Genomic DNA, 53,302 nt, shown 5'->3' with positions numbered 1-53,302 from the left:
AAAAACATCTTGACCAGAATCAGCTTGAATGAAACCAAAACCTTTAGTTTCGTTAAACCACTTAACAGTACCAGTAACTGTATCAGACATACTTTTAAACCTTTTAAAATTTGTTCATTTATAAATTAAATCAAAATTTTCATTCTGACTTAACTTAATCTATCTTTATTTGACAGATACTGCAAGCATAGCAAATTTTAAGTCATACGAGATAGTGGATCAATGAAAGTATTGAAAGTTTTATCTCTTGAGTAAAAGAGGTTGAACTTTAATAAACCAAATCATGTAAAAATAATATTCTTTGCTAAATCAAAAAATTAGCTTTGATAGTGTAGTTACACAACTTATAAAACTTAAGATTTACTGACAAGAGATCATAAAAAATATTTTATCTTTCCCATTTAAGATTTTCTTATATACAAATTTACTGATTGCTTTCTTATACAAAACTCGGCTTTGAAGATCAACCTCTATAAAGCTTAGCATCTCATGCAAAGTACGATTAGAAATCAAAAGATAGTTTTTAGATATAAAAAAAGCCCACATAAAGTGAGCTTTTTTTTCAAGCAATCTTATTAGATAACTTTAATTGTAGTTGCTTGTGGTCCTTTTTTACCTTGACCAAGTACAAACGAAACGCGTTGGCCTTCGTTTAATACTTTGAAACCATTGCTTTGGATTTCACTGAAGTGAGCAAAAACATCTTGACCAGAATCAGCTTGAATGAAACCAAAACCTTTAGTTTCGTTAAACCACTTAACAGTACCAGTAACTGTATCAGACATACTTTTAAACCTTTAAACTTTGTTCATTTATGAATTAAATCAAATTATGAATATTGATTTAACCCAATCTATCTTTAACCAATAGATACTTCAAGTGCGTAAATTATCTATATTAATCGATAAAGCTGATTAACATCGGTATAGAAGCTTTTCCCATCTAGATTAAAATCGACTTCTCGACCCGACTCTAGCTGGATTTTCTTTCCAACCTCTACCCATTTGAAACCATCCAACGTATTTTGTTGACGTTTCATCGGGATAATTTGCACACAAATTTCATTGCCATTGCTGGCTTTGGCTACACGCCATTCATTAATAATTTTCAACACAAAATCACTCATTTCTGAGCTCAAGTGATCGATTTGGATTTACTATAACGCTAGATATATGGAGAGAGGTAAACTACAATTCTAGAATCTAATAATTTTTAGCTTTCTTTAGGGTTATTTCAGCTAACTTAATTGCTGTCTAATCTTTCAGATAACAACAATTCAATAATCACAGAGCTAATATTCAATTAACTTTAAAGTGGTAGCGGGAGCTGGATTTGAACCAACGACCTTCGGGTTATGAGCCCGACGAGCTACCAGACTGCTCCATCCCGCATCAACATCTTGATCAACATGTTTGATCAATGAGATGCTTTATACGCCCATCTCCCCCACAATGCAATTTTTTTTTAGAAAAATCACATAATTTACTGCCTAACGCTCAAATTAAACACAAATTGACTAAAAACCAACCAAAATAAGTCTTACTAGTTGATCTGTTCGAAAGAGACCGAATTTTGGAATATGCACTCAATAAAACTAACTCTGTTTAATAAATACACTATTTTCTTATAATTCAAAATCCTACAAAAATATTATGCATCGAAAAGCCTGCTATGTAACAATATCAACAATCTTTCATTTTTATAGTTCGACATGTCATTAATTATTGGTATTGATCCTGGTTCACGCTTAACAGGTTATGGAATTATCGAAAAAGATGGCAATAAACTACGTTTTATCGATGCGGGAACTATTCGTACTGAAACTCAAGCAATGCCTGAACGATTAAAACGTATTTTTGCAGGTGTTGAACGTATTGTTAAATTTCACGGGCCTACTGAGGCTGCCGTTGAACAAGTTTTCATGGCGCAGAACCCTGATTCTGCGTTAAAACTTGGACAAGCCCGTGGTGCGGCAATTGCAGCGTTGGTCAATTTAGACCTACAAGTCGCGGAATATACTGCTCGTCAAATCAAACAGTCAGTGGTGGGTTACGGCGCTGCTGAAAAAGAGCAAGTACAAATGATGGTAATGCGTTTATTGAACCTAAGCATTCAACCACAGGCTGATGCAGCCGATGCATTAGCTGCTGCAATCTGTCATGCCCATGCTTCAGGCAGTATGAGCAAAATGGCGGTGTTAAATGCGCTCGGCGGTATGGCTCGTGGACGGAGTCGTTCAAGTAGTAGAAGGCGTTAGTTTTCTTGATTTACCACTGTGTAAATCATTTTGCCCATTTCGTGTGCTTGTAAACCTCTCATACCATTTTCAGCCAATAAATCTCCTGCTTGCGCATGTAAGCTTATGATTTCATGCAATGCCACTTGCTCATGAAACTGAGCTTTTAAACTGGCAATCATACCTGCAAGCACATCCCCCATTCCTCCTGTACCCATTCCTGCATTGCCTTGGGTACAGATAAATAATTCAGCTTCTAAGACCAAGCTACCTGCACCTTTAAGCACCCATTGCCCTGCATATTTTTGTTGTAAATTATGAATCGCAACAATACGATCTTGCTCAATATCACCTGCTGAACAACCCAATAAAGTTGCTGCTTCACCAGAATGTGGGGTTGCATAGAGATGAGTATTTAATTGTTGAGGATGCTTTGCTAAAAACCAAAGCCCATCTGCATCCAATACCACTTCTAAATGTGAATTTTGATTGAGTAAATTGAACCACTCTAGATAAATCTGCTCTGCCCACTCATCTCGCCCTAAGCCCATTCCGAAACAGACGGCATCAATTTGAGTTAATAGGTGTTGGATCGATTTTTGATCTAAGGCATTAATATCTCGCACCATAATATTCGGTGAACGCGCCAGAATAGCTTGATGATGTTTGGCATGACAGACCACACTGACTTTCCCTGCTCCAGCATGAAATGCTGCTTCAGCAGACATAATCACCGCTCCGCCCATATCCGCATGACCACCAACGACAAGCACATGCCCATAACTTCCTTTATGTCCAAAAGCTTGGCGTTTCGGTAATACAATTTTTTCAGGTGATAGATATGCAAGTGGTTTTAATTCTGTATCAATTGGGATCAAGCTAACTAAATGTAGTTTTCCCACATATTCCTTGCCTTGCCCAGTAAACAGCCCTGCCTTATAACCTAAAATTGTAAAGGTTTGATCTACCTGAATTGCACAGGGTAAGGCCTGACCTGTATTCGCATGTAGTCCACTCGGAATATCGATAGCAATCTTTAAACCAATCTGTGAGTTAAATAACTGGATGATCGACTGCCATTTCTGATCCAGCATTCGATTGAGACCAATGCCAAACAGAGCATCAATATGACAATCAAAAGTTGGAATTTCTTGGTGATTCGCATTTTCTGACAATAAATAATCAATACTTTGAATATCAACTCGATTTAACAGTGCATATTGTACAGCTTGTTTTAAATCTAAAGATTGACTGAGTTCAGTTGCATAAACCGTGATGTGAAATCCATGTTGCTTTAGAAAAGCAGCGATATAGTAACCGTCACCTGCGTTATTACCTTGTCCACACCAAATTGAGATCTTTTGAATTTTATTTTTATTAAATGGTTCAATTAACTGTTGTGAGATTGTCCAAGCTGCTTGTTGCATCAGTCCTAAAGATGAATTTTGCTGCGCAAACCAACGCTGCTCCCATGCTTGAATGCTTTGGCTATGGTAAACTGAACGTTGCATGTTATCCCCCTAATTATTGGTTTATGGCTTCAACCACATCCTCTGGAAAATCACTTGATAAAATTGAGCTTCAGCAGCTTGATCCTCAAGAACTTAAAACATGGATAAAAACTCAAGCTTTAGACTTGGGCTTTTCTGATTGTGTCATTGCCAAACCTGATGCTCAAGATCAAATGCCACGTTTTAAAGAATATTTAAAACGGGGTTACCATGCTGATATGCACTATTTGGAAGAGAATTTAGAAAAACGTGCTGATCCAACATTGCTTGTGCCTGGGACTAAAAGCATTATTTGTGTGCGAATGAATTATCTTGTGGCATCACCTAAGCCCCGTTATGTACCATTTGAACCAAATTCAGCCATTATTGCACGCTACGCGCGTGGACGTGACTATCATAAAGTCATGCGTGGTCGACTTAAAACCTTAGCCAGTCGTATTAAAGAAAAAGTGGGCGATTTCGAATCACGCCCATTTGCGGATTCAGCACCTATTTTTGAAAAATCACTTGCCGAAAGTGCAGGCATGGGATGGACAGGAAAACATACCTTACTCATTCATAAAAAATCAGGTTCTTTCTTCGTTTTAGGTGAGCTATTTACTTCTCTTGACCTCCCTTTTGATCAACCCACAACAGCCCATTGTGGCTCCTGTACTGCTTGCATCGACATTTGCCCAACACAAGCGATTGTTGAGCCTTATATGTTGGATGCAAGGAAATGTATTGCTTACTTAACTATTGAATATAAAGGAATCATTCCTGAAGAGTTACGTTCAGGTATAGGTAATCGTATTTTTGGTTGTGATGATTGTCAGCTGATTTGCCCGTGGAATGGCTTTGCTAAAACTGCGTCAATTCCAGACTTTGACCCAAGACATAGTTTAGATGACATTAGCTTGTTAGAGATCTGGCAATGGGATGAAGTGACTTTTCTTGCAAAAACAGAAGGTAGTCCAATTCGGCGCACAGGCTATCAATCCTTTAAACGGAATATTGCAATCGGCTTAGGAAATGCTCCATACTCGGCTGAAATCGTGAGCCAATTGCAAGAAGCAAAAGCTCTACACGATGAGATTGTCAATGTACATATTGAGTGGGCAATTCAACAACAATTGCAGCAAATAAACGTACCTGAATAGAAAAATGATGTTTTTTGCCCTTTGGCTTTGGCACGATTTCTGTATGATTAATCTCAATGTTTGTAATCAATCATCATGGATATAACAATGACTTTACGTAATGACTGGACTCGTGATGAAATCCAAGCTTTATATGATCAACCTTTTCTAGACTTAGTATTCAAAGCACAAAGTGCTCATCGTGAGCATTTTCAGCCAAATACCATTCAAGTCAGCACACTGCTTTCAATCAAAACGGGTAAATGCCCAGAAGATTGTAAGTATTGTTCTCAATCTGCACATTACGACTCAAAACTAGAAGCAGAAAAGCGTATTGCAGTAGATAAAGTCATTCGTGAAGCTCAAACAGCAAAAAATTCTGGTTCTTCACGTTTCTGTATGGGCGCTGCTTGGCGTAATCCACACGAACGAGATATGCCCTATGTATTAGAAATGGTTCGTGAAGTAAAAGCACTCGGTTTAGAAACTTGTATGACTTTAGGTATGCTCAATCAGTCACAAGCTGAACGCTTAAAAGATGCTGGTTTAGATTATTACAACCATAACCTTGATACCTCTCGTGAATACTATTCACATATTATTAGTACGCGTACTTTTGATGATCGTTTAGATACATTAGATCATGTACGTCAAGCGGGTATGAAAGTATGTAGTGGTGGTATCGTCGGATTAGGTGAAAGTCGTAATGACCGTATTGGTTTATTACAAGAACTTGCAACTATGCCTGTACATCCTGAATCAGTGCCAATTAATATGCTTGTACCGATCGAAGGTACACCGCTTGCTGAAGTTGAAAAGTTAGATGTGACCGAATGGATTCGTACTATTGCTGTTGCTCGCATTATTATGCCTCATAGTTATATTCGATTATCGGCAGGACGCGAATCACTCAGTGATTCAGATCAAGCGCTTGCATTCATGGCAGGTGCAAACTCGCTTTTCTCTGGTGATAAGTTATTGACTACGCCTAATGCTGGAGAAGGTAAAGACCAAATCCTATTTGCTAAATTAGGTTTAACAGCAGAAAAACCGAAACCAACTGTTGCTGAACTCTCAGTAGATGCTATGAGCGCATAAACAAAAAAAGCCTTGTTATTTGACAAGGCTTTTTTTCGATCATATTAAATTGATGTCACTAAAATGCCGTATTTAGCATTTAAAAACATTCCTACGCGAATGATATCCACACCTGCTGCATGTGTGACTGACAACTCTTGAGTATGTACATCAAAATGGAAAGAATCAAAAATATCCTGATGCTGCATCAACCATAGAATGGTATCAGTCGTACTTTCATCTACCTTATAAGTTTCTGACTTAAAATCTTTATCCATACTATTCAAATATCTTTGCTTGATCTATTTATCATAAACAATCAATGGTTTTTATGCAGCTTGTAAAAAAGACACTTAGCCAAAGGAGATTAATAGCTAAGTGTATAAAACAGGAAATGATAATAGATTAATTAAGCTGCTAAAGGACTCACAATAATTTGACCTGCCTTTAAGCTTTCAACTGCTTTAGGATTAAATTCGAGTGTTAATACATGATTATCCAAATGCAAATGATAGCTACGAATCAATGGCTGTGAACCTTCATCAGTTTCAAGTACATATTCATCAGCAATATTTAAAATACCTTCTAAATTCGTAGTGCTCGATGCACGATCATGACTAAACAAATCGTAAATTGTATGTAAGTTAAAACTCGTTTGCTGTTCAAAAGGATGCACTTTTAGATAACTTTCCAAGAAGAGAACAAACTTATGGGCAAAGAAATAGTAGTTTGGTTTATGTGTATAAAGCATATTCATGAGTAGCTCCTTTCGATGTATTTTTCATCTAATCATGACTAAAAAACTAAGGATTCAACCTTAAAAAATTCTTAAAGAAAGTTTGGCGTTTTTGTTAAGAATGTAATTCTAGTGCTCATTTTTCATTCGTTATTTTGAAGCTGTAATAAAAAATTAATATAAAAAAACGGCCATTTTGAATAAAAAATAAACAAATAGTGCATTATTACTTACAAAATAAGACATTAAATTTCACGTAATTTATCTAAAATTCACAAAACAAAAATCGTTTTAAAAAAGAACTATAAAATAAACAATGAGTTATTTTTTCTAAAGTTTTAGCATCAAGCAAAAACACAAAAGTGTGACACAGTTTGCATTTTTTAATTTAAATGATATATTTCGCACATTACTTATTCAGCGCAATAATTAACTGAAAAAGTAATCTAATTCAAACTTTAAGCTGATGTATTAGAGAAATTATTATGAAAAAACTTGCTTTGATCGCTACTCTTTCAGTTGTAGGTATTGCTAACGCTCAAGCCGCTGATGGTACTATCACTATTAATGGTTTAGTTACTGACCAAACTTGTAAAATTGTCACTCCTGCGGGCAAAGATTTTACTGTTACTCTTCCAACAGTTTCTAAACAAACATTAGCTGCTACAGGTGATGTTGCGGGCCGTACCCCTTTCCAAATCAAACTTGACCAATGTTCAAAAGGTAAAGTTGCAACTTATTTTGAACCAGGTGCAACTGTTGACTTCTCTACAGGTCGTTTAAATAACCAAGCTGTTGGTGGTGCAAATAACGTTAAAGTTCAATTGTTAGGTAGCAACAACCAATTTATTCCTGTACTTGCAACAGGTTCAAATGGTGCTCAAGCGAACTCTCAATGGGTTGACGTTATAGACAATGGTAGCGCTGACTTGAACTACTATGCTGAATACTATGCAACTGGCGCTTCTACTGCTGGTAAAGTAAGTACTTCAGTTCAGTACACAATCATTTATCAATAATTTATTGATAATCTCTGCGAATTTCTAAAATTTAGAAATTCGCAGTTTGTTATAAAAATATATTGCGGTAATAGAGTAAGTATAAATGACATTGAACAGTTACAATATTTTGCTTGGTTTAGCGATATCTTCCGTTTTTGCTGTAAGCACAGCTCAAGCAGAAATTATCTTACATGGTACTCGCGTTGTGTATCCGTCTGACGCTCGTGAAGTGACTTTGCAAGTAAGTAACAATGGTTCAAAACCATCGCTTGTTCAAGCATGGATTGATGATGGTGACCCTAAAAGTACACCAGACCAATCTAAAGTTCCATTTATGATTACCCCACCTATCTCTCGTGTCGATCCAACTAAGAGTCAATCTCTTCGTATCGCAGCTCTTCCAAGCGCAACACAATTAGATCAGAAAAAAGAAACGGTATATTGGTTAAATGTATTAGATATTCCACCAAGACCAACAGCAAATAGCAAAGAATCTGTTCCAGATAATTTTTTGCAACTTGCAATCCGTTCACGTATTAAATTTTTCTACCGACCTGCTGGTATTAAAGAAGACGCTAATTTAGCTGCTGAAAAACTGCAATGGATTAGAAATGGTCAGACCTTAACGGTCAAAAATCCAACCCCATTTCACGTTACGATGACTGCCGTATATCAACTTAATGGTACTCAGCCAGTTGATCTCTTACCTAAAGGCTTAATGCTATCGCCTTTTAGCGAAGACAAAGTGCAGTTAAAAACTGCAAATACTGAAAAACTTAGCTTTATTAGTATTAATGATTATGGCGGTCGTATTGAGCACCAAATTAAGCTTCAATAACAAAGATATTTACTTACCAAGCGATAAATTATTGAGTACCTATCGTTGAATAGGCGAAAGAATTATGTCAAATAAGAAAGCTTCTGCTAAGTTCCTTAAACGTCGTATTTGTTATTACCTTACTTCTGGGATAATCACAATTACGATGCCTATGGCTGTTTACTCAGCAGAACAAACAAAAGAACAAGCACCAATGGAAGCAGAATTTGACTCTGTTTTCTTAATGGGTGATGCTCAAAAAGTTGATATTTCACGTTTCAAATATGGTAATCCAGTCCTACCAGGTGAATATAGCGTTGATGTTTATATCAACGGAAACTGGTTTGGTAAAAAACGGATGGTTTTCCGCTCTACTGAACAAAATCAAAATGCTTACACATGTTTTACTGCAAATTCATTACTTGAATATGGTGTAAAACAAGAGGTTTTGGTCAATCGTACCGAAACGACAGCTCCAAATGCGTGTTATAAAATCGAAGAATGGGTAGAAAATGCTTATTACGATTTTGATACCTCACGCCTACGAATTGATGTTTCTATTCCACAAATTGCATTACAAAAAAATGCACAGGGTTATGTCGATCCGAGTGTCTGGGATCGAGGTATTAATGCTGGCTTTTTGTCGTATAACGGAAGTGCTTATAAAACATTTAACAAATCTTCTGGTCAACAAGAAACGACAAATGCTTTTATTGGTCTAACAACAGGCGCCAATATTGGTGGTTGGCAGTTTAGACATAACGGTCAATGGCAGTGGCAAGATAACAAAGAATCAGAAAAAAAAGGCTCAAATTACGAAGCTGTCAGTAGCTATGCCCAACGTGCTTTTCCAAATTATCGTGGCGTTCTCACTTTAGGTGATAGTTTTACTAACGGCGAAATTTTTGATTCTTTTGGGTATCGTGGTGTCGATTTTTCTAGTGATGATCGGATGCTGCCAAACAGTATGATTGGTTATGCACCTCAGATCCGTGGTAATGCAAAAACTAATGCAAAAGTTGAGATTCGCCAACAAGGTCAATTGATTTATCAAACCACTGTAGCTCCTGGCCGTTTTGAAATTAATGATTTATATCCGACTGGATTTGGCGGCGAACTCGAAGTTTCGGTTATTGAGTCAAACGGTGAAATTCAAAAATTCGCTGTGCCTTATGCCTCAGTTGTTCAAATGCTACGTCCTGGTTTAAGCCGTTACTCGCTCACAGCAGGTGAATTTCGTGACCGAGATATAGATTTAACGCCGTGGGTAACGCAAGGTAAATATCAGCGCGGTGTTAATAACTACCTAACAGCATATTCTGGTTTCCAATTAGCAGAAGATTATGGGTCTGCACTCGTCGGAGCCGCTTTTGCTACACCAATAGGTGCAATTTCTCTAGACGTAACTCACTCACAAGCAGATTTCAAAAAACAAGAGTCTCAATCTGGCCAGAGTTTTCGCTTAAGTTACAGTAAATTAATTGCTCCAACGGATACGAATTTAACACTTGCAGCATATCGCTACTCTACAGAAGACTATTACAACCTTCGTGATGCAATTCTAATCCGTGACCTTGAAGAAAAAGGCGAAAATACTTATGCCGTTGGTAAACAACGTAGTGAGTTCCAAATTACGCTGAACCAAGGACTACCTGAAGGTTGGGGTAATGTCTATGTTGTTGGTTCATGGATTGATTATTGGAATCGTAGCGAATCAACTAAGCAATACCAAATTGGTTATAGTAATAATTATCAAGGTATTACCTATGGTATTTCAGCTGTAAATCGCCAAATAGAATACGGTTCAAATCGTAGTGACCAAGATACTGAATATTTAGCGACAATCTCCTTCCCACTAAGCTTCAAGAAAAACTCTGCGAACGTGAATACCACTATTGCAGATAATAATCGTACTGTGGGTGTAAGTGGCGTGGTAGGTGATCGTTTCAGCTACGGTGCGAGTATGTCTCACCAAGATCGTAATGATCCTAGCTTTAACGTCAATAGTCGTTATAGAACTAATTTTGCAACAGTTGGCGGATCTTATAGTTATGCCGAAGACTATCAACAAGCAATGTTAAGTCTAAGCGGTAGTATTGTTGCACATTCTCAAGGCGTCCTATTTGGGCCAGATCAAGGGCAGACTATGGTTCTAGTCTATGCACCAGACGCTGCAGGTGCGAAAGTCGGTAATACCGTTGGTTTAAGTATTAATAAAGCAGGTTATGCTGTTATTCCTTATGTTACGCCATATCGTTTAAATGACATTACCCTTGACCCTCAAAACATGTCTACAAATGTTGAACTAGAGGAAACTAGCCAACGTATTGCTCCTTTTGCAGGTGCAATTGCAAAAGTAGATTTTTCAACAAAAACTGGTTATGCAATCTATATCCAAAGCAAACAGGCAAATGGAGAAAGTTTACCTTTTGCTGCTCAAGTCTATAACAAAGACAAAGAAGCTGTGGGCATGGTTGCACAAGGAAGCCTAATTTATGTTCGAACAAAATTACCTCAAGATACGCTTTACGTTAACTGGGGTGATGAAGCGTCTGAGCAATGTCAGGTTAGCTATGATGTTCGTTCTCAACTAGATAAAGATCAACAAAATATGATCATGACTGAGGCAATTTGTAAATGAAGAAAATTCTAATTACTGGTGCTTTATTTACGGCAGGTTTTGGTTTTAATACGGCGGCCAATGCATTTTGTACACTCAGCTCAGGCTTCAGTACAGTTGATATTTCTATGGCTGTAGGTCGCGTGGTTGTGCGCCCAAGTGATCCTGTTGGGACTATTTTGCGTAAAGCAACGTTTCCAATCAATCCAAATGGCTCAACACTAAGATGTACTTCAAGTGCTGATCGGATTTACGCAGATTTATCGCAAAATTATCCAATTAGTCCTTTAGGCGATAGTATTTATTCAACCAATATTGCAGGAATCGGTATTCGACTATATCGTGAAGCCGAAAATGCAACCAATTTCTCTGGATACTACCCCTACTCGCGCAGTCTATCACCTGGAACACTTTATAATTTAGCACAAGGCTACTTTGTTGTTGAGATTGTTAAAACAGCATCACAAACTGGATCTGGTGCCCTTGTTCCGGGTAGATATAGTACCTATTACGTGACTGGACAAAACAGTCGTCCATTTTTAACCAGTACTGTTTATGGTAACGCCATTACTATTGCTTCTTCTTCATGTGAGCTACAAGGCAACATCAATAAAACAGTTCAGCTTCCAACGGTAATGAAATCTGGTTTTAAAGGGGTTGGTTCGACTCAAGGTGAACAAGCATTTGATCTGAATATTTTATGTAATGGTGGCATCAACCCAACAGGTTACGAAGAAAAAACTCAGGTTAGTTTAAGCTTCGATTACACCCAAGATGGCAGTAATAACCAAGTTTTAACAAATACCGCACCGACTGCAACGAAAGCGAATGGTGTTGGAGTTCAACTGATCTCAAATTACCAAAATATCAATAAGGTGATTGCTCGTGGCGATAAACTTGCGCTGGGTACGGTTAAATCAAATGAAGTCATTCAATACAATGTTCCATTAGCTGCTCGTTACTATCAAACAGCAACAACTGTCACTGCTGGAACTGTACGGGCGATGGCAACGGTCACCATTCAGTACGATTAAAACTTTAATTCCCAACTTACCTAACCCCAAACCTAGTCATTGCCTTGGGGTTTTTATTTATTTGAAATAAATCACACTAAATAAAAAAATATTGATACTGTATATACAATTAAAAACACGCCAAAATTATCATTACCTAAGCAAAATTAAACATACATCACATTTTAAATAAATATTTTTATCATAATTAATTTCAATATTGCCTTAATAATAAATTTCATGTTAATTAATAATAAATACATTATATAAAGGAAATATTCATGTATAAAAATATTTATAAAATTCTATTGGGTTCATCATTAATTGCGTTTACTTCGATGGCTTATTCAGCAAATACCATTCAAATCAGTGGAAGTATTGTTGAAGATACATGCTCTTTAAATCAAACCAACCAAGACTGTGAATTGACTAACATTTCAAGCAAGAAAAATGAAGAAATAGTGAGTTTAATCCAAAATTTAAAGAACAAATCACAGAAAAACTATACAACTGAGATTAGTATTGAACAATTACCTGACCAAAAAAGTACAGTTATAACTGCTAACTATTACTAAAAATAAATATCGGAATAAAAAATAAAATGTGATCCAATTTGCATTTTATTTTTTATTTCATAAATATTGATTTTAAATCCATTATTATATTTTTATACAAAACAGCTCCAAACCAATAATTAATTAAAATTATCTAAATAATCAAAAACTATTTTAGCTTAAATATTTAGTCCCACGATTTAAAACCTATATTTTATTAGCGCTAACAACAATATCAATTATCATTATCAATTCTTTATTTAATAAAACTTATCAGATTTAAAAAAACGGTTAAAAAATAAATAATTTATTAAAAAACAATAATTTATAAAATACAGAACTGTTTTTATAGGACATGTATTGACCATATAAACCCTTTTCTGTAATTTCTTATCGGCAATACACTTTATAAATAATTTTAAAAATAATAAGGGATAAATATGGACCATCTAAAATCAATTACGTCTGAGAATGCACCTTGTGTAGACTGTTCTACTGACCCAATTGAATCTCTAAAAGCGGTGTTCGTAGATATGGTACAAGCTGGACGTATTGCCAAAGGTCAATGCCCTGCTATGCGTCCTGTATTTCTGAAACCGCATGGTGTGGCAGCAGCAGAATTCGTTGTTCGTAGTGATCTCCCTGAAAATTTGCGTGTTGGTCTATTCGCAAATTTAGGCAAAAGTTATCCAACATGGATTCGATTCTCATCAGATACCACACCAACTCGTACAGACTATAAATCCACACTGGGTATCGGAATTAAATTATTTGATGTTGCTGGAGAAAAATTACTCGGTAATCCTCATGCCGATACCTTCGACTTCATCTTACAAAACTTTGATGCATTCTTTGTTGATACAGCTAAAGATATGTGCGAATTCACCAAGGCTGGCGTTGTTGATGGGGATTATGATCCATATCTTAAGGCACATCCAAAGACGTCTGAATTGCTTGATGCAATGGCAAAACCAGTCGCAAGTGTATTGGCATCACCTTATTGGAGCGGTTTACCCTTCCGTTTTGGAGAGGATCAATATGTCAAATATAAAATTGAACCGACATTCTATTTAGATCCCCCTACTCACTCGCCTAATGATCCCTCATATCTCGCCACCGACCTGAACACTAGATTAAAAAATTCAGAAGCTCGTTTTCGATTCATGATTCAGCTAAGAACTGTTCCAGAACAAATGCCTTTAGATGAAGCAACAGTAGTCTGGCCGGAAGATCTGAGCCCACCTATCCATGTTGCGGATATTGTTATTCCTATTCAAGATATCAGCGCACGTGGTCAAGCAGAATACGGCGAAAATCTAGCAATGAATATCTGGCGTGTGACAGCAGAGCATGCTCCTGTTGGTTCTATTGCTGATGCGCGCCGTGTGGTTTATGCAGCCTCTGCAGAATTACGTCGTAATGTTAATGGTGTGCCACAAGGTGAACCAGACACACCTCGTCCATTAATATCACCTGCAAATGCTGTTGATACGGATATTGTTCGTGCAGCAATTCATCCTGCTATTGGAATTGCACGGGTTGGTGATAGCATAAACGAGTTTTTTATCGGACCTGAAGTTGTCGATGCACCAGCCGATTTAAATCAACAACCTAATTTTTATCGTGATGCTACAGGTGCAATTAAAAGACAAGCATCCCGTTTTCGCATTTATGGTTACAACGCAGCAGGCGAAGTGGTACGCGAATTAACTCCTGATAATGCAGATATTGTTTGGACTGTACACGTTGCGAATCGCAAAGCCGAATGGTATCAATTCCAATATGCGCTTGATATTCCAGAAGCTGTGAATGCCCCAGATAATGCTTTTACATTACGTAATCCAACAGTAAAAGATCGTAAAAAATTAGCAATTGATCCAGGACCACGCAGTATTTTTGGTCGTAATGTATCAGGTAGTGCTGAACATCGTTTTGATACAGGTACGTTTCAAGCTGCTGCTGATCAACCCGTTACCGTACCTCTTGGAGAAATTCAAACTGATGAAAATGGTCGTTTAATTTTCTTAGGAGGACACGGAAAAGCAGCTTCACCAACTGATGCACCTGTATATGATCCAGATAACCCTCCAAGCTTTAACAACGCCAATGACTGGTATGATGACACTTCAGATGGTCCAGTAACAGCAACGGTGTCAATTAATGGAATTAGTATTCTTGTTGAATCCGCTTGGGTTGTTGTAGCTCCACCCAATTACGCACCCGATGTTGTAAGTTGGAGAACAATGTATGACCTAATGTGTGATGTTTATGTTAATGCTGGCTGGATGAGTATGCCTGAAATGCCTTCATTTACTAAAGACATTTTACCTCTGTTACAACGTCTAGGTGGCTTACAGTGGGTAAACAAAGGCTTTGCAGCTTATTTCGGTAAAGGCTGTCCAATGGATTTCACTAATCCGTCTTTGTTAGCCAAGTTGTCATTTAAACCTGAACAAGCCACTGATCCAGACCCATATAGCGAATTACGTCGTGCAATTCTTCATAGCTTCAGACCATTAAAACCGTCAGTTGCTGAACCAGTGACGTGGCCACATATTTGGCCTTGGATTTATGGTGATGCTTTTGGTAGCTTCCCTGAAAATGGTACAGGTAACATGCTCACCATGACCGGCCTACAACAAGGAATCTTACAGCATTGGGTAAATGGTAAATTTATCAATGATTGGACAACTGAAACACCTACAGTACCGACATCAATTGATCAAGTACCATTAGCACAACAACCAAATATGCTCGATCAAGCCGCTTTACATTATTGTTTGGCAGATACATTCCACCCAGGTTGTGAAATGACTTGGCCAATGCGTCATGCCAGTATGTACAGTGCCCCTTTCCGTATTCGGTTACGCCCAAGTTCAGAACCCGAGCCTTATTATGGTTCGACCATGACTCCGATTAAAGTACAACAGGTTGATGGACCCTTATATGCCCAAACGGCTGGAAGCATAACAAGATGGATGGCAATTCCATGGCAAGGTGATACTGCATTCTGCCGTTCAGGCTATGATCCAGACTTTGATCCATATTTACCAACTTTCTGGGCTGCACGAGTTCCAAACCATGTATTGACTGAACAAGATTATCAAAAAGTAATGAACCTAGATTTGCCAAGAGAAGAACGAATTGCAGCATTTAATCAACGTCTAAATTGGCTTCGTGCAATTAAAGATGCAAATACAGCAGAAGTGATGCTGCGCATGATTGCCCATTTTAATGAGTTGGGTATTGTTGAGGTACGTCCTGGTATCAAAGATGATCCAGATCTTCCTGAATATATCTATGTAGAAACATTAATCGCGGGACAACTCAAAACTGCGGCAGAAAATGCAACCACATTATTGCGCAATATAGCTCGACCTCTGACCGAATTAGAAAAAGCTGGATGGGCAGATCAAGAACAGCTATTGGCATTCCGTTCAGTTCGTGTACAAAAACGTTAAGATGGAAATTTTTGATGTCGATGTGTGCATAGCAGGTAGTGGTCCTGCTGGCACCATTGTGGCCAGACAGCTTGCGCAAGCAGGTTTATCAGTTACTCTAATTGATAGACCTGCACACAAAACACATAAATTTGGAGAGACTCTGCCCAGTGCAGCAATTCGCCTACTTAATAAACTTGGGCTTATTTCTCTAACCGCAAAATTAAAAACAGAGAATCAATTTAGCAATACTACCTACTCTGAGCATGTTGGCGGTAATATGACTTTTTGGGGAAGTAATATCTTATCAACCACAGATTATATCCATGACCCTTATGGCTTTGGATTAAGAATTAATCGTAAAAATTTTGATGAACTACTCAGAAAAGAAGCGCTCTTAAGCGGAGCAAGATTCTATCCATCAGATGTTGTAGCCTTAGAAAAACATAATGATGTATGGAAAATCAGACTTGAAGATGGAAAAACAATCCATTCCAAATGGATTGTCGATGCAACAGGTCGCAGTGCAAAATTGATCAAACTTCTTGGGATTGAACGTTACCGTGGAGTTCCATTGGTTGCTTTATACCGTACCTGTACGCCCCAGAAAAATGTAAAACTGAACAGAACCATTATTTCTGCCAGCCAAAATGGATGGGTATACACAGGTAAAATCAATGATCATCAGTGGGTTATTGGATACCATACAACTCCCAAAACAGCTACTCAATTTCATCATGACAATAAACAATGGGAGCATCTGATTTCTAAGAATGTCGGTTTATACGATTTATTGGGCAATTTAGAATTTGGTAAAGATATTTTCTCTCATGATGTTCGTAGTAGTTGGTTGGAACAGCCAATAGGCAACGGTTGGGTTGCTTGTGGGGATGCATTACTTGCATTTGATCCTATTGCTGGACAGGGTCTGTTCAATGCCCTTTATACAGGTATGAAAGCCGCAGAAGCTATTTTAGCTACTCAGCATAATGAAAATAACCACAAAAACTATACCACTGAAATTAATAAAATTATCAATACTTATGAAAATCGTCGTTACCTCCTTTACAAGCAAGAGCAAAGATGGAACGACAACCCTTTTTGGCAAGCACACCAAACCGTAGCAAAAACAACTTGATTATGCAATTATGAACGAAGATTTTATGCGCATATTTTAAAAGTCAGACATAAACATAATCTATAAAAACCCACATTTCGATAAAAGTTAAATATAAAATCAATAACTAAGAACAGCTTGTATTCTTAGTCAAGTTTTGATGTACTAAAATACAGGATAGCAATAATTCCGATAACAACATCTTTTACCACAAAGTGTATCGATCCATCGCACTAAACAATAGCTGCGATGGGATAAGGAGCAAGTAAATGTCAAGTTATATGCCATCGATACGTTACGGTTTGTTGTTATTTGCCATGACTCCTATTTTGATAAACATAAGCGGTTGTTCTAACAACCTTCAGCAAAGAAAAACCATAACGAATATGCATCAACTTCCCTATCCAACCATTGATAGAGAGCTCGGTGAAAAATTACAGCCTGACGAAGAAATCATAGCGAATCAAATTACAGAGCAAATTGTTCAATCAATTCGAAGTCAATACTCCTCTGGCAATGCATTGAGAGATGCACATCCCAAAGCGCATGGCTGCGTACGTGCAGAGTTTCATGTATCAAAATCTATACCCAAAAACTTAGCCCAAGGAATTTTTGTTCCTGATAAAACCTATTCAGCATGGATTCGTTTTTCTAATGCTTCTGGTGATGCCACAAGAGCTGATGATAAAAAAGACGCGCGTGGTATGGCAATAAAATTGTTAGGCGTCCCAGGTAAAAAAATCTTGGAAAATGATGAGCAAGCGCTGACTCAAGATTTTATTATGATCAACCACCCTGTATTTTTCGTAGATGAACCTTTACGTTATTTATCTTTTATAGAAGATACAAATAGCAAAAGTACTTTAAAAAAATTGCATATCCCTTTCGCATTAGGTTTTAAAGGAACACTCAACGCATTAGGAGCAAGTAATTCAAAAATATCGAATCCAGTTCAAGCTCGCTATTGGTCCATGGTTCCCTATCAATTAGGATTAGGTGCTGATCGTCAAGCAGTAAAGTATTCGGCAAGACCTTGCTCCCTAAATGCGGATACTATGCTTAATCAATCAGATCCTAACTTTTTGAGGGCAGCTCTACAAGATACCTTAAATAAGAAAGATGTATGTATGGAATTTCTTATACAACCGAGAACATCAAATAAAATGCTTGTAGAAAATTCGATGAATGAATGGAAAGAAGACAAGGCTCCTTTTTATAAAGTTGCAACCATTCATATTCCTCAACAGGTTTTTAATACACCCGATCAAAATAAATTTTGTGAAAACCTTTCATTTACGCCTTGGCATTCTCTACCTGAACATAAACCATTAGGTGCGATAAATAGATTACGTAAAGTAATATACGAAAATATAAGTATCGTCAGACATGAAATGAATTCTGCTCAGAGACAAGAACCTAAATAGAAATGTTAAAGAAAATAGTTTTTGAGAACATATTAGAAAATCTTTTGATAATTTAGCTTCTATTATATTGAAGATAATTTCTGAAGATTTTAATCATAAATATTTAGCATTAATAAATGACAAAGATGATTGAATCAAACATTGATCTGATCGAACAGAATAAGTTACATAACATTTAGGTGAAGTCTTTTACTGACTTCACTTTTTACCTTCATAGGGCTGAATATGAATAAGAAATTGATCGGGGCCATAATCGCTGTCGTTATCGTACTAGTTGGGGGCTACTATTATGCTTCCCCCTACCTCGTCCTCAATAGCATTAAGAATGCAGCACAAGCAGGTGACAGTGAGAAAGTCTCTGCATACATGGACTATCCCAGTGTCCGTCAGAGCTTCAAAGATCAAATGAATGCTTACATGGTTAAGGAAATGGCATCAAAAGAAACTAATGGTTGGGAAGCATTGGGAACAATGATCGCAACAACCATGGTTGATAAAATGGTAGATGCTGTCGTTACGCCTGAAGGTATGACATTGATGCTCCAAGGGAAAGACTTCAAGGACAGCTTAAAGCCATATACAGAGCAATCATCAAATCAGACAATTTCACAAGAAAAGTTAGATTACAGCACACGTTATTTATCGATGAACATGTTTGAAGTCACACTCAAAAATCCAAACAATGAAAAACAGTTAAAAATCATTATGGAACGTGATGGCTTAAGTTGGAAAGTGAAAAAGTTTGTCATTCCAATGGATGAGGTCAAGCCACAACAAGCGGCACAACAACCCATCGAATCTGCTGTGGAAATACCAACAGAAACTGAGATCCCAACAATTCCCGAGTCTACAATAGCATTTGACTTCTCAGGTGTTCAGAAAGGTTCGCAGTTGGAGTCTTGTTATCATGACCCATGTTCAATTGCACGTGTAATGGAATTTAAGCAATTAAACCAAACGCCAACCGAGACAAATATAGAGCTAACTGTTGTAGGAGGAAGTCGAGAGTTTGAGTCTGAACATATTGATTGGAATCATGAAGCACATAAAATTCAATTCCAGTGCTCTTTGACCAAGCCAATTGTTCAGATTGGAGAGCAAGTAACAGTCATTCCGTTAAATGCCTCTGGTGTGTCAGGTGTATTATGGTCAGATGCAGAAACTTATTTACAAGCTTGCCATAATTACACTGGAGAGATGATGGCCGGTATTCAGCAGTATGGTTATAACGTCCAAGAAGATGTTTGAGAAAGCAACATACAACAAGAACCATAAGTCTGAGATGAATGTGATGACTAAGGTAACTGAGTCAGACATAAAATTAAGGCGATAGAGCAACTTGAAGGATTAGGCTACCGTTATCTATGCGTAACGTGAATACCGCTAACAATGGAACACTAGTAGATAAAGTTGCCTATGCTTCAATGGAACAGATCCAAAACTTAGGTATAATTCTTACAGGATCATTGGGCAGTCCAAATATTATTTATTTCAGAAATTAAAATGAATGAAGCCATGCATATGCATGGCTTATTTTATGAATTTGTGCAAAATAATATATAAAATTTCAGTGCAAAATTGCACGAAAACTTACAATTTTTGAACTGATGGACCTTCAAATAGACCGTTGGTCTAAACTGTTTTTCTTATTTTTTCCATTGAAAAACCCTCTAAACTCATGGTTTAGTTATTCGCTGATTTCCCTGAGAATAGAGGCTTGAATGCCGTTGCATGAAATGGCTTTTCAGTGGCTTTGAGGTCTGCCAAATTTAATAATGCAGTTTCCCTTCGGCACGTTCAGAAAGCTTATTACAGATCAAAGTCTCGACAAGGCAATAACCTACTTTGTCATGGATACGAGGTTGGGGTTGCATGATGATGCTCCATAAATACAAAACCCCCAATGCACGTTACTGCATTGGGGGCTATTAATAAGGTCAATATTTAAATAAATTGTAAGGCTGCAATCAGTACAGCAGCAGCTTTTTCCTGATGACTGGCATCAATGCTATTACAGATACGGATACTATTCGCCAAGTTTTGACATTTAGGGTGAGGAATGTTGTCTATAACCTCACATACTTTTTCAAGTTCTGGATAATGTTTTTTCATGGTGTTTGCTCCTTGATTGAATCACCATAAAAATAATATCTATGCCAAATGAGGACGATTACAATTTATGTATGCAGCATTTGGTTTATTTACACTTTACTGTTTTTGCAGACTCAAATTCCATAATGGATATTACACCCTCTGATTTTTCTAAAGTCTGATCTTTGGCTTTGATTTGAACACACTTACCTTTTTTCAGCGTATTCAGATCATTCGCCTGTTTCTTGGTTAACTCTAGGGCATAAATGGAAATGAGTCCTTTATCAGTTGCTAATTGAGCTGACTCTTCTCCCCACTGAGTATTTTTCTTCATTTTTACATTTAATGTTGCAGCGTATGCAGAAGACATAGAGAGTATAGAAATTACAGCGAGTAGATTTAGAAATTTCGTAATTGAATCCTTTGATTTTAATTGAAATGATTTACCATTTTGCTTTACAAGATAAGATATTTTTCGCAACACTTTTGATGCTGCTAGCAACTGGAGTAAAAGTAGTCACCTTTTTATTATTGACGAATACCTCTATTTTCTTGGCTTTGGCAATACCATGAGAAAATTCATACCAAGCATTTGCACCATTGCGCCAATTGGTTGTTCCTGATGGCGCAACTTCAGTTTTGCCATCTAATAGAAAAGTGAGTGGGTAGTTAGAGTCAGTATTTTCATAACTCTTGCTCTTTGTCTCGAACCGTGCAGAATGATCATATTCATCTCCTGCACCCTCATTACAGACGACCCATAATGTCTGACCTTTGGCATCTTGAATTGAATATTCAGCGAGACCTTGTCCATATCCTATTTTCCATATATTTGGAGCAGCATAGACTGCATTAGCACATAGAAATAGCATTGAAATTAAAAGAAACTTTTTCATATAGCATCCTTTTACAATTTAAAAGCCTAGTAATCTTAATTATTTAGTACCACTAATGGATACAATCATCAAACAGTTTGTCCAATTTTTTTACAATCAGTTTAAGTAGATAATTCCAATATTAATATTTCATTCATTCTAAATATCTCCCATTTTAAATCTATAAATGACATCTCCATTAAACATTGAATGAATTTCTTTTTTAAGTTCTCTTAATTCATTTATCTTTTCTGGAGACTCAAACTCAAGATAAGGTTCTCTGATTTTTAACTCTATTTCTGCTCCTAAAATATCTATTTTTGAATTTTCTTTATATGAAGAAGGTTCATCCAATTTTGCATAAACTCTACCCGTATATGCAATAAGCTTCTTCTCATCTAGATTTTTGATAAATAATGCTAATCTTTCATCATGATGATTCGGAATTTTCATATCTTCTGATATAGGTATAAAGCATTCTCTTTCTGAATCAATTTCAAATCCATGTACTTGTTCCTCATTAAAGCATTTTCTATGTGATTTACCTCCATATAATAAAAATCCTTGTTTTTCAAAATTATAATCTAAGAAAATGCTCCAATCTGGAGAAACAAAAGCAGTAAAGCTAGGTTGTTTTTCTCGAACACTTGGATAAATCACTCTATCAATAATAGGAATAGAGATATATTCAATACCTTTATATTTTTCCATTTCATCTTCTATTTCTGATTTAATACTTTCAAAAGCATCTTTCTTTTCGAATTCATTTTTAAAATCAGTATTTGGATAATAATTATAGAAAATATCTTGTGCTGTAGCATCTGGACTATTTGCAGCTTTCCAAATTTCAAAAAAACTAACCTTATTTCCTATAGAGTTAACATCAGTATATTTACTATCCTGATTTGCAAGATAATCATTTGATGTATTAGAGTTTTCAGTCTCTAGCTCTTCTCCAGAATTTTCAGTTTTTTGCTCATTTTGTTCTATATTTTTAACTGTTTTCTCAGTTTGATAATTAGATGAGTTCTCTGATTTAGGTGCAGCAATAAATAGCATAGCAAGAAGAACAGCTAACCAAGTGAAACTAATAATTTTAGCTAATTTACTATAGCCTTCCCTTAGCGTAAACCAAGAAAAAATATAAGGCATAACAAAAATACCAATTCCTAAAAGAATCGAAACTTTACGAATAGGCTCTTGTTGAAAATCATTTATTTGTGATGAATCCATTTTATTAACCTTAGTTCACAATCAGAATAACGTCTATATAACGTTGATAAGTATTTTTAGCAGCCCCAAATCACGTGATCAACAATGGAGAAAATGCAACCAAAAAGTATCTACTTTAGGTACTAGAAATGTATCATTTTTGGGTACATTTGATCAATGTATTCAAAATAGGTACATGACAAATAGTATCTACACTGACGAGATGCGAACTCTGATCAATTGGCTCAAGAGTGAACGCAAATTACATCATTTATCCATGCGTGGCTTGGCTGAACGCATGGACAAACCTCATTCGTACATACAAAAAGTCGAACAAGGCGAGAGACGTTTGGATATTGTTGAATATGTCTGGTACTGCAATACGCTTGGGATTAATCCTCAAATTGGCTTGGATTTGATTCAAGAGGAAATTAAGAAAGCAAAAGGCTAAATGCCTTTATTAAGATTACTTTCGTAATTCATTCTGAATGATTTCTATAGCCATCATGTAATCAGCATCTAAAGCCTTACAGTATTCTAGAAATTCTACAATGCCTAAAATATATTGACCTTGCTCAATATCCTGTACATATGAAACAGGTCTATCCAAGATTCTTGCTAACTATCGTTCAGTTAGATTTTTCTGCTTACGCTGTTGTACTAACCATTGCCGTAAAGTTTCCATGATATTGCTACCTTACTGACTTATGCTAGAAAGCACATGGTCTAGTGGTAACGCTCTCATATCGTTGAAAATCTTCACCATCACATCATATAGGTCGTTAGGTTTTGAGTAACGTTTCATCATGGTGTTTGCTCCTTTATTGAATCACCATGAAGATAATATCTACACAAAACTTGGCTTATTACACCCCATATAGATAATAAACTTATGATTTAAATAAATAATATTGCATGATTGATTCATTATTCACGCTCCTGTTTGTGATGTCTAAAGATTAACAGGAGGGGTAGACAGGTGATGTCGTTGCAAATAGGACAATGGAAAAAAGAATCAAATAATAGCTTTCATTGGGATATGACATAATTTTTATGGAGAGCGACACTACCTGTCTATCTATGCAGATACTATAGATATAGAAAGCATGATTTATGGAAAAACTAATGACAGATAACGAAAATGCACACGTCAAACTAGCACAACGGATCACTGACATGCTGTCTCAGCTTAACGAAGGCAAAGCACTAGATAGCAAGCAGCTTGCAGAACAATATGGCGTGAGTAAACGCACTATACAACGTGATATTAATGAGCGTTTAATGGTGGCATTACCGATGCTTGGGCTGAATGAGCAAGGACTTTATACACTCCCCGATAATTATTTAGGGCAGTTGAATGACGATGATATTCGCCATTTCTCTATGCTTTCGGGTGTTTCTGATTTATTCCCCAATATGGATAGACAGTTCTTACGCAGAATATTGAATGAAAATGCAAAATCTGTGTATGAAAGTAAAGGGCAATTCAATGAAGATGGCACAAAGTTCAAGGCTCTATTTGAGCAACTTGAACCTGCAATTCTAAATCGACACAAAGTCACACTGTATTATAAAGGTCGCTATCATCTACTTGAACCATACAAACTGATTAATCATCGTAGCTGTTGGTATTTGGCAGCAGTCAAAGATGAGAAGTTGAAAGCCTATCGTCTCAGCTTTGTCAAAGACGTTGTTGTTCACAGCGATCAATCCATTTTCCAACATAGCAAAGAAATACTGACTCAATTAGAAGCAGAAGAAAGTATCTGGTTTGGACAGGACAAACAGGAAGCCATTTTAACCATTAGTGCCGAAGTTGCAGATCATTTTAGACAACGAAGCTTGTTGCCTCATCAACAAATTGTCAAAGAAATGGATAATGGGGCTTTGCTCATTAGTAGTCAGTATGTCAGTTCTCTACAACTTCTTTCACTGATTCGTTACTGGATGCCACATATTCATGTCGTCAGTCCTGACATTTTACAAAGTGAGTTGATGGATGGGCTAAAGGCATATATCAACTAATACAAGACTGAATGGCAAAGCTGACAAATATGTTCTCTACAAGCAAAACTCCCCCACGCCATTCAGCAACTTCCCCTAGAACTCCTGCCCCAAACGAGGAATCTAAGCAATCTCACAATTCCCCCATACACATCATGTTTTCCCATGCGTTTTACGATGCGATGACATTAAGAGCATGGCTCATCGACATGCCTAAATCGCACGGCAAGACAAAATGCTTGGAAAACGATCTGGGGGTAAATCATAGAATATATGTAGGCACTGTGTAGGCAATCAGACAGATAGACCATCGGATTATCGAACCGATAGACCACATTACGGTCTATAAAAAGTAGTGAGAAACCCAATCAATAGGCAATAAAAAACCTCATAACTCAAATAGTTACGAGGTTCGATATATGGTGGGCCCAGACAGACTTGAACTGTCGACCAACGGATTATGAGTCCGCTGCTCTAACCAACTGAGCTATAGGCCCTATAAAGTTAAATACAATTAATACAATGCTTTAACTTGATGCTGATTCTACATAAAAACATTTTTCATTGCAATACGTTTTTTTGTAGGCACTATGTAGGCAGTTAAAAATATTGTATGTTATTGCGAGTTATTGCAAACACACGTGATCATACACTATGACCTCTGAAAGAACAAAGCTCACAAAAACATTTGTTGATTCTTTGCCCTTATCACCTGATAAGCAGGTTATCTATAGGGATTCAGAGCTGATTGGCTTTGCGTTGCGAGTTACCATTTCCAAAGTTTATGTGGTTGAGCGTCGCATTGGTAACGGCAAATCCTCAGTACGAGTCACTATCGGCAAACATGGAGAAATCACACCTACACAGGCACGTGACCAAGCAACTAAATTACTAGGATTGATGGCCCAAGGTATTAACCCGAATCTAGAAAAACAAGAAGCTAAAAAGGAAATGTATGCTGATTATGCGAAAGCAGATCAGCAACCTACCCTATTAGATGCCTACACCGCCTACAAAACAGAACGAGAGCTTAGTCAAAATACCTTAGATGACTATAATCAATGCGTAACAGACTATTTAGTAGAATGGTGTGACATAAAACTGATCGATATATCACGCAAGATGGTTCAAGAGAAACATGCTGAATTGTCAAAACGATCTAAAGCACGTGCAAATTTAGCAATGCGTTTCTTTAGGGCTGTTTTTAATTTCTCAGTTGAGCATTATCTTGATGTAAATGATAAAAATATAATTGATGTCTCAAATCCAGTTAATACTTTAAAAGCAAAAAAATCGTGGAATAAAATTAAGCGTAGAAAAAACTATATTCGTAGTAATCAAATGAAAGACTGGTTAGATGCTGTAGTTTCTACAGAATGGGTCGGACAACAATATAAGAATCATAATGCTTATACCAACCAAGATTTTTTATTAACTATTTTACTTACTGGTTTTCGTAGAGAAGAAGCAGAGACAATCGAATGGTCTCATGTCGATCTGAAATATGGCTCAATCACATCAATTGATCCTAAAAATGGTGAGCCTTTGACTCTGCCAATGGGAAAAATTCTACACTACATAATGCAACAACGTTTTGAACGTTCAGGTGGTGGTAAATATGTTTTCCAAGCTAGGCAAGGTGTCGGTCATGTAGCAAATCGAAGTAAAGCTAGGCTAAAAATTGCAGAGTTGACTGGTATTACATTTACATACCATGACTTAAGACGAACATTTTCCAGCGTTGCAAACAGCTTAAACATTGGTTCATACACTATTAAAAAGCTTGTAAACCATGCTACAGATGAATCTAATGATGTAACCGAAGGTTATGTACAAGTGTCATTTGAAGATCTTCAAATTGCGATGAATATGATTGAAGATTTATTGCTAGATGATGAAATCATATCAAACATAAAAAATAGGAAATTTAAGAAAATTACACGACATCATGATTATTTGGAAAAGTCCGTCTCTGAAAATCCAATAGAAATTGATGATGCCCTTAAAGCGCTTTCAAAAGTTGAACAGTTAAAGGCTAGATTAAGGTAAATATATGAAATCAACTGGGCAATTCATAAACGATACACTTCAACACTCATTCCTTATTTTATGGAAAGAAGATAAGCAAAAATGGGAAGTTGGTTGTGCTTTGTTAAAAATAAACCTGCAAGCTGACACTTATGCTGAAGCAATTCAATCATTAGCAAAAGCTATTTTAGATTACAAGTTATCACATGAATTCTCTGAAGCAATAGAGAACGATAAAGAAGATTACTTAAAATCTAGTAAATAATGTTTTACATAAAGTTTAAAAAGCGACACGAAATGTCGCTTTTTACTTTATCCACAATCCTTTGAATTTGAATTTATTAAATGATGGCTATAAGATCAAACTTGATTCTGTAACTTAATCAAGAGTAACTATTATGGCCTCTAAATCTATCCCTATCGAAAACCAAGACTTCCCCCAAGACAACTTCGCACAAGACACTTTTGATGACTCAATTCAAGAATCATTTGAGGAAGTAACTCAAGAATTAGACAGTGATTTTAGTCAAGATCCAATTTATGACGATATTGCACAGCTTGAAGCACCTGAAATAGTGAACCAACAGAAAAAGAAAAGGTGATTGGTATGAGACCCTATTATCTTAAAAATGGCAATAAATATATGCACATAGAGACTGACTTATTTGAAGATTATCAAGACTATTCTGACATCAGTGCTATGTACAATCAGAAGTACATTTTTTCAGAAAAGAAAGAAGGTGCTAAAGAGTTTCACACAAAAGATGATGCTGAACGATATTTGACTTTATATCGCCGAAAACTGAAAGGTTTTGTTGCAGTGACTGAATAAACTTATAATTGTGAAAATATTTGCTCAGAAAACACATTATCTTTCAGTTTTAGCGCAGATTTTTGCACATTGTACGAGCCTTCATTTAGAGGGCTCGTTTGCTTCTATTAACGCTGAAACGCGTTGCACGCATAATGAATATTTCTGAACTGTATCAATACCCCAATCTAGCCAATCACCTCCAGTATCTCCTTTTAACTCATTGAGCTTTGGCAATGGCGCTGTTAAGTTGACGGGTAATGGCGGTGTTGACGCTTTTAATTTCATCGTTGAGCAAGCTGCGACCTGCAACATCGCTACACACATTACGATAAACAATATTAGTTTTGATGCGTTCTTTTTCATAACGTACTGTCTCAAAATGTTCATTAATTTCAATCTCTTTAGCTGCAAGATTTAAACTAACTTTGTTTAATTGTTGGGCTTGCTTAACATACATATCAATCAGCTTGCCTTTCACTGCATCTACACGTTGCTCACATTGTGAGTTTGTCTTTTTGATTTTGTTAGCAAGATAATTTACGTGTGCCAACTGAGCCAAATGCAGAAACAATAAAATAATGATTATTGCCCAGCGTTTGTTATTCCAAATTAGAAGTAATAGATACATTTAGTTCACTCCCAAGCACTTTTTTGTTCGTTTAACTTGCCAACTCCAAACGCCATAACATTTATTAGCGGCAATTGAACAATCTACTTTCTTGCCGTTTTTTGTGATGTATTTATAGAGAAGTAATGAATTACAGGCCTGAACATATTTGCCCTGTTTTAGATTACGAAGCATTGATGAATTTGACCAAGTATTACGCCCGTACTGATAAACAAAGTCTGCGTAAACGTCATATTCATCTTGTGAAAGCTTCACACCTCTTAAAGATTGGTTTAGAACAGCAACATCACCTTTCATGTGATACTGAAGAAATTCTGTAGCCTGTTTTTTAGTGATCGGTGTATCTGTTATTTTTACTTTCTCCCCATTCGGATAAACCGTAGTTCCTGTCCCGACAGTGACCACACCCCCAGAATCATAATAAGGCTTTAACACGGTACCTTCACGCTCTTGGGTCCATTGAACACCGACAACACTAACCGCAAAAATCCCCCCAGTGATGCCTACCCATAACTTAGTCTTGTTTGACATTTAACTTCCCCAATAGTTTGTCTCGTTCTAATTTATGGATTTCTTCAGCACGTTTATTTTCTTGCCGCTTGTAGTACCAATTAATTAAAAAACTAAAAATACTGATGATTAGACCGCCGATAGCAACAACTAAACCAATAAATGTAATTGGATCTAGTCCAAAGAATTTTGCACTTGCTGTAGCAACACCACCAAATACTGTTGTTTTAGCTGCAGTTGCCGTTACAGCACTCGAAGTTTCAATTGCAGCCTCAGTGTATTCAGACATTTCGCATCCTAAAATTTTGTAATTTGCTTAAATATTAGATTTATTTTGAAGGATTGAAATTCTATGATTGAGATGATGTTCCAATAAAAAAACCACCTAAAAAGGTGGCTTAGAATTCATGTATTTTATGCTATTGCAGCTAAGCAGAAGGTCAGACTGCCATCCTCATGCTCGATAAATGTAGGATTATTTGTAGCAGCGACATGAGTTACGTTTTCATCTATCGGGAAAAATTTAAATCTATGTGGAACATTATCAATATTTTGCATAAGCATCACTCCATCCCAATCACCTGTTATTTTTCCAGCGGAAAAAAGCTGACTTAATGCATTTGAAATTTTCCCAGAATATGGCTCTATTTCATCGTCGATATAAATCTGCCAATTCCCAGTTATGAAAAAGCTTATATTCTCAGTCGCACCTTCACAACTAATGATATGAGGAACTTCTGGATCTACAATCATTCCTCCGACACGTAAAACTTGAACACTAAGCACACCCGTGTCTAAGCAATCCTGTACAGCTTGATAATCAATATTTGTAGGCTCATAGCCCAATTGACCGCGAATGTTACCTTGATGGATAGTCATTGGCTTATCCACTCGTCCACGCTTAAATTGACCAACAATTAAGGCTGAAGTTAGCCCTTCTTTAGTTTGTGTTTCGGTCTTGTCTACTGTGCCTTGGCTTTGTATGCCAACAGCCTCACCTAGTATCTTTGTTGTGTTCATCTTCTAGCACTCATATTGTTGAAACATTTAATGACTTCATTGCCAAGTTTGAATAATGCATTGTGTCGTTGTGCTTCAATTTCTATTTCTTTTTTTCGCTCGTCCCAAGCATCTGAAGCATAATAATCTGCTTCAAAACTTACAGGTAAACTTAACGCATCGAATAATGACATCTTGCAATGGTTTGATAGATTCTGAGCTGTACTAAGTAAATGACTTGTCCAGCTCTTTGATGATTCCGATAAAACAGGTAGAGGCACGAAATCGGATAGGCGCGTCATCTGCACCTCTTTGTACTACGAAACCTTCGTTGTTCACACTCAACTCTAAATGAGTAAAAAGCTTGCTATTTAGCTTTAAGTAATCCAGATAGATCAGATTAAATTCACTCTGAGGAAGCGTTTTTAAATAGCCAAGACGTTGAGAAAATTGCTGCTTATAAACTTGATCGATAGCACTACGGTCTGGGAATTGCCCTAAGTGCTCATGATTTTCATACTTAATCTGGAATGCTAATAAACAGGCAATCCATTCTGCTGCATTCATGCAGTGTGCTTCTAAATACTCTGCTTCACTGCCACAGACCTGGCGTACAGTTACCCCGACTTCTGATACTTCATGAATCCAATCAGAATTTTCTTTAAAGCAATTCGAAAAATCAGTATTTGTTGAAAATAATGTATTAGTCTGATTTTGAACATATTTAATCATCAAGAAATATCGTTCTTGAGCTGTCATCAACAAAGGTGATTGTGGATTCTGCAAAGCTTGGGACAAAAATGACGTTATCCGTTTTTCATTCAATTTAGGATCAATTGCAGCTACTTTTAACGCTTCATTAAAAGTAATTTCATTTAACTGATAGGTTTGCCCACCAATATGTATCGGATCAAAATTTAACATTTACTATCCTTTATTCGACTTTATATAGTTTACGAACATCTTTAGCATCCCAAGCTGCTCGACTAATCAGGCTTAAATTCACAGTAAGGCTTAGTCTATTACCCTCTTTGTCAATGGGTGCAACAATCGGCGCTGATACACTTTGGAGAATAAAAGGCATATAAGTTTTGCCGTGTGTGGTGACAGTGATGTAGGGAGGAATTAACCCGGAAAACAGACCTTCTCCGCCCTCTGAAATTAAATCTGTCAAAACGGTACCTTGTGATAAATGAGTCGGTAATGACCAAGACTGGAGATACATCAATTTGTTCTCGACTTCTGCTCGAGCATCTTTTAAAGCAATAAAGAAAACACTTAAGTTAAGATGAACTGAAGCTGTAGAAAGAAAGACTTGAGTTGTATTGACTTTATTAAGATTGGTTTTGCCTTCAACACTTTTTGCAAAATCAGCTAATGGTTGAAATCCCTTACTAATCAGATCAGCTGCAGCATCACCCAAATTGTTTCGAATCGCTGTACCAGCAGCGCCACCTGAAGCCAAAGCTTGCCCAGTTTGTAGAGCAGCCATCATCATAGGCATTTTTAATTCAGGATTAGAGTTCTCAAACGGCGTTTGCCATTGGCTTTCAAAACTAATATCCCCATCAGTCAAGAATGCTCGAATAGTCGGCTGTGACAAGTCGTACGAGAAAATTGGTTCTTTAGTTTCTGCATCACGTTCCATCGTGCATAGATTAAACTCAGCAAATTTATGTTTAGACACATAACCCCAGAATGGATCAGCACTATAATCCACGGGTAAAGTTGTCTTATCAGCATTTGCTGCCTGAACACCATTGATGTCATTTGCCATAAAAAAGCCCTATCTTAATAAGGCTATTTTTGATCTATTTGAATAAGTAAAAATAAACAAGTTCCAATCATGCAGCTTGTAAAGTGGCTTCGAACTCTTTAATTTTCTTAATGATCTCAGCTGACTTGTTATAAGCCATTACGACTTCACCAAATTGATTTACTTCAGCAAACCAATAGCTTGTTAAAATCTTTTTAATGTAATCAACGTTTAATCCATCGCCATTAAAAACATAGTTGCTACGCTCAGTTCGCATATATAGCCCGTAACGTTCAAGCTGCTCATCAATCCGCAATTTCCGCGGTTTAATCTGTGCATCACGAATAAGTTCAAAAAGTTGTTCAGGACTTTCTGCATGTGAGAAATTCATATTTTTTGGATAAGTTGGTGCATCTTCTGGACTTGTATGTCTTTCAATAATCACAATACGAGTATTAACACCGGTTCCAGCATTTCTAAATGTACTTAAAGGTAATGTGATTTCACCAACTTGATAGGCTTCTTTTTCGTTTGCAATCCAACTAGAAAGCTTTTCATCCATTGCACCACGAGGAATGAGTGCCACGATTCGACCACCATCATATAAGTGTTGGAACGCTTTCTGAACATGCTTAATTGCCAAGGATCCAGCATTTCCAAACGGCGGATTCATCACAATTGCATGATACTTGTTATTAGTACCGTGGACCTCAAAACCACTAACAATTACATTCGCACCTGTATTTGCCATTTTTGCACGACTTGCCAATGATTCAGTTGGTTCAATCATGGTCAGGTTGACATCATTAGGCGCAAATCGCCCTATAGCCCCATCGCCTGCGCTTGGTTCAAGTACATCATCGCCCTTATGTACACCTGCCCATTCGAGCATTTTTAAACCTAGCGGTTCAGGCGTTGCATACCACTCTTTACCCTCACGATTATTTCGGCTTTCGGTACGCTTACCTTTTGCATAGTAATAAGTCATCGCTTTATCGAAAGGAGATAAGCGCGCAATACGTGCATTTTCTTCATCGTAAGCTTTCCCACCTACGCCATCCATAAGCGAAGGCTCATGATATTCGGCTTCTTCATATGCTTCGATAAGCGCTTGCTTAATACTCACTAAAGCATCTTCGCCCTTGGCTAAGTTATCTACTGTCTCAGCTCGCCCTGCGATAGTTTCAGCAAATGCAGTCCGTTCCCAGTTTGTGCCTGTAGTAAAATAACGCTGAATCGCATTCGAAGCTTGCCCAACTCGATAAATACGCCCTTCAGTTTGACGAAGCTTGGCTGGCTTAATAGGTTGGCCAATGTTGATATTCACCCGTTGATGTGTCCCAGTTGTATCATGCAGTGAGATACCAGTAGAACCTGCATCTGATTGAACGATCAAAATATCAAAACCACTATTATCCTGGTTAAATAGATCAACGTTTTTTTGACGATCTTTCTTAGAAACACGGCCATTAAATAACAATGCATTTGGGAAAGCACGGCGTAGTGTTACTAGTGGAGAATTATAATTACAATTTAAGCGGACTAAATCAGATCGTTCTTGAGCAAACTCTTGATATTGTGCAGCTGCATCTTCGTTATATTTACCATCAATCGATTTAAATTGATCATCTGTAAACGCAAACGGTCTAAAACCTCCACCATCGTTATAATCGTGGAAAATAATTACTTTTCGCCCTAAAGCTAAATTCTTTTTGAAAAATGGAATGCCTTCTTCTGCTTTAATTGCCTCAAGCAACCGTCGGCGCGAAAGATAGTCAAATCGCTTATTCACGAGGCTACTCAAATCAGAGAATCGACTATTTCCATTGGCATCTTTAGCATCCCAAAGGTAGTCCAAACCTTCATCAATTTTTTGACCAATGTTAGATTTGATCAATACAAATTTACGGTCATAATCAAATTTTAATTCTAGTTCACGTCCAGCCAATGCCCCAGTAGATTTCAGGCTTTCAGCAAATTGTCTTTCAAAAACACCTTGGTCAACTCCCCCATCTGGACGGGTCAATTTGTTATATCTCATTCTATAGCCGAAATTAGACATATAGAATCGCTCACGCGCACCGCCTGAGTTATAGCCTCCATATGAATCGTTACTAAATTGTGATGCTGGTGATGTAAAATTAAAGAGATAACCCTCAGCCCAATCCACTGTTTTGATATAGGAAAATGGTGTTGCAGATAGGAAAACGACTTTTGCACGTTTCCCAGATTGTTCTGTCCAATTCTTTTCCCATTCAACCTTATAATCATGGATAAAAGCATTCCAATCCTTGATCATCTCATCGGTACGTTCTTCCTCAGGTAATGCATAAGGATCTCGCTCAGAAAACCGCATTTTTGCCCAAGTGTAGAAACCTGCATGATGCCCAGATAAAGCCCTTAAGTTATCTAATGCAGTGGTTACTTCACCGTCAGCGCTTTGCATTAATGTATGTGCTTCATCAACAATGATAAGGTCCCAATCTTTCTTACCTAAAGATTTATTTTGCCCAAAGTTCGCATATGTCGTGACCACAACATTTGAATTACTACCGTTATCCTGAATACTTGATAATTGATGAATATCAATATTTAAAGGCTTCCCCGACTTCACAAAGTCACGAGCAATTTTGTCGCTTAAAGTAATAATTAGAATATTTTGAGCACCAGAATTTAAGAATCGTTTGACGGTTCCCAAACCAGTGAAGGTTTTTCCTGTACCAGTACCATTGGTAAATAACATGCCGTTAGCATTATCAATGATTAAGCGTTTTTCTGCTTTGACAATATCATCACATTGTTCGGGTAACAGATAGGGTAATGCTTCACTGATATTTTCAGGATATCCCCATTCTGTAGGTGTTCCCTCTGCCTCAGCTTGTAATTTTGCTTTACCTTCTAGCTCAACTCTAACTGACTTAGCAGATTGAACAATTGATTTATTTCGCTTGTCTCTAGTAGGTGATCCTGAGTTAAAAATCGCACGGCTTCCGCTGCTGTCATCCCCTGCAAGACTGGTTGGACTTCCCCCATTTGAAGGTTCATTTCCTCTATTTCCTGCGCCAAGTAAACTTGCATCATTATTTTCTGATACGCCAATACTACCGTTTCGGTATAGCCCTTGCTCAACAGAAGCTGTTCCTGTTGTTGAAGGCGTTGCTCCATCTCCATTTGATTCAGACTGAGAAATTGCTGATCTTCCTGATCCGCGACGAAGTTCGCTAAGTTGTGCCAAATCTGAATCGGTATCTGTAACATTAGAGAAAACCTCTTTAATTAATTGCTGATCATCTGTAAGTAATGAATCTGGTAATTCGAGAATATGCTTGGCACGGATTAATGTGTGTTGGTTATAAATAAAGGCATATGGATCGTATTCTTTTGCTGTTTTGACAGGTACACCAGCTAAAGAAATTACAAGTAAAGACTTCCCTTTTTTGGTGATGTATTCGATGAGCTCTTGCTCACAAGCATAATAAGCAATTGCTTGATTTAGTTTAGCAATTGGTTCATTGGCCGTTTGTTTAACGATATAAGCTTGTAAATTAGAGTCTAGTTTTTGGACTGAGTCATTTAAAACATAGTCTGCAACTTGACCAAGATATTGATTATCTTTGTCTGTTTTTGCCAAGGATAAGATTTTTTTTGCTTCGCCTAAATCAATTTCAATTTCACCCGAAATGATTCTTTTAAAGTAAACGGTTATTTCATCTATGCTTTGTAACGTTTGAATTAATTGATCTAGCGAACTAAGAACATTTGATGGTTTTAAGGCAAAGTTATTTTCAAATATGGACATACAACCCTCAACATGGGATTTTTTAACGTCCTCATGTTAAAGGCTGTAAAGTGTATGATTTTTATGACGTTCCATTTAAATAATTAATATCCTTCGTCTATCAGTTCTTCTAATAAGGCTATACCTGATTTTCCTGAGCGTTGAATAAAATCAAATTCTTTTTTTATTGATGTATAAGCGACTTTTTGAATTTGATGCAAACTTGCACTTTCTGACACATATCTAATTTTAAACTTACTTAATTCATCTTTAGTCTCAACAAGTTTATCTTCAATTGAAATAGCATCTTTTCCGAAAAAATCAATATCTGAATCAAAAGAATAAATTTCAACTGCGATTGGTTTTTTGGGAAAAAGTACTATGTTAGTACCTACTTCAGATTGTGTTGACTTAAAGGAAATTCCATCAAAGTTTTCTGGATGCATATAAGCTAAATATTCAGCTAGTACTTGTGTTATTAGATATTCATCCTCGTGACCATTTATTATTGGAGAACTAATTAATTTATGTATTTTTTTCAAAAATCTTCGATGTGCAGCTTGATCTTGGTAATCTGGGGCAAAATAACTTATATGTCCATATGAATTTTCCAAGTATTCAAAATTTAGAATTTTCAGTTCTCTTGTAGTTTCAAACTCGCCTACTACAATATAACTTCCTATTGATGGACGCATTTCAGCTATACAAGTGTCTATATCAAATGCTCCATAGAAATTTGATATGCCTTTTGCATTCATTCGCCCTTGCTGGGCATATTCCATTGGTGGTGGAGCTAATTCTTGAATTGGATTCAATATATAATGCTCACTTTCTCTAAGTGAATTTGCTCTACGTGCTCTATAAATTTTCGTGTTGACTGGGAGTACTTCTATCACATTTCTTTTTTCTTGACCAAAGCCATACTGTTTGTTTGTATTTTTAACTGGCCTATAACAACATAATTTATTTAAATCTTTAAAAAGGAAATGAAATAAGTTTCTAGCATTATCACTAAAAAATCTTCGTTGTGTTTTAAGTTCTTTAATCAGTTGATACCATTGCCCCTGAAGATTTAAATTGTCATATCGATTTTCCACATAATTTTCATCTTCAGAGAAAAAGCAGTTATCAAAATCATCTGGGTGCCAATATTCAGAATCAATTATCAAATCTATCAATTCCTCTCCAAATGAAATTTCACGTCCCATAATCTCATCGATGACTTCCTGAAGACTCAACCCACTCTGGACAAAATCAGGACGATCGCTATCATTATTAAAATAAGGTTTATAAGGACCTAGAGTAAAATTTTCTTCAATTACTTCTTTTAGTAATTTAGCTAAGTCTTCACAACGAATAGCAATATTTCTTTTCTCACACTCTGAACAATTATGTATTTCATTTTTTTCTTTAATGATCTCTTCTAAAATTTCATCATTTACACAATTGATACATATTGAAAAATCTACTTCACTTTCCATGTTTAACTCAATTCTTTATGTTATTTAAAAATAAATAAAACCTATCAAATAATCAATATTGTTTCTAATAAGCCTAAATTAATTTTTTATAATTTAGGCTTCAGTCTATTCAAGAAATAAATATATCAACTTATGTTACATAAAGAATATCTAAAATGGGGTTCGATATATCATCAAAACTATTGACTAGGCTTTTCTCTAATTCATCTAAAATAAGTGCAGCTAAAGCAACAGGGTCAACTTTCGAACCAGCTTGCTTAATAGCGCTTTGAATAATTGATTTAGATATATCCTTACTATCAAAAATGATTGCTGGAATAAATCTTTCATGCCTTTGCTTAGCCAACATAATTCGATCTAAACCAATGACAAGATGATATTTCCCGTGTGTTTCAAGCACTACAATCGGGTCCTCTTTGTCAATTTTACTTTCAACTATCTTAGGTGCATTTTCAATGATTACTTGATCTATAGGGATGTGATCATAGCTTCCATCTCTAGCCCAAGAATCGAATTCTGACCAAGTATGTTGAATCTTCTTCAACAAATCAGCCATAGATATTTTCTTGATGCCTCCTAAGCCCTGCCAACCCTTTTCATAATTTGATAAATAAATTTCCTTCGCTTCTTCTTCTGATTCAGCACCAATAATGACTTTTTGCTCATCGAACTGTCCGTTAATATCTAACTGTTTGATGATATAGGCGCATTTAGGTTCAACGGCCAAATGATTTTTCACAAAAACATCAATTTCATCACCATCGGCACCAGTAGTATTTTCAATAAAACCATAGTGATGCTTCATCGTGATTTGCCATTCATTCCCGTTAGGGTCAGTTCCTGAACGGATTGAACCTGCTGGATTCTCAATAGCAATTTTTAAATCACCAATCGATAAATGCCCTTTTTGATATTCACCAGATTGCTTTTGTTCTGCTGTTGGAAAGTCTAAATCATTATGAGGTGATGTAGCTGCAGCATGTGCTTTTTCATCTATTGACGTAAGTGAATCAATAGAATCAAACATGCTCAGATTGGCATTATCACCATAATTATCCTCAATCACTTTCACGGCGTAATTGATTGCATCTTTGATGCTGACAGGTTCAGGTTCACCAAAAAGCCCCATGTTTTGCCCATCAATCGCTTCTTTTTCTGCAAACTCTGCCATTGCTTTGAATAGCAAACTCATCTTTTTGGCGCTGCGACTATTCTTAGATAAGAATACTGCAAGCTCTGGCACGCCTTCGCCAAGATCACCAAATAAACCCTGTTGTTTTACAAATTCAACAATATCTTGATCATTTTGCTTTGCTGCCAAGATCGTATTCGCTGCATCAATAATTGCATTTGTCACTCGCTTATCAAGTGCTTGCTCAATACCATCAACAATAGAACTTGATACATCCTGCACGTCACCACGGCTGACGGCTTGCGCTTCAATAAATTTTGGAGCTGCTACACCTAATGCATTTAGCATATTTTGCAAATCTGGCTTCGTTTGGTCTGCCATCATTTCAAGAAGTCGGTCATCATTATAAGCTTTGCTGAATATTGCAGCTTTCATACGTGTGACTAATGCTTGTGTTGGCTTTCCATCTGTCCCGATATATTGAGCTGCTTCCGTTTCACCTAAAGACCTTAAAAATCCTTGGATAAACTTCTGATTACTTGCAGTGATTAGGTCGCCATCTTCACCAGGTGTAAACAATGACAATAGGTTCTCATCTAATCGTCTTGCATCTGTTTTTGCTCGTTCAGTCGCACTAAAGGACAACTTATCATCTTGATTGGCTTCTACTGTAAATTGAATACGATCAATTTCAGAGGTACGAATACGCACAAGGATGGGCTGTTTAAATTGGTTGATTTGATCCGCACTAAAGCCAAAATATTCTGCTTCATCAATCAACCATTCTTTGTATTCATCAGCATTTCCGCGCTCATATGCAAGCTGAATTGCCATAGTACGTCCATTACCAGACTCAACCACCAGATCATCACCAATGATAGGCGCACCAGTATCTGCACGACCTGATCGGCCAAGACTTTCAGGATCAAGCGTATTTGAAGTTTTTTGTACCCACGCTTGAGAAGATTCTCGACTACGATCTCGTGGTTGTAGTTCTTGAGGATAACTAGGGTTTTCAGCGCCTGTAGCCGTATGTGAAGCAATCACTTGATCAGCTTCTAACACTGCAAATACAGTTGATACCTTAGTACCCTTGGCTGTTTTGACGTTGTTAGATCGACCACGGAACGCATGATTGATAGTCAAAGGATCATAAGGTATATTTAATAGATGGTCACGACCTCCAGTTTCAATCCTACCCTTTGATTTATCAAAGATCGGACTGGTCATAAGGGTCGTGGCCATTTTGTTTTTAATTTGCTCAGACGGATTTGAGCTGGTAGGCTTATTAGTTAAGAATTTTGAATTTTCTAAATGATAGTTTTCAACCGCTTCGATCAACTTGTCTATTGTACCTAGTAGATCCTGATTATCTAATTCGATTGAATCGAATCCATCTACACTATCAAATGCGCCTTGCTCATAATCTTTTTGAAATTTTTCTCTAATCCGCAATATATCTTCATGATCTAACGGCTTATCACTTTCACTCTGGCTAGTCTTCGGCTCTTTTAGTTTGTAATGTACAGCCCAACTTAAAACATCTAATTTTTTACGCCCTTTTTTATCGTAAATATTAATATCTACCCTCTGATTTTCTGGAATTAAATGTTCCTTTTGAGTTTTCAGAGTGAGTATCTCTAATTGTTCGTAGGACAAATTTTTAGCCATATCTACAGCCTTCCAGCCATAAACTTTTATTTTTATTGGCTCAACTACTGGATTGACATGCAACGCATCTTGCAATACATTAATAAGACGGGAGCGTCCTCCATTTTGGGTAAGCAAATTATTTTGCCCAGCCACTTGGTCTGAAGGGATGTTCCCCTTTTTTTTGTCTTCAGCAATCATGATTGCCTGAGTATAAAATCTTGGTTTATCATTTTTATCTTCAGTGTGTCTTCTCAAACGCACGACCATATAGCACTTTTGATTATCAATTTTAATTGGTGCTGCAACGATAATATTTTCAAGTGGCTTACCATCATCATCCATAGATCGGCTTAAGACTCTGGCCTTATCAATGATCAGGGGTAAAGCTGGTAAACCTTGAATATCAATTTGCTTTGGCTTATGACTCATTGCAGATTTAATGCCACTGGGTGCAATAATCACAGTTCCTAATTGCTCATTTAGAAATTCTTGCCCGTGATTGTTCTCAACAAACCAGTCTCTTAACCACTGCATAGCATTTTTAATAATTTTGCCTTCTGCATCTGGCAGGATTAGCCCAGATTTAATCTCAGCTATTGGTTCCCCAGATAGAAAGTCGAAATTATCTTGACGGTATTTTTGTAGGGAATCAGCAAGTATATCTATAGCATTTATCGCTTCTGATCCATTAGTAACATTTTTAACTTTGCTCATTTCACGCACAAAAAAATAGCCCATTTAGGACTATTTTGAGAGCTTCAGAATGGGTTTCGCTTGCTATGTTCCAACCAACTCATTTACTTGAGTAATAAGGACATTAACGGCTTCAATCAATAACGGATCATTCAAATTCTTTTCAGCTTCACTACGAACTTGCTTAAGTAATTCAATTGATACTTTAACGTCACCATCAATAATAGACTGAAATAATTTATTGACTGATTGATTCGCCTGTCCGCCAAGTAACTCAATCAATTCTCTCAATCGTTTTGTACTTTGAAGTTTTTCCATCCCCTTAAGATTCGGGATCTGTTCAAGTAAAGCACGTAGTTCTTTCGTGAGCTTTAATTTTTCTAAGGCATTCATGTATTGCTATTCCTTAATTGACTGAAGCAGCTTGATTGACTTGATACATTGAATAAGCTGAAACAGCCTGTTCAAATAGATCATTGGTTTCAGGTGTTAAGCGACTGCCAATTGATTCTAGTTGACTTTCAACTTCACTAGCTTTAGAAAAATCAACCTCACCCTTAATGACTTTATTCAGATAGTCTGCATCATCATTATTGCTATTAGCGTTTGCATTATCATCTGTGGGTAACATTGCAGGTAAAGCAGCAAATGCTGGGTATTTGGCAATCATTTCTTCAATTGTTTTAAAGAAACGTGGTGCCCCATAGCCATTGTTCCATGCTCGAGATGAGGCATTGTTTGCTGAAACTTCCCATTCACCATTTGTATTGATATGGGCTGTCCAATCATCAAGCTTTTTATCGTTTTTGAATGCTTTGTAATAACCATTGCCTAAATTCTCAATGGGCGGATAGGTTTTGGCTTTTGATGAATCCTCACTTAAGCCTTTATTCCAGCGCTCAATTGTCTTTTCTACAGTTGCAATCATTCGTTCAATTGAATCTTTTAATCCATTTGCCAATGCAACTTTTCCAAATGGACGTTCAAGTAGATTTTTTGCATCTGTAAGCGCTTCGCTAATTCCAGTTGGATAATTCTGGTTATAGAATTCTTCCGTGGTACCACCCGTCAACCAACGATGTCGAATATCTAAAGCATCATAAATTTGACGAGCTTCTGCTTTTGTCACAGCTTTTGTATTTGCAGATTGTTCAGTATTTACCACTGCATCAGTATCAGCATTTGGTGCTTGACCATTATTTTGCTTATTTAAACCATCAATTTGATCAAGCAGCCCCTGAATTTCTGAAGATAAAGCGGTCTTTTGATTTTGCTTGTCTGCAATACGTTGTTCAGTATCAGCTAAAGTTTGCGCACTTTCAGCTTTCTTAGCTTGAGTACGTTTAAACCGTGCACTGTTCTGATTAATCAATTTAACAACACGTCCAGCAAGTACAGGTAATGCAATACCTTCACCTTGGTTGGGCTGAATCACGCCTGTTACATCACGCTTATTCATAAGAATCTTCCACGACAATAAAGTGTCTTGTGGCGAAATCCGTTTTGCGTCACGATCAGGATTATGGAATAGAATCGTAATGGATTGCCCATCTTCAAAATCATAAGAAACGGCGACATTCAGCACTTTTTTGTGTCGAAATGGCTTTTCACTACGATCTACATTTAGAACCTTTACACCGCCTTTAGACGCTGTCTGCATAGCTGTATGCAGCATATCAATTAACTTATCGAGATATTGATACTCAACAATGATTGAATCAAAATCAGGATGTTCTACTCCAATTGATTCAAGCAAATTGGCTAACCCATCAAAACTCGATAATAGTTCGGTATTGTCATCATGAAGTTGCATGTCTAATAGTAGATTTGCTGTTTTTCCTTCATGTGTTGTTAGTTCGATACCGTCCCATCCTGGTAATACAGCACATGGAATATCTTGCAATGCGACTAAATGATCTCGATGAATAAGTTGCTTATGCTTATGAAATTGCGGTGTTGCTAAATGTCGCAATAGACCGTTGGTATTAGTTTCAATTACATCATCTTCAATGGCATCAAACATACGCCCAAACTGCATTTGTGCTAATGCACTGGCATGATCATTATCAACAGCACCCAAAACGGCAACTGAATCAAAGGCTGCAATGCTATTGATTGAACCCTTCAAATTTACAATACGCCACTGATCTTCTTCCGTTGCCGATTCTGTCAAAATCGCATTAAGTTGACGGCATTGCCCTTTGACTACTCCAATTGAACAAGCACCACTATTCACAGAATCAAAACCCTGTACTAAACGGCTAGTGTGTGGTTCATGTAATAAAGTAAATATGTCGATATTTCGCATTGAAAAAATGCCTCAATATTTTTCTGATTGAGACAATTTTTGCACTTAAATAAATGATTCTTCTTGAGCTGTTCCAATCATTTCAACATTGGGAACATCTTTATAAAATTCAGCGTGACGATACCGACTCCATTTCGATTCGTGGCATCAAGTGGAATACTTCCTGTTTGTAAGGCGACTAAATGCTGGACCTCAAACACTCGTGTAGAAATACTATGTTTATCGTAAATGTAAATTGTCATACGCATCAAATAATCATTTGGTAAAGCTTGCGTCCCCCCATCCTCACCATCAGGAAACATGATCGCTTTTATTGCCAAAGCGCTATTCAGAATTGATGCATTACGTGTTTCAATGAATGGAATTGATATTTCACCCGAACTATTTCCAGTGATGTGATTGAGTTGAAATGCACCAATTTGTACGCTATCTGTTTGAGCATCTAAAACAGATAAATCCAAACTCTGACAAAGCCAAGGCAATTTTGTGTTATCCATCAATGGAATACTTTCGATTTTAGTACCAGCTAAAAATCCTTTTTCTCCTTTTTCAAATGCATTGAAATTTCCAGCCTCTTGATGCGTTAAATCATATGAGTCAATCAGTTCAATTGACTCTTTTGCTATTTTCCCGTCCTCATCGAATGGTTCAAGCCATACACCATAATGTAATGAAGATAACGTCCCCCAACTGTAAATTTTCTGGTATTGCCTTAAAGCCTCATCGATTGGCATTCCAGTCCATACACCACTTGTATTTCGACCTTTAGAAATATTTAAGTGTAAAGTCATTATTGTTCACCCTGTCCATTGAGACGAGATTTCGCAATATCAGCTGCTATTCGACATGAATCGTCATAGTTAAAACCAGCATCTTTTTCTAAAATATATTGCATCGTTTCCTCACTTAAATCGGATTCTTTGAGTGAGTTAATGACTTGAATTTTAAGCAAGGATGTATTCATCTGCGTTTGTTTATTGATATTTTCTTCTGTCACAGCTGCTGACTGGGTACTAGAAAACTCAATTTGCCACGGATAATCTAATTCACCTGCTTCAAATTGCTCGTTATAACAATAACCCCAATCGATATGCATAATATCATTGGCGAATTGAACAGCCGATTGGCGAATATACATGGAACGGCGCATGATTTGACTTGAGGTATGAAAGGATGCCCCATCTCCAATTCCACCAGAAAGCATATCAGCCCAGCCCACCATTGAAGGATCAAGGCCAATACCGCCCATAAGTAGACGGACATTGATCATAAAGGTTTCGATATTTACTGGAGAATTACGTTGGCCTTTAATATCCCCCACAGGATTAAGAATCTGCTTTTCATCCCATGTCGGTAAAACGTGATATTTGGTATTCCAAATGCCCTCACCGCCTTCCATTGCATTTTTCACGAACTTCTCATGATCTTTTAGCATTCCCTCAAGACCACGGATATAAGCATCACGTTGTGCTGGAGGCATACCAGCCATGTTCAGCGTCAAAAACATTTGATTGACTGCATCAGCAACTTGCTGACTGTTCATCGTGGTTAAGGCAAGGATGACATCATCATAGGTTTTCTCAATTGAATAGAGAAATGAGCCACCGACCTGTGCAGGTAAGATCGGCAATTCTTCTGGATTATCACCTTCAAGCATTTGAGAAATTAAACTAGCTTCAACTGGATCAAATTGCGGTACATTTTGAATCCGTGGCAACTTCATCCGAACCATCTGTGTGTGATTCAACTTAGTCATGACTTTGGACCAGTTTTTTGGATTCAGTGCAAAGTAAGCGACTGTCTTACTACCTTGCTCAAATGCCTGTATTTGTGGCGCATAAGTATATTCATTACTAAGTAAGTCAGTAACGCCTACTCCCTTTTTACCATATACACGGGCATATGCATCCCCAAAGGAAATACCTTCAGAACATAGCTTCGTGATGTATTTATTTATGATAGTTTCTATTGGTTTGATACGCTTTTGTAGTTTTTCTAATTGCGCTTTTTCAGTTTTGCCTATTTCCCCACGCAATCGCTCTGTAGGCGTAATAAATATTTGTTGGCCCGTATGTGTATCACCTCCAAGTGCAGCCATGACATGAATACCAATGCCCTCTGCTACGGGAGCGAACTTTAGCATTTGCTCCCACTTGGTCAGAATTTCTTTACGTGTTCTTTTCTTGTTTTCCTGTGTTGTATGTGTCCCAAGCGAAAAAGGCGCAACGGAATCATACATTTGCGCCATGACTTCTTGGTTAGCATCAACCACTTGCTGAGGGATGCTATTCGCATTTGTTCCCAACAACAAAGAAAGGATGTCTGAAGCAGCCATAATTAAGCCAAAATTTAAGAATTAACGTAATTTTGGCTAAGTTAATTGGCTTGAATGTTTGGTCGTTCCAATAACAAAATTAAGGTACGGTCGGCACTACAGGGGGAATAATTTCAGGGAAATTAATCGCTGGAATATTCACAGAACAATTAGTAATTGAATTCATCTTATCCATGATAGTGGCTTGCAGTTGCTGAATTTTAGCTATTAATTGAGCAATTTGCGCTGCACATTTTAAATATGGCTGGTACATTGGTGACAAAACCAATTCAATATATTTTTGGATCCACGTAATAACTTTTGCAAGGTTGTTCGGGATTTCTAATAATTCCTGAATCGCCCCAACTATTTCTAATTCATCGGTCAAGGCTTGCAATTGATCACCTAAAGCATTCATCACGGTATCTACCGCCTTTTGAAGATCTTCGCAAGTCTGCACAGCATTGATATGATCTTCTAATGATTGAAGATATTGAACATTTAATTCACTCATACATCACCTTTAAAATTTTATGAAATTTGAATCACAATGCCATCTGCTATGGTTAGCGTTTTCCCAAATACATTTGAAAATACGCCTGTTGCACCAGAACCAACGATGACGTTTCCAGTGACTTGTTCGTTGCCTGTAATCTTCGTTTCACCTCTCAAATGAATTGAAGGCGCTTCAATGGTTGCCTTGCTACGCGCTAAAAGCTCGATATTCTCTTGTCGTATACGGCGTGTATCGACCACCGCACCTTTGCTATGACTGCTATAGAATGCGATGACAGGACGCGATTGCTCATTATTTTCAAAGAAGATATAAACATCCTCTCCCTCTAAAATTTCGCGCTCAGTATCTTTATCACTATCACCAACGGGATAAGCAAAAGTTGCTGTTAAGCCCGTACTTGCGCCATCGGTAAGACCGGGTATATGAATCTTTGCAGTTCGGTTTTGCGCATCGTAACTGAGGATTCTTGCTTTTTTAAAACCGTTCATCATCGTCACCTATAAACTTGCTAACCAAAGCTTTGTTGTTGAACCGACATTGCCACCAATAGCACCTGTTTCTACTTCATGAGCTGCTGTCAAAATCACATATTTCTTATGTTCTACTTCGACTATATCGCCAGCGTTTACTTCAAGACTTAACGAACGATGAACCACGCCACGCGGAATTAGTACCTTTTCAAGATTCTTTAACTGTCGTGCATCAAGACCAGCTTTTTGAACAACTGATTGTCCTTTTGTCGTCGTATCGTCCCCAATAACAGTTGAACCATCTTGATCAACTGAGACATAAGAGGACTTTTGAAACTTCTCAATTTGATCGCTGTTAAACCATTGGATTTCACTAGGATCTAATTTCAGAACGGCTACTTGTTTAAAAAGCGCATCGAGTTTTAAAATACAAATCTTTGTTTCTTTGAAACAAATCACCGCAGCTTCTTGTTGTAAATAAAGTGCTATACGCTCTGAAATCAAGGTACCGTTGAGACAAATAAATTCAGGTAAAGGTATATCATCACCCAAGCGAATATTAGAGGCACCACATGCACGATATGCAGCATTAAAAGAAGTCTGCTCCAAAATCACAGCCTTTTTTGTCTGCTCTAATATCTTTTTGCAGCCTTTGAACACGGCGATACATGAAATCGCGCCAATTCGAGAATTATCTTTAATCGTCTGAGACTTAACAGGATGTGAGTAAACGATCTCAAATGGATATGGAATATCATTCACTATGATTTCAGCCCCATCCACCAATTGATCATTGAGTTCCTTTGTATACTTGACTGCAAACTCGATACTGACAGGCACAGGAACAAGATCAGTTCTTAGTGTTGCAATCATCAATTCAGACGCAGAAATGATTTTATTGGTTGCCAATATCGCAATTCGCATCAATTGCCCCCTAAAGTTTTAAAACTAAATGGAGGTTCCACAAAAGCATTTTTAGGCATTAACTCTTTTGCTTGATTATATGCTTGTTCAGCTTCACTCACTGACATGCCAAAGCCGTCACCGCCCATACTTCTTGAAGCTTCGACAAGTTGCGCTTGAATCAAGTCACAGTTTGCACTTAGACATGGTTCAATAATGACCCACTCAAAACCTTCAAGAACAATGTTCTTGTCAACCGTGATAATACTGGTTGAACCACGTTGACAGGTCAGCTTTGCCCAACCTGCATAACGCATTGTTTCTTCTACCAAAGCATTCGTGACATCTTCAATAAGAAGTGAATAACCTTTCATCTGTAATTTTTGATAAAAGGTCGTTGCTAGTACTTCGATAGAACCAGCAATCACCTTTGGACATAGAGAGCCATCATCAGGTAACAATTGCATAGCAGTTACCCAAATAAAGAACCAATTTGTCGTGCTACACCAGTCGCTGAACGAGCTAAGTTTGTTGCTGACTGTGCAGCGTTTACGACATTCTGAACACGGTTAATTAGACCTTCGATACCAGCGACTCCACGCTGACCAGGTAATACTGTGCCATTACTCCCAATTTTTGCGAAGCCACCAAAGAAATTGAAATCAATCGGACATGAAACGGTCATTACTTGAGATCGACTATCCGTATCGAATTCGGCCATTTCAAATCGAATTGCACAGTTTTCCAGATAGTATGCACGGGTAAAATTTGCGACATGACCATCATAATAATCACAATTGATCATGCCTTTATTTGCCACAATGTATTCAGCAAAAAGTTGATCGTGCCCTGCTTCAGTAACCAGTAATTGTAAATTACCTGTGTAATGTGTTTTAGGAGGTCCAGCCACAATCCCCGTATAGCCACCCGGATATTGGACTTCCGCTGGATCTTCATTACTAATAATTGGACGTGGACAGCTTTTAATTAAAAAACGGTAATCTTCTAAACCTTGTGGGACCAACATGCCTTGGCATGACAAAATCGGCGAACCTAATTGCTGAATTGCTATCGAATCTGCCTTCATTTGATTTAAAAGCATTGGATTGACTTGACGCATCGTTATTCTCAAATCTTATTGGATATAAGTATTCTGATCACTTGAACCAAGACTAATTCCTCATTGTTCCAAATAAAAAAAGGCTGCATATTCGCAGCCTTTTTTTAATCTATATTCTATTGATTATTTATATAGACCAATCTTTTTACCTTTAAGCAACGACTTCATACGTTTTCGCAATGAATTCGCTGAACGCGCTTTTAAACTCGCTTTCTTTAGTCCAGCTTTTTGGTCACTTGAAAGACGGATACGTTGACCTGGTAATCGCTTATTCACGATCTTTTTAACACCATTACGGATTGCTGCAATCGCTTTATAACGCACTTTACGGCCACCTACACTTTTCGTCGTCATCTGACCACGAGAAAGCTTTTTCTTACCACTAGCCGAGTCAAAACCATCTTCTTCGTCTGGTTCACCATAGATAAACTCACGTACTAATTCATCTAATGGATCACCCTCATCAGGCATATTGGCAATTACTGTGCTTGCAGCAGCTTCAATTGCAGCATCAGCAGCTTCAATATTATCGCTAAAGATTTCAGCAATCACTGAGTCATCTACACCAAAACTTGAAAGTGCATCATCAATGGAAGCAACTAATGCATTTTCCAACGTACCATTTTCATCATCTGCACCATCTAAGGCATCCAGAATAAGAAAATCAAGACGGTCAGTCGGCAATTCATTGTCATCTAAAGTATTGTCAATAACCGCATCAACTAGATCAGATACGATATTCAAAGCCATTTCTCGAACGTGCTCAATAAATGAAAGTTCTTCACGAATTGAACTAGTCAATGTATTCACGCTACTTGTAATTCCAGCTGCAGCAGAATCAAAGTCGCGTAATACATTTTCTTGTGGTTTTAAATTAAACGGATTTTTTGCGCCAAACATTGTTATCACCTATTTATTTAACTAATACATCTTCATCAAAGATCACAGCACGGGTCGCGCCTTCTGGACGGCGTGCCAAATACAAACGAACTCGTTCAAATGGATAATCTTTGTCAGGAATTAAGCTGAATGCGAAAGGTTTTCCATCCAAATCTTCAGCAGGTTTTAACCAGCCCGAAGTCGCAGCGTCAGACAAATATTTGTCTATTTCCTTACTCGCTTTATCTAAATAATCTTCAGTTGGTTTCAACATATGATTCTTTAGAATGTCGACAACATCATTTTTGGTGCGCATAGCAATTTCAGCAGCATTCACCAAGCGCAATGCACTATTTTTACTTTGACGCTGAGTAAGCACATCACTTAAGACATACAAGACACGCTCAAACTTAATTGGACGAACGACATTCACTTTTGCTTGAGCAAGCATTTCCAAAGTTGGTTCATCGAGGACAACATCTGGACGAAGCTCTAAAGCCTTTTTCTTAAAAGGATAGTCTTTCCAAGCGACGGCATAATGAATAGGTGCAAAACCTTGAGCATTCGTTCGAGCATTACGCAGCAGCTTGTCACCAATGTATTGACCAATGTACCGAGCTGGAATTTTACGTCCCCGTAATGAAATGGCATCTCGTGGACGGCATATATTCGGCGACCAAATCAATTGAACTTGATGTGTTTGGGCATCTAAACTTTCAGCAAATAGAGCGACTTGTTCCGCTGTCATAGTTGAGTCAACCTCAACATCGAGTGGAATATTTAATTTTTCAGCCACACGTAATAAGGCCACGTATACATCTATTTCAATGACAGTTGGCAATGCTAAATAAGCTGGCTTATCCACTAAATTGGTAATCAGTGTATAAGTTTGATCAGCGTTAAAAGTGTCTGGTTCTTCATCTGGTAACGATAGAATCTCAGTCTTACGTCCTAAACTATTCACTGGATTGAATGCACTACTCAATAAAATTGCACTTAAAGCATCATTGATATGCAATTCAAATTGTTCAAATTGTTCAGTAGCGTCTGCAACCGCAATAATCGTTGCTGGATTTTCAGGATCCCCATCAACGACACCCTGAATTTTAATCACTTCATCACCAGTGGTTGAATCGATGATTCGCAAACGCATGGTGATGTCTAATAGTGAAGTCGGCGTAGTGACTTTACTAAAAAATGCGACTTCAATATCTGTATCTTTTAGATAACTATAGGTATCAAAAAACAAGCTTAATACCGCAGCGCCATTGCCACCCAGTATCAAAGCTCCATTACTGGTTAATTTTAAATTTGTCATAATGGCTCCATTAACCTGGCATATCTAAAGTTGGCCCGACACGTAAAACTTGGATACTTGGCACACCAGTATCTAAGCAATCCTGTACAGCTTGATAATCAATATTTGTTGGCTCATAGCCCAATTGACCGCGAATATTACCTTGATGGATGGTCATTGGCTTATCTACTCGACCACGCTTAAATCGACCAACAATTAAGGCTGAGGTTAGCCCTTCTTTAGTTTGTGTTTCGGTCTTATCTACTGTGCCTTGGCTTTGTATGCCAACAGCCTCACCTAATATCTTTGTTGTGTTCACTTTGTTTGCCTTTGGCTAAACGTTTTAGTTATTTTGCGCTTTGCCAAAATTCAGATTTTTGAATGTTCCAATAAAAAACTCTGCATAAGCAGAGTTTTCAATTTCGCAGAATGTTATTTTCCAGAATTCGAATTCGGAACCGCAAAAGGTAAACTAAATACAGATTCAATGTTTTCAAGTTCTGCATAAATCCAAATTCGGGTAAAATGTCCAGCCCAGAAATTTGGTGCTTCAACAATTAAACTAGCCAATTCTTGTTCTGTACTAGCATCTTTGATTGTGAGCAATGCCTGCTTATCAGTGAGCAATTTCATTCCAACAATATAACTACTTGTTAAAGCTGTTGTATCAATATTGCCTTGTGGTGCAGATCGGCCACTAAACAACTGAATTCTCTGAATATCAGGGCGCTCTTTTACAACAGCAGATCCATCACTAAACTCACCGATTTTCGGACCTAAATCAAATGCAATCAGTAATTTCTTTGTCGTATTTGGATTTACAGTAAATTGTAATTCCTCACCAGCATTAAAAGGCTTTGTTGCAAATAGAGAAGGTAACAGTTCAGCAGACGTATTCCCTTCTTCAAGTGCTAAGCCTCCCGTATAGCTCAGCACACCATTTGAAATCGCGCAGTTGGTCAATGTCTATTGAGCAGTTTCCTCATTCACAATAACGTCTGTGCTCGTGACTGCTTCTTCTTGTTTAAGTTCATTGAGCTGGACAATATTGTTTTGAATTTGCTGAAATGCAACTTCACCATGCACCCGAACAATAGTCTCAGTTTGAATCTGTAAACCAGTCAACGGCTCAACGATTTTGAAGCTGGTATTGTTGTTGATTGTGACATCTCGAATTGTAGGCTGATCACCTAACGCATCAAGAAGCGGATTTGTTCCATTGAACTCAGTCATTGCTTAAAACCTCTAAGTTTTTGCCAAGGTCTTTAAATTGCTTAATGTTATTAAGCACACCCTGCTTTACCATTAAATTTGCACAGGCAATTTGAACCGTCTGACCTGCATTAATTGATGTCTTTGTAAGCGGTTCATAAACCGATTTGACACCACTGTTTTTAACTTCGATAACCAATCCTTTAGGTTCAGTTAATTCTGGAGTGGCTGCTTTTTCTACAACAATATTTTCGTTGTTAGGCTTTGGATCAGATTCAGTAGACGGCGTAGCATCTTTATTAGGATCTTGATTTAATTCGGAAGCATTTGCGTCTGAACTTTCACCAGCTTCTTTTTTTTGCTCTACTTGCTGAATTTCAGCCTGTGAAGATGATGTTTCTGCTTTTGCAGCTTCACTATTAGAATTTGCGTCTTCCGTTTTAGCTGCATTGTCTTTCACATCAATATCAGTGTCTTTTGGAGTATTTTCTCCATTAGATGTATTTTGATTAGCAACCTGTTGAACTGGTTCAACTGCTTTTGGTTTTTGACTACGTTGTTTTGGTTTTACTTCATTTACATCAGCCATCGTATTTCACCATTTTGTTATAAATTAGATAGAAATGACAAAGGCGCACTTAAGCGCCTTTGTCATATACGATTAACTTTTTAATCGTGGCATATTGATTGCTTTGAGTAATGCAAACTGATCTGCATAACGGTCGAGTGGATTTAATTCAGCAGCTTGAGAACCGATCAAAGCAAGTAAGCTTTCACGCGGATCAGGCGTTGCCTCACTCACGGTTAATGGCATTTCAATGAAGCCGACAAGCGGATTGCGTACAGGTTCACTGCCACGACCAACTAACTCCATCTCAAAAGTTTGATCAGATTCAACCAGAACACCAGCAGAGGTTGGCAAATGATAAACGTTGGTACCATCAGCTAAAGTACCAATTCGCACGATTTGACCATGACCAGCCGTGGCACCTGTTTTGACTGGCATTTTGTCAGCCGATAATTGAGCAAAGAACACTTTTGCACTATCACCGACGTACAAATCAAAGCCTACGGTTGCACCACCTGAATCTTGTACAATCCCAATTTTTGCAGCTTCAATATACTTCATTAGCTCGCCAAACAAGTCCCCCGAAGTGTTATATGCAGCAGCTAAATTACCAGCAACACCACGGCTTGCATCGAACGTAAATTCACGATCATTGTATTGTGCACGTTCTTTGCCTTCGCCAAGTAGTCGCACTGTTTGCTCAAGATAAATTTTGCCTTGCATTAATGACAATGCGGTTCCAACAAAGCCGATATTCAACTCATTAGTGATCTGATTCACTAATAATTTTGATGCATGGATTTGAGTGACAATTGGTGAACTCACCATCGTTTCATATTCAGGCGAAATACTGATACCAACAGGATCAAGCTTAAACTTATTATTTACGTCTTTCGCTTCATAATCAGCGACCAAGAACACTTCCGCTTTTACACCATTCGGCAATGCTTGGTTGAAGGTTACTGAGATTGTGCTGTCATCCAAGTTAATTGTACTTGCAGTCACGCTATATTCAGCACCTGCGATTTTTGCTGATTTCTCAGTAATTGCAGAAATTTGACCAGCCAATTTCGACTTACTGCGGTTACGTGTGTGCGCAACTTCTTTCCCGTTGATGCGAATCGAGATACTGCCACCGATAAAAGGTAATAATGGTGCATTTACGTCTGGTGTTTTATCTGCATAATTCGCATATTTTGTACGTGCAGTTGTTGAATAGGTTGTACCTGCACCACCATTATCCAACACAAAACGGAAACGACCTTCAGAGTATGGTTTAGATGCATTTACACCATCCAAATACTCACCTTTTGCCATCGCACCAAAAGCACGATCAGTAGTAAATCGCGCTGCAACAATCGGCACTTCATTCGAACCATTGCTATTCGGAATATAG

The 53,302-nt window shown here is 37.4% G+C and carries 52 protein-coding genes, 2 tRNA genes and 2 pseudogenes (1 of these 56 cut by a window edge); 18 read left to right on the top strand and 38 right to left on the bottom strand.

The annotated features are described in order from the left end of the window. The 4 genes from IEV17_RS17175 to IEV17_RS07230 all read right to left on the bottom strand — a co-directional run. A partial coding sequence (locus IEV17_RS17175) for a cold-shock protein (RefSeq protein ID WP_227554459.1) occupies positions 1–90 on the bottom strand: 90 nt, incomplete at its 3' end. Between the two features lie 485 nt (positions 91–575). Continuing rightward, the gene (locus IEV17_RS07240) at positions 576–785 is read right to left on the bottom strand and encodes a cold-shock protein (RefSeq protein WP_004661816.1); all 210 of its coding nucleotides are present in this window, start codon (positions 783–785) and stop codon (positions 576–578) included. Between the two features lie 107 nt (positions 786–892). Next, complete coding sequence (locus tag IEV17_RS07235) at positions 893–1,126, bottom strand: hypothetical protein (RefSeq protein ID WP_004661814.1); 234 nt, start codon at positions 1,124–1,126, stop codon at positions 893–895. Positions 1,127–1,314: 188 nt separating this feature from the next. Next, positions 1,315–1,391 (bottom strand) — tRNA-Met (locus IEV17_RS07230). 320 nt (positions 1,392–1,711) lie between these two features. Here IEV17_RS07230 and ruvC point away from each other — a divergent pair. Next, entirely contained in the window at positions 1,712–2,257 is a 546-nt protein-coding gene (gene ruvC, locus IEV17_RS07225; protein ID WP_004661812.1) for a crossover junction endodeoxyribonuclease RuvC, read from the top strand. Here ruvC and IEV17_RS07220 read toward each other — a convergent pair. Next, complete coding sequence (locus tag IEV17_RS07220; protein WP_004661809.1) at positions 2,254–3,747, bottom strand: NAD(P)H-hydrate dehydratase; 1,494 nt, start codon at positions 3,745–3,747, stop codon at positions 2,254–2,256. The two genes, ruvC and IEV17_RS07220, sit on opposite strands and share 4 nt — an antisense overlap. Positions 3,748–3,770: 23 nt before the next feature. Between IEV17_RS07220 and queG the strand changes: the two genes are divergently transcribed. Together queG and bioB are read left to right on the top strand one after the other, a co-directional pair. Then, entirely contained in the window at positions 3,771–4,886 is a 1,116-nt protein-coding gene (gene queG, locus IEV17_RS07215) for a tRNA epoxyqueuosine(34) reductase QueG (RefSeq protein WP_004661807.1), read from the top strand. 87 nt (positions 4,887–4,973) lie between these two features. After that, positions 4,974–5,963, top strand: a complete 990-nt coding sequence (gene bioB / locus IEV17_RS07210) for a biotin synthase BioB (RefSeq protein ID WP_004661805.1) — start codon at positions 4,974–4,976, stop codon at positions 5,961–5,963. A 44-nt stretch (positions 5,964–6,007) separates the two neighbouring features. On the opposite strand, the gene IEV17_RS07205 is transcribed toward bioB, so the two are convergent. Together IEV17_RS07205 and IEV17_RS07200 are read right to left on the bottom strand one after the other, a co-directional pair. Next, positions 6,008–6,220 (bottom strand): hypothetical protein, encoded by a 213-nt coding sequence (locus IEV17_RS07205; RefSeq protein ID WP_004661803.1) that lies wholly within the window; start codon positions 6,218–6,220, stop codon positions 6,008–6,010. Between the two features lie 131 nt (positions 6,221–6,351). Next, positions 6,352–6,699 carry a hypothetical protein gene (locus tag IEV17_RS07200; protein WP_004661801.1) on the bottom strand — a complete coding sequence of 116 codons (348 nt, stop codon included), beginning with the start codon at positions 6,697–6,699 and terminating at the stop codon, positions 6,352–6,354. Positions 6,700–7,163: 464 nt separating this feature from the next. Here IEV17_RS07200 and IEV17_RS07195 point away from each other — a divergent pair, with 464 nt between their 5' ends. The 9 genes from IEV17_RS07195 to IEV17_RS07155 all read left to right on the top strand — a co-directional run bounded on the left by IEV17_RS07195 (position 7,164) and on the right by IEV17_RS07155 (position 19,912). Beyond that, complete coding sequence (locus IEV17_RS07195) at positions 7,164–7,697, top strand: fimbrial protein (RefSeq protein ID WP_004661800.1); 534 nt, start codon at positions 7,164–7,166, stop codon at positions 7,695–7,697. 85 nt (positions 7,698–7,782) lie between these two features. Further along, positions 7,783–8,517, top strand: coding sequence for a fimbrial biogenesis chaperone (locus tag IEV17_RS07190; protein ID WP_004661799.1), 735 nt, complete (start codon positions 7,783–7,785; stop codon positions 8,515–8,517). A gap of 64 nt (positions 8,518–8,581) precedes the next feature. Beyond that, entirely contained in the window at positions 8,582–11,137 is a 2,556-nt protein-coding gene (locus tag IEV17_RS07185; RefSeq protein ID WP_004661798.1) for a fimbria/pilus outer membrane usher protein, read from the top strand. Continuing rightward, positions 11,134–12,150, top strand: coding sequence for a fimbrial protein (locus IEV17_RS07180; RefSeq protein ID WP_004661797.1), 1,017 nt, complete (start codon positions 11,134–11,136; stop codon positions 12,148–12,150). The genes IEV17_RS07185 and IEV17_RS07180 overlap by 4 nt, the downstream gene beginning before the upstream one ends. A 260-nt stretch (positions 12,151–12,410) precedes the next feature. Next, positions 12,411–12,704 carry a hypothetical protein gene (locus IEV17_RS07175; RefSeq protein WP_004661796.1) on the top strand — a complete coding sequence of 98 codons (294 nt, stop codon included), beginning with the start codon at positions 12,411–12,413 and terminating at the stop codon, positions 12,702–12,704. Positions 12,705–13,123: 419 nt separating this feature from the next. Beyond that, entirely contained in the window at positions 13,124–16,144 is a 3,021-nt protein-coding gene (locus tag IEV17_RS07170; RefSeq protein ID WP_004661795.1) for a LodA/GoxA family CTQ-dependent oxidase, read from the top strand. A 1-nt stretch (position 16,145) separates the two neighbouring features. Continuing rightward, positions 16,146–17,261, top strand: coding sequence for a tryptophan 7-halogenase (locus tag IEV17_RS07165; protein WP_004661794.1), 1,116 nt, complete (start codon positions 16,146–16,148; stop codon positions 17,259–17,261). A gap of 248 nt (positions 17,262–17,509) precedes the next feature. Further along, a complete protein-coding gene (locus tag IEV17_RS07160; RefSeq protein ID WP_004661793.1) occupies positions 17,510–18,664 on the top strand; it encodes a catalase family protein in 1,155 nt (384 codons plus the stop codon). Positions 18,665–18,889: 225 nt separating this feature from the next. After that, positions 18,890–19,912 carry a DUF2939 domain-containing protein gene (locus IEV17_RS07155; RefSeq protein ID WP_004661792.1) on the top strand — a complete coding sequence of 341 codons (1,023 nt, stop codon included), beginning with the start codon at positions 18,890–18,892 and terminating at the stop codon, positions 19,910–19,912. Between the two features lie 696 nt (positions 19,913–20,608). Here the strand turns inward: IEV17_RS07155 and IEV17_RS07150 are convergent. The 4 genes from IEV17_RS07150 to IEV17_RS07135 form a co-directional block, all read right to left on the bottom strand. Beyond that, positions 20,609–20,776 carry a hypothetical protein gene (locus tag IEV17_RS07150; protein WP_004661789.1) on the bottom strand — a complete coding sequence of 56 codons (168 nt, stop codon included), beginning with the start codon at positions 20,774–20,776 and terminating at the stop codon, positions 20,609–20,611. 85 nt (positions 20,777–20,861) lie between these two features. Then, positions 20,862–21,125 (bottom strand): hypothetical protein, encoded by a 264-nt coding sequence (locus tag IEV17_RS07145; protein WP_004661787.1) that lies wholly within the window; start codon positions 21,123–21,125, stop codon positions 20,862–20,864. 73 nt (positions 21,126–21,198) lie between these two features. Continuing rightward, a complete protein-coding gene (locus IEV17_RS07140; protein WP_004661786.1) occupies positions 21,199–21,651 on the bottom strand; it encodes a YfjT/YkfB family phage-associated protein in 453 nt (150 codons plus the stop codon). A 138-nt stretch (positions 21,652–21,789) separates the two neighbouring features. Next, positions 21,790–22,863 carry a hypothetical protein gene (locus IEV17_RS07135; protein ID WP_004661784.1) on the bottom strand — a complete coding sequence of 358 codons (1,074 nt, stop codon included), beginning with the start codon at positions 22,861–22,863 and terminating at the stop codon, positions 21,790–21,792. Positions 22,864–23,038: 175 nt separating this feature from the next. Between IEV17_RS07135 and IEV17_RS07130 the strand changes: the two genes are divergently transcribed. Continuing rightward, complete coding sequence (locus IEV17_RS07130; protein WP_004661781.1) at positions 23,039–23,293, top strand: helix-turn-helix domain-containing protein; 255 nt, start codon at positions 23,039–23,041, stop codon at positions 23,291–23,293. A gap of 674 nt (positions 23,294–23,967) precedes the next feature. Next, positions 23,968–24,867 carry a helix-turn-helix transcriptional regulator gene (locus IEV17_RS07125; RefSeq protein ID WP_004661778.1) on the top strand — a complete coding sequence of 300 codons (900 nt, stop codon included), beginning with the start codon at positions 23,968–23,970 and terminating at the stop codon, positions 24,865–24,867. A 399-nt stretch (positions 24,868–25,266) separates the two neighbouring features. Here the strand turns inward: IEV17_RS07125 and IEV17_RS07120 are convergent. Next, a tRNA-Ile gene (locus IEV17_RS07120) sits at positions 25,267–25,343 on the bottom strand. A 157-nt stretch (positions 25,344–25,500) separates the two neighbouring features. Between IEV17_RS07120 and IEV17_RS07115 the strand changes: the two genes are divergently transcribed. The 4 genes from IEV17_RS07115 (at position 25,501) to IEV17_RS07100 (ending at position 27,706) form a co-directional block, all read left to right on the top strand. Continuing rightward, a complete protein-coding gene (locus tag IEV17_RS07115; protein WP_004661777.1) occupies positions 25,501–26,895 on the top strand; it encodes a site-specific integrase in 1,395 nt (464 codons plus the stop codon). Between the two features lie 4 nt (positions 26,896–26,899). Then, on the top strand, positions 26,900–27,139 hold the full coding sequence (locus IEV17_RS07110) for a hypothetical protein (protein ID WP_004661776.1): 240 nt from the start codon (positions 26,900–26,902) through the stop codon (positions 27,137–27,139). A gap of 133 nt (positions 27,140–27,272) precedes the next feature. Then, on the top strand, positions 27,273–27,476 hold the full coding sequence (locus IEV17_RS07105) for a hypothetical protein (RefSeq protein WP_004661775.1): 204 nt from the start codon (positions 27,273–27,275) through the stop codon (positions 27,474–27,476). 5 nt (positions 27,477–27,481) lie between these two features. Continuing rightward, a complete protein-coding gene (locus tag IEV17_RS07100) occupies positions 27,482–27,706 on the top strand; it encodes a hypothetical protein (protein ID WP_004661774.1) in 225 nt (74 codons plus the stop codon). Between the two features lie 199 nt (positions 27,707–27,905). On the opposite strand, the gene IEV17_RS07095 is transcribed toward IEV17_RS07100, so the two are convergent. The 26 genes and pseudogenes from IEV17_RS07095 to IEV17_RS06970 all read right to left on the bottom strand — a co-directional run. Beyond that, positions 27,906–28,316: a hypothetical protein gene (locus IEV17_RS07095; RefSeq protein WP_004661773.1), complete on the bottom strand. Its 411-nt coding sequence runs from the start codon at positions 28,314–28,316 to the stop codon at positions 27,906–27,908. Further along, the gene (locus tag IEV17_RS07090; protein ID WP_004661772.1) at positions 28,317–28,847 is read right to left on the bottom strand and encodes a glycoside hydrolase family protein; all 531 of its coding nucleotides are present in this window, start codon (positions 28,845–28,847) and stop codon (positions 28,317–28,319) included. It lies immediately after the preceding gene. Further along, the gene (locus IEV17_RS07085; protein ID WP_004661771.1) at positions 28,831–29,115 is read right to left on the bottom strand and encodes an HP1 family phage holin; all 285 of its coding nucleotides are present in this window, start codon (positions 29,113–29,115) and stop codon (positions 28,831–28,833) included. The genes IEV17_RS07090 and IEV17_RS07085 overlap by 17 nt, the downstream gene beginning before the upstream one ends. A 470-nt stretch (positions 29,116–29,585) precedes the next feature. Continuing rightward, positions 29,586–29,846 (bottom strand): annotated as a pseudogene (locus tag IEV17_RS17295) (hypothetical protein); the annotation flags it as partial. Continuing rightward, the gene (locus tag IEV17_RS07075) at positions 29,843–30,019 is read right to left on the bottom strand and encodes a hypothetical protein (RefSeq protein WP_004661767.1); all 177 of its coding nucleotides are present in this window, start codon (positions 30,017–30,019) and stop codon (positions 29,843–29,845) included. The gene IEV17_RS07075 and the pseudogene IEV17_RS17295, both read right to left, overlap by 4 nt. Before the next feature lie 31 nt (positions 30,020–30,050). Further along, positions 30,051–30,749 (bottom strand): hypothetical protein, encoded by a 699-nt coding sequence (locus IEV17_RS07070; RefSeq protein ID WP_004661765.1) that lies wholly within the window; start codon positions 30,747–30,749, stop codon positions 30,051–30,053. 10 nt (positions 30,750–30,759) lie between these two features. Further along, a complete protein-coding gene (locus IEV17_RS07065; protein ID WP_004661763.1) occupies positions 30,760–31,602 on the bottom strand; it encodes a hypothetical protein in 843 nt (280 codons plus the stop codon). 67 nt (positions 31,603–31,669) lie between these two features. Then, the gene (locus IEV17_RS07060; protein ID WP_004661761.1) at positions 31,670–35,380 is read right to left on the bottom strand and encodes a DEAD/DEAH box helicase family protein; all 3,711 of its coding nucleotides are present in this window, start codon (positions 35,378–35,380) and stop codon (positions 31,670–31,672) included. Between the two features lie 83 nt (positions 35,381–35,463). Further along, the gene (locus tag IEV17_RS07055) at positions 35,464–36,840 is read right to left on the bottom strand and encodes an RES family NAD+ phosphorylase (RefSeq protein WP_004661760.1); all 1,377 of its coding nucleotides are present in this window, start codon (positions 36,838–36,840) and stop codon (positions 35,464–35,466) included. Between the two features lie 130 nt (positions 36,841–36,970). Continuing rightward, a complete protein-coding gene (locus tag IEV17_RS07050) occupies positions 36,971–40,339 on the bottom strand; it encodes a pyrophosphatase-like OB fold-containing protein (protein ID WP_171062408.1) in 3,369 nt (1,122 codons plus the stop codon). Positions 40,340–40,402: 63 nt separating this feature from the next. Continuing rightward, the gene (locus IEV17_RS07045) at positions 40,403–40,711 is read right to left on the bottom strand and encodes a hypothetical protein (protein WP_004661756.1); all 309 of its coding nucleotides are present in this window, start codon (positions 40,709–40,711) and stop codon (positions 40,403–40,405) included. A gap of 13 nt (positions 40,712–40,724) precedes the next feature. After that, positions 40,725–42,626: a defense against restriction DarA-related protein gene (locus IEV17_RS07040; protein ID WP_004661754.1), complete on the bottom strand. Its 1,902-nt coding sequence runs from the start codon at positions 42,624–42,626 to the stop codon at positions 40,725–40,727. A 77-nt stretch (positions 42,627–42,703) separates the two neighbouring features. Then, positions 42,704–43,417 (bottom strand): hypothetical protein, encoded by a 714-nt coding sequence (locus IEV17_RS07035; protein ID WP_004661752.1) that lies wholly within the window; start codon positions 43,415–43,417, stop codon positions 42,704–42,706. Further along, the gene (locus tag IEV17_RS07030; RefSeq protein WP_004661751.1) at positions 43,417–44,961 is read right to left on the bottom strand and encodes a hypothetical protein; all 1,545 of its coding nucleotides are present in this window, start codon (positions 44,959–44,961) and stop codon (positions 43,417–43,419) included. Before IEV17_RS07030 ends, IEV17_RS07035 begins: the two co-directional genes overlap by 1 nt. 79 nt (positions 44,962–45,040) lie before the next feature. After that, entirely contained in the window at positions 45,041–45,454 is a 414-nt protein-coding gene (locus IEV17_RS07025; protein ID WP_004661750.1) for a hypothetical protein, read from the bottom strand. A 199-nt stretch (positions 45,455–45,653) separates the two neighbouring features. Beyond that, positions 45,654–45,945 (bottom strand): annotated as a pseudogene (locus tag IEV17_RS17325) (hypothetical protein); the annotation flags it as partial. 9 nt (positions 45,946–45,954) lie between these two features. Then, entirely contained in the window at positions 45,955–46,851 is an 897-nt protein-coding gene (locus tag IEV17_RS07015; RefSeq protein WP_004661748.1) for a hypothetical protein, read from the bottom strand. Then, the gene (locus IEV17_RS07010; RefSeq protein ID WP_004661747.1) at positions 46,851–47,297 is read right to left on the bottom strand and encodes a hypothetical protein; all 447 of its coding nucleotides are present in this window, start codon (positions 47,295–47,297) and stop codon (positions 46,851–46,853) included. The genes IEV17_RS07015 and IEV17_RS07010 overlap by 1 nt, the downstream gene beginning before the upstream one ends. Positions 47,298–47,302: 5 nt before the next feature. Then, on the bottom strand, positions 47,303–47,950 hold the full coding sequence (locus IEV17_RS07005) for a hypothetical protein (RefSeq protein WP_004661746.1): 648 nt from the start codon (positions 47,948–47,950) through the stop codon (positions 47,303–47,305). A gap of 123 nt (positions 47,951–48,073) precedes the next feature. After that, positions 48,074–48,850, bottom strand: coding sequence for a hypothetical protein (locus IEV17_RS07000; protein WP_004661745.1), 777 nt, complete (start codon positions 48,848–48,850; stop codon positions 48,074–48,076). 13 nt (positions 48,851–48,863) lie between these two features. Beyond that, entirely contained in the window at positions 48,864–50,147 is a 1,284-nt protein-coding gene (locus IEV17_RS06995; RefSeq protein WP_004661743.1) for a hypothetical protein, read from the bottom strand. Between the two features lie 10 nt (positions 50,148–50,157). Then, on the bottom strand, positions 50,158–50,445 hold the full coding sequence (locus IEV17_RS06990; protein WP_004661741.1) for a hypothetical protein: 288 nt from the start codon (positions 50,443–50,445) through the stop codon (positions 50,158–50,160). A gap of 113 nt (positions 50,446–50,558) precedes the next feature. Continuing rightward, positions 50,559–51,062 (bottom strand): hypothetical protein, encoded by a 504-nt coding sequence (locus IEV17_RS06985; RefSeq protein WP_004661740.1) that lies wholly within the window; start codon positions 51,060–51,062, stop codon positions 50,559–50,561. A gap of 30 nt (positions 51,063–51,092) precedes the next feature. Beyond that, the gene (locus IEV17_RS06980; RefSeq protein WP_004661738.1) at positions 51,093–51,359 is read right to left on the bottom strand and encodes a hypothetical protein; all 267 of its coding nucleotides are present in this window, start codon (positions 51,357–51,359) and stop codon (positions 51,093–51,095) included. Further along, positions 51,352–51,927, bottom strand: a complete 576-nt coding sequence (locus IEV17_RS06975) for a hypothetical protein (protein WP_004661736.1) — start codon at positions 51,925–51,927, stop codon at positions 51,352–51,354. Before IEV17_RS06975 ends, IEV17_RS06980 begins: the two co-directional genes overlap by 8 nt. 72 nt (positions 51,928–51,999) lie before the next feature. Next, a protein-coding gene (locus tag IEV17_RS06970; protein WP_004661734.1) for a hypothetical protein crosses the window boundary here: on the bottom strand, positions 52,000–53,302 show its 3' portion. 461 nt of this gene lie beyond the right edge of the window; 1,303 of the gene's 1,764 nt are visible here — the last part of the coding sequence; its start codon lies off the right edge, out of view; the stop codon is at positions 52,000–52,002.

Origin of the sequence: Acinetobacter modestus, from assembly GCF_014636095.1 — a bacterium.
GTDB classification, from domain to species: domain Bacteria; phylum Pseudomonadota; class Gammaproteobacteria; order Pseudomonadales; family Moraxellaceae; genus Acinetobacter; species Acinetobacter modestus.
Note: the sequence above shows the minus strand (reverse complement) of the source record. Positions and strands in the feature narration are given on the sequence as shown.

Excerpts from the sequence above, each read along its gene's own strand:
- IEV17_RS07045 (WP_004661756.1), bottom strand. The coding sequence starts at position 40,711 with ATGAATGCCTTAGAAAAATTAAAGCTCACGAAAGAACTACGTGCTTTA.
- ruvC (WP_004661812.1), top strand. The coding sequence starts at position 1,712 with ATGTCATTAATTATTGGTATTGATCCTGGTTCACGCTTAACAGGTTAT.
- IEV17_RS07140 (WP_004661786.1), bottom strand. The coding sequence starts at position 21,651 with ATGAAAAAGTTTCTTTTAATTTCAATGCTATTTCTATGTGCTAATGCA.
- IEV17_RS07220 (WP_004661809.1), bottom strand. The coding sequence starts at position 3,747 with ATGCAACGTTCAGTTTACCATAGCCAAAGCATTCAAGCATGGGAGCAG.
- IEV17_RS07170 (WP_004661795.1), top strand. The coding sequence starts at position 13,124 with ATGGACCATCTAAAATCAATTACGTCTGAGAATGCACCTTGTGTAGAC.
- IEV17_RS07145 (WP_004661787.1), bottom strand. The coding sequence starts at position 21,125 with ATGTCTTCTGCATACGCTGCAACATTAAATGTAAAAATGAAGAAAAAT.
- IEV17_RS07195 (WP_004661800.1), top strand. The coding sequence starts at position 7,164 with ATGAAAAAACTTGCTTTGATCGCTACTCTTTCAGTTGTAGGTATTGCT.
- IEV17_RS07115 (WP_004661777.1), top strand. The coding sequence starts at position 25,501 with ATGACCTCTGAAAGAACAAAGCTCACAAAAACATTTGTTGATTCTTTG.
- IEV17_RS07200 (WP_004661801.1), bottom strand. The coding sequence starts at position 6,699 with ATGAATATGCTTTATACACATAAACCAAACTACTATTTCTTTGCCCAT.
- IEV17_RS07240 (WP_004661816.1), bottom strand. The coding sequence starts at position 785 with ATGTCTGATACAGTTACTGGTACTGTTAAGTGGTTTAACGAAACTAAA.
- IEV17_RS07110 (WP_004661776.1), top strand. The coding sequence starts at position 26,900 with ATGAAATCAACTGGGCAATTCATAAACGATACACTTCAACACTCATTC.
- IEV17_RS07055 (WP_004661760.1), bottom strand. The coding sequence starts at position 36,840 with ATGGAAAGTGAAGTAGATTTTTCAATATGTATCAATTGTGTAAATGAT.
- IEV17_RS07105 (WP_004661775.1), top strand. The coding sequence starts at position 27,273 with ATGGCCTCTAAATCTATCCCTATCGAAAACCAAGACTTCCCCCAAGAC.
- IEV17_RS07005 (WP_004661746.1), bottom strand. The coding sequence starts at position 47,950 with ATGCGTCAAGTCAATCCAATGCTTTTAAATCAAATGAAGGCAGATTCG.
- IEV17_RS07205 (WP_004661803.1), bottom strand. The coding sequence starts at position 6,220 with ATGGATAAAGATTTTAAGTCAGAAACTTATAAGGTAGATGAAAGTACG.
- IEV17_RS07130 (WP_004661781.1), top strand. The coding sequence starts at position 23,039 with ATGACAAATAGTATCTACACTGACGAGATGCGAACTCTGATCAATTGG.
- IEV17_RS07015 (WP_004661748.1), bottom strand. The coding sequence starts at position 46,851 with ATGCGAATTGCGATATTGGCAACCAATAAAATCATTTCTGCGTCTGAA.
- IEV17_RS07000 (WP_004661745.1), bottom strand. The coding sequence starts at position 48,850 with ATGTTTGGCGCAAAAAATCCGTTTAATTTAAAACCACAAGAAAATGTA.
- IEV17_RS07185 (WP_004661798.1), top strand. The coding sequence starts at position 8,582 with ATGTCAAATAAGAAAGCTTCTGCTAAGTTCCTTAAACGTCGTATTTGT.
- IEV17_RS07190 (WP_004661799.1), top strand. The coding sequence starts at position 7,783 with ATGACATTGAACAGTTACAATATTTTGCTTGGTTTAGCGATATCTTCC.
- IEV17_RS07035 (WP_004661752.1), bottom strand. The coding sequence starts at position 43,417 with ATGACTTTACACTTAAATATTTCTAAAGGTCGAAATACAAGTGGTGTA.
- IEV17_RS07065 (WP_004661763.1), bottom strand. The coding sequence starts at position 31,602 with ATGGCAAATGACATCAATGGTGTTCAGGCAGCAAATGCTGATAAGACA.
- bioB (WP_004661805.1), top strand. The coding sequence starts at position 4,974 with ATGACTTTACGTAATGACTGGACTCGTGATGAAATCCAAGCTTTATAT.
- IEV17_RS07125 (WP_004661778.1), top strand. The coding sequence starts at position 23,968 with ATGACAGATAACGAAAATGCACACGTCAAACTAGCACAACGGATCACT.
- IEV17_RS07050 (WP_171062408.1), bottom strand. The coding sequence starts at position 40,339 with ATGAGCAAAGTTAAAAATGTTACTAATGGATCAGAAGCGATAAATGCT.
- IEV17_RS07180 (WP_004661797.1), top strand. The coding sequence starts at position 11,134 with ATGAAGAAAATTCTAATTACTGGTGCTTTATTTACGGCAGGTTTTGGT.
- IEV17_RS07235 (WP_004661814.1), bottom strand. The coding sequence starts at position 1,126 with ATGAGTGATTTTGTGTTGAAAATTATTAATGAATGGCGTGTAGCCAAA.
- IEV17_RS07085 (WP_004661771.1), bottom strand. The coding sequence starts at position 29,115 with ATGTCTGAATACACTGAGGCTGCAATTGAAACTTCGAGTGCTGTAACG.
- IEV17_RS07160 (WP_004661793.1), top strand. The coding sequence starts at position 17,510 with ATGTCAAGTTATATGCCATCGATACGTTACGGTTTGTTGTTATTTGCC.
- IEV17_RS07075 (WP_004661767.1), bottom strand. The coding sequence starts at position 30,019 with ATGTCATTATTCGATGCGTTAAGTTTACCTGTAAGTTTTGAAGCAGAT.
- IEV17_RS07175 (WP_004661796.1), top strand. The coding sequence starts at position 12,411 with ATGTATAAAAATATTTATAAAATTCTATTGGGTTCATCATTAATTGCG.
- IEV17_RS07095 (WP_004661773.1), bottom strand. The coding sequence starts at position 28,316 with ATGTATCTATTACTTCTAATTTGGAATAACAAACGCTGGGCAATAATC.
- IEV17_RS06995 (WP_004661743.1), bottom strand. The coding sequence starts at position 50,147 with ATGACAAATTTAAAATTAACCAGTAATGGAGCTTTGATACTGGGTGGC.
- IEV17_RS07030 (WP_004661751.1), bottom strand. The coding sequence starts at position 44,961 with ATGGCTGCTTCAGACATCCTTTCTTTGTTGTTGGGAACAAATGCGAAT.
- IEV17_RS06975 (WP_004661736.1), bottom strand. The coding sequence starts at position 51,927 with ATGGCTGATGTAAATGAAGTAAAACCAAAACAACGTAGTCAAAAACCA.
- IEV17_RS07070 (WP_004661765.1), bottom strand. The coding sequence starts at position 30,749 with ATGTTAAATTTTGATCCGATACATATTGGTGGGCAAACCTATCAGTTA.
- IEV17_RS07135 (WP_004661784.1), bottom strand. The coding sequence starts at position 22,863 with ATGGATTCATCACAAATAAATGATTTTCAACAAGAGCCTATTCGTAAA.
- IEV17_RS07040 (WP_004661754.1), bottom strand. The coding sequence starts at position 42,626 with ATGCGAAATATCGACATATTTACTTTATTACATGAACCACACACTAGC.
- IEV17_RS07155 (WP_004661792.1), top strand. The coding sequence starts at position 18,890 with ATGAATAAGAAATTGATCGGGGCCATAATCGCTGTCGTTATCGTACTA.
- IEV17_RS07100 (WP_004661774.1), top strand. The coding sequence starts at position 27,482 with ATGAGACCCTATTATCTTAAAAATGGCAATAAATATATGCACATAGAG.
- queG (WP_004661807.1), top strand. The coding sequence starts at position 3,771 with ATGGCTTCAACCACATCCTCTGGAAAATCACTTGATAAAATTGAGCTT.
- IEV17_RS07010 (WP_004661747.1), bottom strand. The coding sequence starts at position 47,297 with ATGCAATTGTTACCTGATGATGGCTCTCTATGTCCAAAGGTGATTGCT.
- IEV17_RS07060 (WP_004661761.1), bottom strand. The coding sequence starts at position 35,380 with ATGTCCATATTTGAAAATAACTTTGCCTTAAAACCATCAAATGTTCTT.
- IEV17_RS07025 (WP_004661750.1), bottom strand. The coding sequence starts at position 45,454 with ATGAGTGAATTAAATGTTCAATATCTTCAATCATTAGAAGATCATATC.
- IEV17_RS06980 (WP_004661738.1), bottom strand. The coding sequence starts at position 51,359 with ATGACTGAGTTCAATGGAACAAATCCGCTTCTTGATGCGTTAGGTGAT.
- IEV17_RS07165 (WP_004661794.1), top strand. The coding sequence starts at position 16,146 with ATGGAAATTTTTGATGTCGATGTGTGCATAGCAGGTAGTGGTCCTGCT.
- IEV17_RS07090 (WP_004661772.1), bottom strand. The coding sequence starts at position 28,847 with ATGTCAAACAAGACTAAGTTATGGGTAGGCATCACTGGGGGGATTTTT.
- IEV17_RS07150 (WP_004661789.1), bottom strand. The coding sequence starts at position 20,776 with ATGAAAAAACATTATCCAGAACTTGAAAAAGTATGTGAGGTTATAGAC.